General features: G+C 62.5%; 54 protein-coding genes (1 of these 54 only partly in view). 24 read left to right on the top strand and 30 right to left on the bottom strand.

The window, feature by feature from the left end; genetic code table 11:
• On the top strand, window positions 1-222 hold the end of the coding sequence (arsH, locus tag ACF8FB_RS18295; RefSeq protein WP_010953631.1) for an arsenical resistance protein ArsH. It extends 480 nt beyond the left edge of the window; 222 of the gene's 702 nt are visible here — the last part of the coding sequence; the start codon falls outside the window, past its left edge; the stop codon is at window positions 220-222.
• 12 nt (window positions 223-234) lie between these two features.
• Here the strand turns inward: arsH and ACF8FB_RS18290 are convergent, their stop codons facing one another.
• From ACF8FB_RS18290 to ACF8FB_RS18240, 11 genes are all read right to left on the bottom strand, one after another.
• Entirely contained in the window at window positions 235-1,599 is a 1,365-nt protein-coding gene (locus tag ACF8FB_RS18290) for an ATP-binding protein (protein ID WP_336087954.1), read from the bottom strand.
• The gene (locus ACF8FB_RS18285; RefSeq protein WP_010953629.1) at window positions 1,596-2,258 is read right to left on the bottom strand and encodes a response regulator; all 663 of its coding nucleotides are present in this window, start codon (window positions 2,256-2,258) and stop codon (window positions 1,596-1,598) included. Before ACF8FB_RS18285 ends, ACF8FB_RS18290 begins: the two co-directional genes overlap by 4 nt.
• A gap of 2 nt (window positions 2,259-2,260) precedes the next feature.
• Window positions 2,261-2,902 (bottom strand): hypothetical protein, encoded by a 642-nt coding sequence (locus tag ACF8FB_RS18280; RefSeq protein WP_392511643.1) that lies wholly within the window; start codon window positions 2,900-2,902, stop codon window positions 2,261-2,263.
• Window positions 2,899-3,705 carry an SDR family oxidoreductase gene (locus ACF8FB_RS18275; protein ID WP_266024738.1) on the bottom strand — a complete coding sequence of 269 codons (807 nt, stop codon included), beginning with the start codon at window positions 3,703-3,705 and terminating at the stop codon, window positions 2,899-2,901. Before ACF8FB_RS18275 ends, ACF8FB_RS18280 begins: the two co-directional genes overlap by 4 nt.
• Complete coding sequence (locus tag ACF8FB_RS18270) at window positions 3,692-4,372, bottom strand: TenA family transcriptional regulator (protein WP_129932157.1); 681 nt, start codon at window positions 4,370-4,372, stop codon at window positions 3,692-3,694. The genes ACF8FB_RS18275 and ACF8FB_RS18270 overlap by 14 nt, the downstream gene beginning before the upstream one ends.
• An 8-nt stretch (window positions 4,373-4,380) precedes the next feature.
• On the bottom strand, window positions 4,381-5,850 hold the full coding sequence (locus ACF8FB_RS18265; RefSeq protein WP_010953625.1) for an AMP-binding protein: 1,470 nt from the start codon (window positions 5,848-5,850) through the stop codon (window positions 4,381-4,383).
• Window positions 5,840-6,520, bottom strand: a complete 681-nt coding sequence (locus ACF8FB_RS18260; RefSeq protein ID WP_392511642.1) for a thermostable hemolysin — start codon at window positions 6,518-6,520, stop codon at window positions 5,840-5,842. The genes ACF8FB_RS18265 and ACF8FB_RS18260 overlap by 11 nt, the downstream gene beginning before the upstream one ends.
• A gap of 117 nt (window positions 6,521-6,637) precedes the next feature.
• Window positions 6,638-7,435: an exodeoxyribonuclease III gene (gene xth, locus ACF8FB_RS18255; RefSeq protein ID WP_350297712.1), complete on the bottom strand. Its 798-nt coding sequence runs from the start codon at window positions 7,433-7,435 to the stop codon at window positions 6,638-6,640.
• The gene (locus tag ACF8FB_RS18250; RefSeq protein ID WP_003254042.1) at window positions 7,432-7,674 is read right to left on the bottom strand and encodes a hypothetical protein; all 243 of its coding nucleotides are present in this window, start codon (window positions 7,672-7,674) and stop codon (window positions 7,432-7,434) included. Before ACF8FB_RS18250 ends, xth begins: the two co-directional genes overlap by 4 nt.
• A gap of 273 nt (window positions 7,675-7,947) precedes the next feature.
• Window positions 7,948-9,132 carry a M20 aminoacylase family protein gene (locus ACF8FB_RS18245; protein ID WP_392509674.1) on the bottom strand — a complete coding sequence of 395 codons (1,185 nt, stop codon included), beginning with the start codon at window positions 9,130-9,132 and terminating at the stop codon, window positions 7,948-7,950.
• Between the two features lies 1 nt (window position 9,133).
• Window positions 9,134-10,435: an MFS transporter gene (locus ACF8FB_RS18240; protein ID WP_392511641.1), complete on the bottom strand. Its 1,302-nt coding sequence runs from the start codon at window positions 10,433-10,435 to the stop codon at window positions 9,134-9,136.
• Between the two features lie 373 nt (window positions 10,436-10,808).
• Between ACF8FB_RS18240 and ACF8FB_RS18235 the strand changes: the two genes are divergently transcribed.
• A complete protein-coding gene (locus ACF8FB_RS18235; RefSeq protein WP_010953618.1) occupies window positions 10,809-11,939 on the top strand; it encodes a porin in 1,131 nt (376 codons plus the stop codon).
• Here the strand turns inward: ACF8FB_RS18235 and ACF8FB_RS18230 are convergent.
• Together ACF8FB_RS18230 and ACF8FB_RS18225 are read right to left on the bottom strand one after the other, a co-directional pair.
• Window positions 11,916-12,854 carry a LysR family transcriptional regulator gene (locus ACF8FB_RS18230; protein WP_010953617.1) on the bottom strand — a complete coding sequence of 313 codons (939 nt, stop codon included), beginning with the start codon at window positions 12,852-12,854 and terminating at the stop codon, window positions 11,916-11,918. The genes ACF8FB_RS18235 and ACF8FB_RS18230 overlap by 24 nt on opposite strands.
• A gap of 86 nt (window positions 12,855-12,940) precedes the next feature.
• Window positions 12,941-13,441 carry a peroxiredoxin gene (locus tag ACF8FB_RS18225; protein ID WP_108078373.1) on the bottom strand — a complete coding sequence of 167 codons (501 nt, stop codon included), beginning with the start codon at window positions 13,439-13,441 and terminating at the stop codon, window positions 12,941-12,943.
• A 230-nt stretch (window positions 13,442-13,671) separates the two neighbouring features.
• Here ACF8FB_RS18225 and ACF8FB_RS18220 point away from each other — a divergent pair, with 230 nt between their 5' ends.
• From ACF8FB_RS18220 to ACF8FB_RS18205, 4 genes are all read left to right on the top strand, one after another.
• Complete coding sequence (locus tag ACF8FB_RS18220) at window positions 13,672-14,655, top strand: DUF1852 domain-containing protein (RefSeq protein WP_392511640.1); 984 nt, start codon at window positions 13,672-13,674, stop codon at window positions 14,653-14,655.
• Between the two features lie 26 nt (window positions 14,656-14,681).
• On the top strand, window positions 14,682-15,716 hold the full coding sequence (locus ACF8FB_RS18215) for a methionine synthase (protein ID WP_392511639.1): 1,035 nt from the start codon (window positions 14,682-14,684) through the stop codon (window positions 15,714-15,716).
• Between the two features lie 25 nt (window positions 15,717-15,741).
• A complete protein-coding gene (locus ACF8FB_RS18210) occupies window positions 15,742-16,251 on the top strand; it encodes a flavin reductase family protein (protein WP_049586258.1) in 510 nt (169 codons plus the stop codon).
• Window positions 16,252-16,349: 98 nt separating this feature from the next.
• Window positions 16,350-17,279: a LysR family transcriptional regulator gene (locus ACF8FB_RS18205; RefSeq protein WP_392511638.1), complete on the top strand. Its 930-nt coding sequence runs from the start codon at window positions 16,350-16,352 to the stop codon at window positions 17,277-17,279.
• A gap of 66 nt (window positions 17,280-17,345) precedes the next feature.
• Here the strand turns inward: ACF8FB_RS18205 and ACF8FB_RS18200 are convergent, their stop codons facing one another.
• Window positions 17,346-18,233, bottom strand: coding sequence for a LysR family transcriptional regulator (locus tag ACF8FB_RS18200; RefSeq protein ID WP_049586259.1), 888 nt, complete (start codon window positions 18,231-18,233; stop codon window positions 17,346-17,348).
• 95 nt (window positions 18,234-18,328) lie between these two features.
• Between ACF8FB_RS18200 and ACF8FB_RS18195 the strand changes: the two genes are divergently transcribed.
• The 10 genes from ACF8FB_RS18195 to ACF8FB_RS18150 all read left to right on the top strand — a co-directional run bounded on the left by ACF8FB_RS18195 (window position 18,329) and on the right by ACF8FB_RS18150 (window position 29,585).
• Window positions 18,329-19,771, top strand: a complete 1,443-nt coding sequence (locus ACF8FB_RS18195) for an aldehyde dehydrogenase family protein (protein ID WP_010953610.1) — start codon at window positions 18,329-18,331, stop codon at window positions 19,769-19,771.
• 13 nt (window positions 19,772-19,784) lie between these two features.
• Window positions 19,785-20,771, top strand: a complete 987-nt coding sequence (locus ACF8FB_RS18190) for a dipeptidase (protein WP_003254063.1) — start codon at window positions 19,785-19,787, stop codon at window positions 20,769-20,771.
• A gap of 55 nt (window positions 20,772-20,826) precedes the next feature.
• Window positions 20,827-22,377, top strand: coding sequence for a BCCT family transporter (locus ACF8FB_RS18185; protein WP_064490949.1), 1,551 nt, complete (start codon window positions 20,827-20,829; stop codon window positions 22,375-22,377).
• 26 nt (window positions 22,378-22,403) lie between these two features.
• Complete coding sequence (locus ACF8FB_RS18180) at window positions 22,404-24,098, top strand: hypothetical protein (RefSeq protein WP_392509668.1); 1,695 nt, start codon at window positions 22,404-22,406, stop codon at window positions 24,096-24,098.
• Between the two features lie 2 nt (window positions 24,099-24,100).
• Entirely contained in the window at window positions 24,101-24,796 is a 696-nt protein-coding gene (locus ACF8FB_RS18175) for a DUF3726 domain-containing protein (protein WP_392511637.1), read from the top strand.
• Window positions 24,797-24,823: 27 nt separating this feature from the next.
• Window positions 24,824-25,195 carry a RidA family protein gene (locus ACF8FB_RS18170; RefSeq protein WP_392511636.1) on the top strand — a complete coding sequence of 124 codons (372 nt, stop codon included), beginning with the start codon at window positions 24,824-24,826 and terminating at the stop codon, window positions 25,193-25,195.
• A gap of 433 nt (window positions 25,196-25,628) precedes the next feature.
• Entirely contained in the window at window positions 25,629-27,038 is a 1,410-nt protein-coding gene (locus tag ACF8FB_RS18165) for a circularly permuted type 2 ATP-grasp protein (protein ID WP_010953605.1), read from the top strand.
• A 3-nt stretch (window positions 27,039-27,041) separates the two neighbouring features.
• Window positions 27,042-27,992 carry an alpha-E domain-containing protein gene (locus tag ACF8FB_RS18160; RefSeq protein ID WP_003254074.1) on the top strand — a complete coding sequence of 317 codons (951 nt, stop codon included), beginning with the start codon at window positions 27,042-27,044 and terminating at the stop codon, window positions 27,990-27,992.
• Window positions 27,989-28,768: a transglutaminase family protein gene (locus ACF8FB_RS18155; RefSeq protein WP_010953604.1), complete on the top strand. Its 780-nt coding sequence runs from the start codon at window positions 27,989-27,991 to the stop codon at window positions 28,766-28,768. Before ACF8FB_RS18160 ends, ACF8FB_RS18155 begins: the two co-directional genes overlap by 4 nt.
• Before the next feature lie 73 nt (window positions 28,769-28,841).
• Window positions 28,842-29,585, top strand: a complete 744-nt coding sequence (locus tag ACF8FB_RS18150) for a peptidase (RefSeq protein ID WP_392511635.1) — start codon at window positions 28,842-28,844, stop codon at window positions 29,583-29,585.
• Window positions 29,586-29,688: 103 nt separating this feature from the next.
• On the opposite strand, the gene ACF8FB_RS18145 is transcribed toward ACF8FB_RS18150, so the two are convergent.
• The 11 genes from ACF8FB_RS18145 to pedF form a co-directional block, all read right to left on the bottom strand.
• Entirely contained in the window at window positions 29,689-30,243 is a 555-nt protein-coding gene (locus ACF8FB_RS18145; RefSeq protein WP_392511644.1) for a hypothetical protein, read from the bottom strand.
• Window positions 30,244-30,769: 526 nt separating this feature from the next.
• Window positions 30,770-32,440, bottom strand: a complete 1,671-nt coding sequence (locus ACF8FB_RS18140) for a NahK/ErcS family hybrid sensor histidine kinase/response regulator (protein ID WP_049586268.1) — start codon at window positions 32,438-32,440, stop codon at window positions 30,770-30,772.
• A complete protein-coding gene (gene ercA, locus ACF8FB_RS18135; RefSeq protein ID WP_004576476.1) occupies window positions 32,424-33,587 on the bottom strand; it encodes an alcohol dehydrogenase-like regulatory protein ErcA in 1,164 nt (387 codons plus the stop codon). The genes ACF8FB_RS18140 and ercA overlap by 17 nt, the downstream gene beginning before the upstream one ends.
• An 89-nt stretch (window positions 33,588-33,676) precedes the next feature.
• Window positions 33,677-33,949, bottom strand: coding sequence for a pyrroloquinoline quinone biosynthesis peptide chaperone PqqD (gene pqqD / locus ACF8FB_RS18130; RefSeq protein WP_014591381.1), 273 nt, complete (start codon window positions 33,947-33,949; stop codon window positions 33,677-33,679).
• Between the two features lie 51 nt (window positions 33,950-34,000).
• On the bottom strand, window positions 34,001-34,072 hold the full coding sequence (gene pqqA, locus ACF8FB_RS18125) for a pyrroloquinoline quinone precursor peptide PqqA (RefSeq protein ID WP_003243383.1): 72 nt from the start codon (window positions 34,070-34,072) through the stop codon (window positions 34,001-34,003).
• Window positions 34,073-34,302: 230 nt separating this feature from the next.
• Window positions 34,303-35,823: an aldehyde dehydrogenase family protein gene (locus ACF8FB_RS18120; RefSeq protein WP_003254088.1), complete on the bottom strand. Its 1,521-nt coding sequence runs from the start codon at window positions 35,821-35,823 to the stop codon at window positions 34,303-34,305.
• A gap of 162 nt (window positions 35,824-35,985) precedes the next feature.
• Complete coding sequence (gene pedH / locus ACF8FB_RS18115) at window positions 35,986-37,773, bottom strand: PQQ-dependent alcohol dehydrogenase PedH (protein ID WP_010953598.1); 1,788 nt, start codon at window positions 37,771-37,773, stop codon at window positions 35,986-35,988.
• A 171-nt stretch (window positions 37,774-37,944) separates the two neighbouring features.
• On the bottom strand, window positions 37,945-38,868 hold the full coding sequence (locus tag ACF8FB_RS18110; protein WP_392509664.1) for a quinoprotein relay system zinc metallohydrolase 1: 924 nt from the start codon (window positions 38,866-38,868) through the stop codon (window positions 37,945-37,947).
• 38 nt (window positions 38,869-38,906) lie between these two features.
• Complete coding sequence (locus tag ACF8FB_RS18105) at window positions 38,907-39,668, bottom strand: quinoprotein dehydrogenase-associated SoxYZ-like carrier (RefSeq protein WP_019436701.1); 762 nt, start codon at window positions 39,666-39,668, stop codon at window positions 38,907-38,909.
• 8 nt (window positions 39,669-39,676) lie between these two features.
• On the bottom strand, window positions 39,677-40,552 hold the full coding sequence (locus ACF8FB_RS18100; protein ID WP_049586273.1) for an ABC transporter substrate-binding protein: 876 nt from the start codon (window positions 40,550-40,552) through the stop codon (window positions 39,677-39,679).
• A 5-nt stretch (window positions 40,553-40,557) separates the two neighbouring features.
• A complete protein-coding gene (gene pedF / locus ACF8FB_RS18095; RefSeq protein WP_010953594.1) occupies window positions 40,558-41,019 on the bottom strand; it encodes a cytochrome c-550 PedF in 462 nt (153 codons plus the stop codon).
• A 254-nt stretch (window positions 41,020-41,273) separates the two neighbouring features.
• On the opposite strand from pedF, the gene exaA reads away from it, so the two are divergent.
• Window positions 41,274-43,169: a quinoprotein ethanol dehydrogenase gene (gene exaA / locus ACF8FB_RS18090; protein WP_010953593.1), complete on the top strand. Its 1,896-nt coding sequence runs from the start codon at window positions 41,274-41,276 to the stop codon at window positions 43,167-43,169.
• A 66-nt stretch (window positions 43,170-43,235) separates the two neighbouring features.
• On the top strand, window positions 43,236-43,895 hold the full coding sequence (locus tag ACF8FB_RS18085; protein WP_392511634.1) for a pentapeptide repeat-containing protein: 660 nt from the start codon (window positions 43,236-43,238) through the stop codon (window positions 43,893-43,895).
• Window positions 43,896-44,276: 381 nt separating this feature from the next.
• Here ACF8FB_RS18085 and ACF8FB_RS18080 read toward each other — a convergent pair whose 3' ends face one another.
• On the bottom strand, window positions 44,277-44,915 hold the full coding sequence (locus tag ACF8FB_RS18080; RefSeq protein WP_010953591.1) for a response regulator: 639 nt from the start codon (window positions 44,913-44,915) through the stop codon (window positions 44,277-44,279).
• Complete coding sequence (locus ACF8FB_RS18075; RefSeq protein WP_010953590.1) at window positions 44,915-46,189, bottom strand: histidine kinase; 1,275 nt, start codon at window positions 46,187-46,189, stop codon at window positions 44,915-44,917. Before ACF8FB_RS18075 ends, ACF8FB_RS18080 begins: the two co-directional genes overlap by 1 nt.
• Before the next feature lie 150 nt (window positions 46,190-46,339).
• Between ACF8FB_RS18075 and ACF8FB_RS18070 the strand changes: the two genes are divergently transcribed.
• From ACF8FB_RS18070 to ACF8FB_RS18045, 6 genes are all read left to right on the top strand, one after another.
• A complete protein-coding gene (locus tag ACF8FB_RS18070) occupies window positions 46,340-47,533 on the top strand; it encodes an ABC transporter substrate-binding protein (RefSeq protein WP_350297706.1) in 1,194 nt (397 codons plus the stop codon).
• Between the two features lie 30 nt (window positions 47,534-47,563).
• Window positions 47,564-48,553 (top strand): YVTN family beta-propeller repeat protein, encoded by a 990-nt coding sequence (locus tag ACF8FB_RS18065; RefSeq protein WP_010953588.1) that lies wholly within the window; start codon window positions 47,564-47,566, stop codon window positions 48,551-48,553.
• A complete protein-coding gene (locus tag ACF8FB_RS18060) occupies window positions 48,550-49,290 on the top strand; it encodes an ABC transporter ATP-binding protein (RefSeq protein ID WP_010953587.1) in 741 nt (246 codons plus the stop codon). Before ACF8FB_RS18065 ends, ACF8FB_RS18060 begins: the two co-directional genes overlap by 4 nt.
• On the top strand, window positions 49,287-50,078 hold the full coding sequence (locus ACF8FB_RS18055; protein WP_010953586.1) for an ABC transporter permease: 792 nt from the start codon (window positions 49,287-49,289) through the stop codon (window positions 50,076-50,078). The genes ACF8FB_RS18060 and ACF8FB_RS18055 overlap by 4 nt, the downstream gene beginning before the upstream one ends.
• 231 nt (window positions 50,079-50,309) lie before the next feature.
• The gene (locus ACF8FB_RS18050; RefSeq protein ID WP_010953585.1) at window positions 50,310-50,870 is read left to right on the top strand and encodes a PQQ-dependent catabolism-associated CXXCW motif protein; all 561 of its coding nucleotides are present in this window, start codon (window positions 50,310-50,312) and stop codon (window positions 50,868-50,870) included.
• A gap of 54 nt (window positions 50,871-50,924) precedes the next feature.
• Window positions 50,925-51,590: a response regulator transcription factor gene (locus ACF8FB_RS18045; RefSeq protein WP_010953584.1), complete on the top strand. Its 666-nt coding sequence runs from the start codon at window positions 50,925-50,927 to the stop codon at window positions 51,588-51,590.
• Between the two features lie 45 nt (window positions 51,591-51,635).
• Here the strand turns inward: ACF8FB_RS18045 and ACF8FB_RS18040 are convergent, their stop codons facing one another.
• The 3 genes from ACF8FB_RS18040 to ACF8FB_RS18030 form a co-directional block, all read right to left on the bottom strand.
• Window positions 51,636-53,534 carry a NahK/ErcS family hybrid sensor histidine kinase/response regulator gene (locus tag ACF8FB_RS18040; RefSeq protein WP_392511633.1) on the bottom strand — a complete coding sequence of 633 codons (1,899 nt, stop codon included), beginning with the start codon at window positions 53,532-53,534 and terminating at the stop codon, window positions 51,636-51,638.
• On the bottom strand, window positions 53,503-54,666 hold the full coding sequence (gene nosP, locus ACF8FB_RS18035) for a nitric oxide-sensing protein NosP (protein ID WP_010953582.1): 1,164 nt from the start codon (window positions 54,664-54,666) through the stop codon (window positions 53,503-53,505). The genes ACF8FB_RS18040 and nosP overlap by 32 nt, the downstream gene beginning before the upstream one ends.
• Window positions 54,667-54,806: 140 nt before the next feature.
• Window positions 54,807-55,994 (bottom strand): porin, encoded by a 1,188-nt coding sequence (locus ACF8FB_RS18030; RefSeq protein WP_392511632.1) that lies wholly within the window; start codon window positions 55,992-55,994, stop codon window positions 54,807-54,809.
• Window positions 55,995-56,211: the final 217 nt, after the last annotated feature.

Below are 56,211 nucleotides of genomic sequence, written 5' to 3'. Positions count from 1 at the left end.
ATCCCGAACCAGTCTTCGGTACCCAAGGCTTATCTGGAGTTCGACGACGCCGGGCGGATGAAGCCATCGCCGTACTACGATCGCGTGGTTGATGTCATGGAGGAGCTGGTGAAGTTTACCGTGCTGCTGCGCGACCGCCAGGCATTCCTGGTCGATCGCTATTCGGAGCGCAAGGAAAGCGCCGAGCAGCTATCTGAGCGGGTCAATCAGCGATCCATCTGAAGCAAAGGTGATTCAAGACAGTGGAAACGACAAGGTAGCGGCCAGCCCGCCACCCGCTCTGTTTTCAAGGCGTACCTGCCCCCCCATACGGTCGATGATGGTCGCGACGATGGACAGCCCAAGGCCTGCACCATTTGGGCTATTTCGGCTGTAAAAGCGCTCGAATACACGGGACAGGCTCTCCTCATCAATACCCGTCCCTTCATCCTCGACGACCAGTTCGACGCTGCTGTCCAGGCGCCGCAGTAACACGGCGATGCGCCCCCCAGGCGGTGAGTGTTCTACCGCGTTGGACACCAGGTTCTGTAGCGCAATGCCCAGCGCGCCGGCGTCGATCTGCAGGTGGTGGTCCCCTTCGTCGATGTCCAGCGAGGGTTCCAGGCCACGGTCCAGTATCCATGGGGTCAGTTCAGCCAGGGTTTCGGTGACGACCTCGGCCAGGTCGATCCGGGTGCTGGCTCGCTGCCCCAGTCTTGGCTCGACGCGGGCCAAGGTCAGCAACTGGTTGACCACCCGTGTCAGCCGATCGACCCCGCCCACAAGAAAGCCCAGGGCTTTCTGGCGCTCGGCATCATTGCTGGCGGCCAGCGCGTTCTGCGCGTGCAGGCGCAATACGGCCAGAGGCGTACGCATTTCGTGGGCAGCATCGGCAATGAAGCGATGTTCACGCCGCAGCAGATCGTCGATCTGCGCCAGCAAGCGATTGATGGCCGCCTGCATGGGCTCCAGTTCAGTGGGAAGCGGTACCAGTTGCAGCGGCTCCAGCGAATCTGCATGACGCCTGCGGATGACATTGGCCATGTTCTGCAGTGGCCGCAGCCCCCAGCCGATCGCAGCCCACACCAGCAGTGCCAACGCCAGGCTGCCAAGCAGGAACGGGAACAGCGTGTGGCGAACGATGCGGTCGATCAGGTCGTAGCGCACATCATCACGCTCCCCCACCCAGATAAGCCAGTGTTTTTCCGGCACCGGCAAAACGAAACCGCGCCATTGTTCACCGCCACTGGAAAAGTCGTAGAACCCTGGAGCAGTGGGTGGTGGGTCGATGGGTGGCGCACTGGGTGTATGCACCAGCAACGCCATGCCTTCACCCCAGACCTGGAATGCCAGCTTGCTTTCGTAAGGGTGCCCCACCTGATGCCGCCCCGCTTTGCCCAAGGCATCGTTGAAGGCCTGATACAGCGCCTCACGCGAGCCCTCTTGTACCGGCATGCTCATGACGCCTTGCAGCAAACGCGCGTTCTGGGCCAGGTGCGCGTCATACACCTCGTTAATTTCGTGGCTGCTGTCGTGGTAGTTATAGAGCGCAAGCAAGCCGGTACCAAGTAGCAGCAAGAGCATCACACGCCACAGCGTGCGCTGGCGAAGCGAGGTCATGCCTTGACCTCGACCAGATAGCCAATGCCGCGCACCGTGCGAATCAGGCCGTTGAACAGCTTCTTGCGCAAATGGTAGATGTTCACCTCCAGGGTGTTGCTCTCCGGCTCTTCATCCCAGCCATACAGCAGTTGAGTCAGGCGCTCACGTGTGAATACCTTGCCCGGCTGTGCCAGCAACTCATGCAACAGCACATACTCTTTGGGGGTGAGCACAACCTCGACGCCGTTGTATTGCACTTGCTGGGTGGTCGGGTCCAGGCTGACCCCGGCATGCTCGATCAGCACCTTGGCGCGCCCGACGCTGCGCCGCAGCAAGGCGCGCAGGCGTGCCTTGAGCTCATTGAGGTCGAAAGGCTTTACCAGGTAATCATCGGCGCCGGCATCCAGGCCGGCAATGCGATCATCGAGGGCATCCCGCGCGGTGAGGATCAGCACCGGCAAGCTGTCGCCGCCGGCGCGTAATCGCCTGAGTAGCTCGAGGCCATCCATGCGGGGCAATCCAAGATCCAGGATCACCAGGTCGAAGGTCTCGTGCTGCAACGCATGCAAGCCACTGACACCGTCGCGCAACCAGTCGAGGGTGTAACCCTCCTGGCGCAAGCCGTCGCAGATCCCTTCCCCCAGTGCGATGTCATCCTCAACCAGCAACAGCCGCATGTTCAGTCCTGTTTGTCCTTGATGGCCTTGAGTAAAGCATCGATATCGGCACGCCGGCCCTGGTCAGCCAACTCACGCCCCGGCCGGGGCGGTGCCTGCAAGGCTTTCTGCAGGGCGGCGGTAGCTTCAGGGTAGCGCTTCTGCCGATAAAGATGATCGGCCCAGAAATAGTTGCTGTCGATACCGTTGGGGTTGATCTGCAAGGCTTTGCGCAGCATCTTGTCGGCCATCTCGGCATCACCGAAACCGATAGGCCAGCCGGGCACCTGGTCATACAGCGTGCCCAGGCTGGTGTAGGCCGAACCTTGCAGGGCGGCGGGGTCCAGCTTCATGGCCTGCTCCAGGCTGGCTTTCGCCGCCTTGACCTTGCCCAATGCACCGAGGCCACCCGTCGCCCCCGCCCAACTGCTGTTGATGATGCCCTCCCAGATCAAGGGTTCAGGTGTGCCCGGATACTGATGAACAAACGTTGCTGCATCGCCTGCCAGCTTTTCGAAGGCGTCGGCACGCTTATCCTTGGGCATTTGGTACTGAATCTGCGCCCAGCGCTGCTGCAGATCACTCAGGCGCTGGCTGCCTGCCTGGTCCAATGCCCAGGTGAAGGGTGCAAATGCCAGCAAGCTGGCAATGAACAGACGCTTCATTTGTTCGACTCCTTGGAATGGCTGCCGATATAGCGGCGAATGACTGGCAGTTGCTTGCGCAGTGCGCGATCGACTATGCCCGGCAACATGCCGTTGATACGCACGAAGAGCTTTTCCGGCCACCCCAGATAAAGCTCGGTGCGCTCGGATTGCACCGCCTGGAGCACAGCACGGGCGACGTCCGCCGGGTCGTCCATACCAACTTTCAGCGCTTGATTGAGCGCAGTCGCAGCGCTGCTGTTCATCGTTGTGCGGGTCGCCCGGGGGGCGGCATACAGCACGTTCACCGTGGTGTCGGCCAACTCGCGGCGCAGCGCTTGCGAAAAACCACGCAGCGCAAACTTGCTGGCGCAGTAGGTGGCGTAGCCGGGGTAGCCGATCGAGCCATAGGTCGACCCGACATTGACCACCAACGCCTTGGGCTGAGCGCGCAGCAACGGCAGGCAGGCGCGGGTCAGTTGCAGGGGAGCCTTCAGGTTGATGTCCAATAGCTCGTCCAACGCATACTCATCCAGCTGGTCGAGCAGAGCGAAGCGATTCACGCCAGCAGCGTTGATCAGCACATTCACAGCCCCCATCTCGCGTGCCCGCTCGATGACCTGTTCGCGCCCTGACGGGCTGCGCAGGTCGGCCTCCTGCCAGCGCAGACGATCAGGGTACCGGTTCATAAGGCCAGCCAGCTTGCCCATATGCCGACTGACGGCCAACACCTGGGCACCGGCAGCGCAGAGCTGTTCAGCCAATTCCAGGCCTATGCCCCCACTGGCGCCGGTGAGGATCACCACGGACTCAGCCAAACGCATGGTGCACCTCTTGCTGCCCGGCACGCGGGAGGCCCTGGAACATCTCGGTGTACAAGCGGTAGACGACCTTGGCCGCGTGGAGAACGGCCTGCTGGTCACCGGCATCGTCGAGGCGATCCATCAACTGTTTGTAGGTCACCATATGCTCCTGGTCGAGCGCACCGTGCGAGCTGAGGTAGCTGAACGCCTGGTCAGGCAGTGCCAATGTGTTCTGGATAACGCCTGCCGCCTGGGTGGCCAGGGCGATGCTGGTGCCTTCGAGCACGTTGACCATGCCGAACAACCCGACCGGGTTGCCACGGGCGATCAGGTCGTACAGGTAGGCGACCATCAGCTCGATGGATTGCACCGGCTGGCCATCGCGCACGGCCTCCCAGTCACCACCGCACGCTCTGATGTCGTTGAGGATCCACTGCTCGTGGCCGTATTCCTCCTCAATGTATTCGCAGACCGCGCCGCGCAGCCACTCCAGCCGCAGCGGCAATCGAGCCCCACAGGCCATCATCAGCGGCACGGTATGGCGCACGTGGTAATAGGCCTGGGTCAGGAAGGCGACGTAGCTGTCCAGGCTGACCTGGCCGGCCAGCGCTTCGCGGATCACCGGTACGGCGAACAGCGCCTGACGCTCTTGGGCGGTTTGTACTTGCAGGGTGTCGAAAAAGGACATTGTGAACCTCACAACGAGATGTCGGACAACAGGGTGTGGTAACGCTGCAAGATCGCCTCACGTCGCGGGCGGCCATTGGCAGTCAGGGTTTCGTCAAGCGTGCTCAGAGGCACTGGCAAGCGGCGCCAGGCGTGCACCCTGGCGTAATCGGGCAATCGCGCGTTGCATTGCTGTACGGCCTGTTCGATGGCCTCGTCGCTGATGCCGGGATCCAGCGGCCAGAGCAAGGCAAGGTTGCGTGGCAAGGCTTCGCCATGCACGAAAGCCTGGGCGATCACACCACTTTGGCTCAGCTCGGCTTCTACCCACTCCGGGTTGACGTTGCGCCCGAAGCTGGTGATGAACTGATGCTTCTTGCGGCCATCCAGGTAGAGGTAGCCATCCTCATCGAGGTGGCCTACATCGCCTGTTGCCCACCACTGCCCGGTTACAGGCGGCTCTCCCAGGTAGCCCAGCAATGTCGAGCCGGCCACCAGGACTTCGCCATCCTCGGCGATGCGCACCTGCACATGCGGCAATGGCTTGCCGACGCTCCCAGGGCGCACAGCCCCTGTGCGGTTGAGCGCCACTACCGAGGCGCACTCGGACAAGCCGTAACCTTCGAACACCGGCAAACCGACTGCCTCGGCCCGCGCGAGCAGGCTTGGCGATACCCGAGCCCCGCCTACCGCCACCAAACGCAGTGGGCCGACCCGCATCAGCCCGCGCTCGATCGCTGTCACCAACCCCATCAGCAGCTGCGGCACAAGGATCAGGCTCTGAGCACCACTGAGGGCGATTGCGCCCAACAGGCGCTTGAAATCGACCTGGCTTGCCCCTCCCATCCCCAACTGCTGCTGCGGATAGAGCTGCACACAAGCGCCAGCCATGAGCGCGGCGTAGACGCCCAGGTTTTCCAGCAAAACGCCCAGTGGCAGTACCGCCAGATATCGCTGCGGCGCGGTTGGGCGGCTGGCGGCCTCCAGCTCATGCGCCACACGCAGCAGGGTTTCAGCGCTCAGGCACACGCCTTTGGGCGTGCCGGTGCTACCGGAGGTATAAGTGATCTTGGCAGTGCCCTCAGGCAGCGCCGGGGCGACAAAACTGTCACGCTGCCACACGCCAGCTGGCGCCTGCCGGGCAAAGCCAAGCGCAATGAGCTGTTCGGCCCACTGCGCCTCACACACGACCGCCGTCACTCCGCTTTGCTGCAAGCAGTGCTGGAACTGGGTCGCGCTGAAAAACGGCGGCACTGTCACACTGGCGCGTTCGGCGAACAGCGCCGCCAAATCCCAGAATAGCGCTTCGGGCCCGTTATCCAGCACCACGGCGAAGGTTCCCGGTGGTTGGCTGCGCAAGCAGCTCGCACGGGATTCGACTTCGTTGAGCAGTTGCCGGTAGGTGTAACGCTGCGCATCGCCCTGAACGGCCACGGCGTCAGGATGCTCCACGGCGTGCTGGCGCAACAGTGCCTGAAAGGCTGTCAGTTCATGCCGCATGGCCGGTCTCCAGGGCTAACATGGGAAACCCAAGCCGCTCGAACATGCCCGCCTGCTTCAGGGCATCGAAGCCAATGCCTATGTTGCCGGCAAATACCTGGGGTCGCTGGTCGTAGTAGGTCCCCCATTGGTCCACTTGGCCCTGCAAGCGCGCAGGATCCGCTGAGGCCAGAACGGTGGGCACCAGCCCCAGTCGCCGGAAACTGTTGAACAGTGTCGCGGCGCCCGTGAATGCGACCCACTCCAGACCTCGCATGGCCAGCAACCACGTCACGGCGATGATCATTATTCGAGCGCTACCGGCGCTGAGCGAGGCCAGGTTGCCTACTTCTACCATGCAGTTGCGATCCGGTGAGGCACCGGTTACCCGTGAAACAGCGGATTCCAGAGGCTCGTCCAGGTACCGCTCAAGAAAGAGCGGCCCTTCGCTGGCCGGCCGCATGCCTGCCGCCGCGATCAGGCGACCGTGGCTACCCTGCAAGGCAAGCAGCTCCGGCAGGTAATGCTGCACATCCGCCTGGTGCACACTGGCAAAGCGCTCGTGTATGAAGTGCTCCAGCTCGCCTCGCCCATGATCGCCGCTAAGGTGAAGAGAAAGATGCGCCTGATGATCGGCATGGCTACCGATGGGTAACGGAAGCAAACTGTGCCATTGATGAGACTGAGTCATGAAGTTTCCCCCGCCTAGGTGCGACGGAGGGAATTATCGGGGCCGAATCTGAATGCAATCTGAAGTCGGCTACTGTCGGAGCGCCTCAGCCCGGCGCTCGTTCATGTGCTGAACTGACTATGACCGAGCACGACGCGTACCCAGCTCGATCCAGACGGGCGCATGGTCGCTGGCCTTGGCCTGGTTGCGCACCCATGCATCGACACCCGCCCGTTTCAGATAAGGCGCAAGCTCGCGATTGAGCAACAGGTGATCGATTCGCAACCCGGCATTGCGGGCCCAGTGGTTACGGAAATAGTCCCAGAAGGTGTAGACACGCTCGTCCGGGTACAGATGGCGTATGGCATCGAGCCAGCCCTGGTCAAGCAGTCGTTGGTAACACGCTCGCGACTCAGGCTGCAGCAGTGCGTCCTTCAGCCAGGAACGCGGGTTATAGATGTCCATGTCGGTGGGCACAACATTGAAATCCCCTGCCAGCAGCGTGGGGTGGCCACTTTCCTGGAGGCTGCGCGCATGCTGGATCAGGCATTCGAACCAGTGCAGCTTGTAATCGAACTTGGGCCCGGGCTGCGGGTTGCCGTTCGGCAGGTAGAGACAAGCGACCAACACCCCGTGTGCCGCAGCTTCCAGATAGCGACTCTGGCTGTCCTCTTCCAGGCCGGGCAAGCCGCGGCGAACCTCGAGCGGATCACTGCCCCGCACCAGAATGGCCACGCCGTTCCATGACGGTTGCCCATGATGAAGGCTGCCATAGCCTGCTGCCTCCAGCTCCGCGCGAGGGAATTGCTGATCGGCCGCCTTCAGCTCCTGCAGGCAGGCAATGTCGGGCTGCTCCCGCTCCAGCCAGGCCAGCAGCGCCGGCAAACGGCTGCGGATGCCATTGATGTTGAAGGTGGCAATCTTCAGCGCTTTCATGCGTCCGGGTCGCTCACATGGGCCTGCACGGCATCTTCCAGCGCGCGGATATGCGCCTCATCGGCCAGCGCCTTGAGCGCCAACCAGTCGTCCCAGTCGATGGCACCGTCGTCGCGCAGGGCCTCGGCTGTGCGAAGCAGTTCATGGTGGTAGGCATCCGGTGACGCGCGCCGGTAACTGATGTCGTCGTACTGGGCGTACCAGGCCTCAAGCTCGGGAATGTTGCGTTCGATGCTCATGAAAGCGTCCTCGCTGTACCCTTTGCTTGTCAGAACCCGGGCACAGCTCGACGTTCAATCAGGCGTCACTGAAAGTAATGGGGATACCGTGCCATGTCGCTCTCCAGCTTGTCCGCACCGGCTGCCCTCTTGCGATAGTCGCCATTGCAGCACCCTCTTTGGACCGAGCCTGGTCCGTCGATGTGAATCGCCAGAGCGACGATAACGGGATGAAGCCTGTCACGACGCGCTTCGGCTGAGAGCGTAGACCATTCCAGCGCAGATGACGCAGGGTCAACGCAGATAGTCCTGAACCCACTTCACCCAACAATCAGCGCCAATCTTCACCAACGCATCATTGAAATCGTAGTGAGGGTTATGCACCGAGCAACCATGGAACTCGCCCGTGCCATTGCCCAGCATGAAGTAACAGCCAGGCCGCGCCTGCAACATGTAGGCAAAGTCTTCGGTGCCCATGACCTTCTTGGGCATCTTGTCCAGCAGCGCGCCGTCGGCGAACAACGGCCTCAGGCTGTCACGCAGCAACGCGCTTTCGTGATCGCTGTTGCACAAGGCGGGCGCCAGTTGGGTGAATTGCACATCGATCTCCACGCCATAGCTTTCTGCGTGCCCCTTGGCCAGGGCGTCAATGCGGCTGTTGATCTTCTGCTGGGTCTGGGCCGTGTCGGTGCGCACGCTCAGCAACATGCAGGCCTCGTCAGGGATGATGTTGTAGACGGTGCCGGCCTGGATCATGCCGATGCTGATCACGGCGTAGTCCTCGACGCTCAGATTGCGCGACTTGATGGTCTGGATGCCACTGATCAGGCTGTTCAACGCCATCACCGGGTCTACCGACAGTTCCGGCATCGCACCGTGCCCGCCTTTGCCGGTAATCCGAATGCTGACACGTTCGGAAGACGCCATGGTGGGCCCCGCCTGCACCACGCACGTGCCCACCGGCAGGCCGGGCATGTTATGCAGCGCATACACCGAGTCGCACGGGAAGCGCTCGAACAGGCCGTCGTCGATCATCGCCTTGGCCCCCGCCAGGCCTTCCTCGTCGGGCTGGAATATCACGTTCAACGTCCCGTTGAACTGGCGTGTAGCCGCCAGTTGCGCAGCGGCTGCCAGCAGGATCGCGGTATGCCCGTCATGGCCACAGGCATGCATGCGGCCAGGGATCTTGCTGGCATGCGCAAACGCATTCTTTTCGCCCATGGGCAGTGCGTCCATGTCTGCACGCAAACCGATGCTGCGCGGGCTGTCCCCCACTTTCAGCACGCCGACCACACCATGCCCACCCACGTTGCGATGCACTTCATAGCCCAAAGCTTGCAGCTTGTCGGCTACCAGGGCCGCCGTATCCGGCGTGTCGCCGCCAATTTCCGGCGCAGCGTGGATCTGCCGGCGCAGCATGACGAACTCATCCAGCTCGGCAGCTGAGCCCCGTGTTTGATTGCTCTGCAAAATACCCATATCACTCGCATCCTTTGTTTTCAGGGAAGTATCTGAGGCAGGCCAGGCTGACAACGCCGCCGGCCAGCAGGAAGTAGGCTGGCGCCAACGGCGTGCCCAGCGCTGCAATCAGCCATGTGGCCACCAATGGCGAGAAACCACCGAACAGGGTCACCCCCAGGCTGTAGCTGACCGAGGTGCCGAACGAGCGCCTGGCCTTCGGGAAGCCCTCCATGATCAGCGCGAAGAACGCACCGGCACCGATGCAGGTCGGCAAGATCAGGATCGCCACGCCCATCATGGCCAGGCCCATGTGCTGCACTTGCCCAAGCAGATAGAACACGGGCAGGGTCAACACCACCGGCGCGGCGACCGTCCACACCAGCAGGCGTTTTCTGAGCTGATACTTGTCGGCGAATTTGCCGGCCAACGGGCAGATGACGGCCATGCAACCGCTACTGATGCAGGCAATCGCCATCGCGCTGCCGGGTGGGTAATGCAAGGCGGTGGTCAGGTAGGTCGGCATGTAGAACACGAACAGGTACATGCCAATGGTCGAGCTGGCCATCAGGCCGATGCCTTGGGCGATGCGTTTGAGCAGTTCGGCATCCAGCCCCTGCTCTGCCTTCTGCGCCGGTGCGGCCTCATGGGTTTCCGGCAACCGCGTGCGTATGTACCAACCGACCGGCCCGATCAGCAAGCCGAAGATGAACGGTATGCGCCATCCCCAGCTTTCCAGCGCGGAAGGGTCGAGCAACTGGCTGAGGGCCAGGCCAAAGCCGGCCCCCACCAAGGCGGCATAGCCTTGGCTGGCGGCCTGCCAGCTGACGCTCTGGCAGCGATTGCCGACCGCACTGGATTCCATCAGGAATACCGACGCGGTACCGACCTCCCCGCCTGCCGACATGCCCTGGATGAGCCGGCCGGTCACCAGCAGCAAGGTGGCGAAAATCCCGATCTGTGAATACGTGGGCGCAAAGGCAATCATCGCGGTGCCCAGGGTCATCAGCCCGATGGTCAGGCTCAAAGCGGCCTTGCGTCCATGCCGGTCAGCATAGCGACCGATGACCATCGCCCCGACCGGGCGCATCAGGAAACCGACGCCAAAGGTGGCCAGCGACATCAACAACGACGCCATGGCCGAGTCGGAGGGGAAGAAGTGCTTGCCGATCAGTACAGCGAAGAAGCTGTAGATCGTGAAGTCGTACATTTCGAGCGCATTGCCCAACGAGCAGGCGACCAAGGTTTTACGGGAGGACGATACCTGCGCGGCTGAGTGCGCACCTTTTTGCAGGCTCGGCGATGTGGGTAGCGGTCTGATCATTGTTGTCTCCGTTGGCAAATCGCGGCGTGCAGCGAATATCAGCCAATCGGGCACCCAATACACTTGCAGTTTCGGCATAGGGATAACCAATGAGCAATTTGCCGGCGCGATCGTTGGCCAAATTGCCCTGAGCTGGCGCACAGTCCGCCCTCGCTCCGCGCGCGGCCCCAATAACGCCCACAGATCAGCATCCGTAGCGCAGCGTTGGCGCGGGTACGAAGCCTGTCTAACGCGGATGCGCTCGCCAATCCACACGCCGCGCCAGCCCCTGATTAACCAAACGGCATGACCTGACCGAATAAGCAATCACGCTGCAACGTTCTGTTCACCGACGCTAAAGCCACCACATCACCGTGCTGGCCTGGAGTCGTGAATGAACACTCGCATTACGTCGTTGCTGTTGATGATCCAAGGGGCTTGCCTTGCTGCGCAGGCACAGGCAGAGGGTTTTCCGACGCTCGCGCGGATTGCGCCGGGTTTTGGTTATTACGGGCTGGATTACGGCTTCGATGACACGCTCAAGGTGTACGGCACCGTGGATGCATTCGCCAGCTATCACGACTCACAGCACCACTCGGGTTTCAGGCTGGCCGGTGGCGGCGCCTGGACCAACAAGCTCGGGCTGTACGCACGCAAGGCGCTTGACCCCGATACCGTGGTGGAGCTTGACGTCGAGGAGGGTTTCAACCTCAATGGCGAGGCCTTGGAGGGCACCTGGGATACCGTCGGCACCCTGCGCCTGGCGACAGTCGCCCTGCGCTCGCGCACCCTGGGCAAGCTCGAGTTCGGCAAGACCTACGGCATGGCCACACCCACATACGCCGACCCGTTCCTGGCCACCTATGGCTCGCCCTACACCTACCTGGCCCTGCCTGCCGCCGGCAAGGGCGCCTTTTACCTTGACCTGCGCCCCAAGCACACCCTGGCCTACACCAGCCCGACCTTCAGTGGCTTCAGCCTCGGTACCGCGCTGAGCTTTGGCTTCGACGATGCCGCCAGCGCTGGGCGCACCGTGCGTGGCGGTGGCGCCCGGCTGCAGTACCGCAACAGCCGGGTGATGTTGCTGGCCTCCTACAACCGTTACTACAGCGACCCATGGGACGACGGCGGCGCTTCACGCCAGACCGCCAACGATTTCAAGAGCCTGTCGGCGTTCTACGATTTCGGCCCGCTGGCCACCAGCCTCACCTGGCAACGTCAGGACGTGGACCAGGCCGGCACGCCCAGCACCACGCTGTACACCTTCGGCATGATGGCGCCGGTGGGCGAGCTGGACGTGCTGCGCCTGGCAGTGATGCAACGCCAGGTCAGCGCCCGCGACAAGGACGCGTGGGGAGTGATGATCGGCTATGACCACTTCATCAACCCCCGCTGGGCCCTTTATGGACGCCTTGGCATGATCGCCAACCAGCGCGCCTCGTCGGTCACCTACGCCGGCACCCCGGTGGATCAGGCGGGCGATAACCCAAGCAACGTCTCACTAGGCATGTACTACCACTTCTGACCCCACTGGGCGGGTCTGCTTGAGCACCTGCCCGCGCAAGCTGTGGAACAGCTCCTGGGCAGGCGCCGTGAGGCTGTGGCGGTCGATGCAGACCAGGTTGATGGGGTAATCCGGAATCAACTCCTGCACCGCCATGGCGACGAACTCGCAATCGATACCGTAGGTAAACCCTTGGTCCACCGCCAGTTCGCTGATGGTCATCAACGATTCCGTGTTCTTCAACAGCTTCAGCGCCATCATCACTGAAGTGCATTCAACGGTGTTCTGTGGCACCCGAAGGCCGTTGGCCTCGAACAGTTGGTGAAACTGCGAAGCCTGGTCGGACAACTCGTCCAGGCTGATCCAGGGGGCGTATTGCAAGGTGCGCAGTGACTGGCTGAACTTCTGCCGATTCGAGGCGTGGCAAATCACCCTGCCCTTGATACTGCCCAGTGCCTCCCAGTCCAGGCTCAGCCGACTCAGCGGTTGCTGCGAAGTAATGGCAAAGTCCAGGCTGCCATCGCGCAAGCGCTGCAGGATCTGGCTGGGGCGCAAGTCGGTGATGGTGATCTTCACCCGCGGGTACTTGCGCCGAAAGGCCAGGATACTTTCATCGACGCCATCGAGCATCGCCGTCAACGACGTCACCCCGATCGACACGGCGCCCAGCGCCGCATCCTGAATGCTCGCCGCTTCGATCTGCAGGCGGCGTATGCTCTCTACCACGAGGTTGGCATGGCGGATGACACGCTTGCCTTCCTCGGTAAGGGCCATGCCTTTGTGCGACCGCTGCAACAGGGTAAACCCCACCTCCCGCTCCAGCTCCTTGATCGAACGGCTCAGCGCGGGCTGAGTAATGTGCATGAGCTTGGAGGCTTCGAGGATGCTACCTGCGTTATGAATGGCGACCAGCGCCCTGAGTTGGTGAAGTTTCAACCGTCTGTACCTTGTTGTTAGCGGCCGGTTCGAAAGGTGTTCTGGCAGCCCTGACAGCCGTTGTCGGCAAGGCCTGAAAGGTATGGCTAGCGCAACACAGCCAGCAGGCTGGCCGCATCGCTGACCTCGAACTTGCCGGGGCTTTCAACCGCAATGTACTGGACTACCTGGTCGTCGACCAACATCGCATACCGCTGCGAGCGCCGCCCCAAACCGCGTGCCGAAAGGTCCTGGGTCAGCCCCAGCGCCTCGCTGAATTCGCCATTGCCATCGCCGATCATCTTGACCGCATCCCCGACCTGCATGCTGTTGCCCCAGGCGTTCATGACAAAGGCATCGTTCACCGAGACGCACAGGATTTCGTCAATGCCAGCCGCGAACAACGCAGGGGCCGCCGCGACATAACCGGGAACATGACGTTCAGAGCAAGTCGGCGTGAACGCGCCCGGCAACGCGAAGATCAGCACCTTCTTGTGCTTGCAACGCTCGCGAATGGAAAAGGCCTTGGGGCCGATCGCGCAGGCGCCTGCGTCGTTGTTGTATTGATAAAGGGTAACGTCGGGCAATTGATCGCCGGTTTTGATCATCGCTGTCTCCTGGGTGAGGTGAAGGCCAGGCAGCCATGATGCCGCAGTCGACCAGCCAACGCATCATGAGCAGGGCTAAAAAACCTGTGAAATAACTTCAATATCATTCATGCAGCGCCCCACCTAGGATACGCCTCAATCAAACACATCAAGATTACGGTGTGAACGACTCAGCTACGCAACTGACCAGCACTGGATCGCTCACACTCAGGCACCTGGAAGCCGTTACCATGGATAAAGCGCCAACATTCACCGTCAAGCGCATTGCGTTCGACGAACATTATCACCCTGCCGAAAACACCCGCATCACGACCAACTTCGCCAATTTGGCACGGGGTGCAAACCGCCAGCAGAACCTGCGCAATACCCTGACGATGATCAATAACCGTTTCAATGCGCTGGCGCACTGGGACAACCCCGAACATGATCGCTACCGCGTAGAGCTGGACATCATATCGGTGGAAATGAACCTTGAAAGCGCGCAGTACGGCAATGCCCTGCCGCTGATCGAAATATTGAAAACCTATATTGTCGACCGCAAGAACAATACTCGCCTCGAAGGCATGGTAGGCAATAACTTCTCCTCGTACGTGCGCGATTACGACTTCAGCGTACTGTTACTTGAGCATAACAAGCATCGGTCGACCTTCAGCACACCTGATCATTTTGGCGAGCTGCACGGCAACCTGTTCAAATGCTTCGTCAACTCGCAAACCTACCAGGAGCATTTCAGCAAACCACCGGTTATCTGCCTGAGCGTATCCAGCAGCAGGACTTACCTGCGCACCGAAAATCAGCACCCTGTGCTAGGGGTTGAATACCAGCAGGATGAATACTCCCTGACAGACGAATACTTCAAGAAAATGGGCTTGAAGGTGCGCTATTTCATGCCGCCGAACAGCGTCGCCCCGTTGGCGTTTTATTTTGCCGGCGACTTGCTGGCTGATTACACCGACCTTGAACTGATCAGCACCATCAGCACCATGGACACCTTTCAGAAAATCTACCGACCCGAGATCTACAACGCCAATTCTCCTGCGGGCAAGGCCTACCAGCCCAGCCTGAAGAACCAGGATTACTCGCTCACGCGCATTGTCTACGACCGGGAAGAGCGCAGCCGCCTGGCGATCGAGCAGGGCAAATTTGCCGAGGAGCAATTTGTCAAACCCTACCAGGCCACGCTGGCGCAATGGTCCGCTCAATACGCACGTTGAACATTCAAAGCACAAGGTCACTGTTCATGAACACATTGCTACCCACCTCCACGGCCGGCAGCCTGCCGAAACCCGCCTGGCTTGCTCAACCCGAAACACTCTGGTCACCGTGGAAGTTGCAAGACGAGCAACTGGTCGAAGGCAAACAGGATGCCTTGCGCCTGGCCTTGCAAGAACAACAACACGCCGGTATCGACATCGTCAGTGACGGCGAACAAACCCGCCAGCACTTTGTCACTACGTTTATCGAGCACCTCAGCGGCGTTGATTTCGAACAACGGAAAACCGTCAGAATCCGTGATCGCTACGATGCGAGCGTACCGACGGTGGTGGGTGCTGTCGCTCGACAAAAACCGGTGTTTGTCGAAGATGCCAAATTCTTGCGCCAGCACACCACACAGCCGATAAAGTGGGCGCTGCCCGGCCCCATGACCATGATCGACACACTGTATGACAACCACTACAAAAGCCGCGAGAAACTGGCCTGGGAATTCGCCAAGATTCTCAACCAGGAAGCCAGAGAACTGGAAGCCGCGGGCGTGGACATCATTCAGTTCGACGAACCGGCATTCAATGTTTTCTTTGACGACGTGAATGACTGGGGCGTGGCTACCCTGGAAAGGGCCATCGAGGGCCTCAAGTGCGAAACGGCCGTCCATATTTGCTATGGCTATGGCATCAAGGCCAACACCGACTGGAAAAAGACCCTCGGTTCAGAATGGCGGCAATATGAACAGGCCTTCCCCAAACTGCAGCAGTCCAGCATCGATATCATTTCGCTGGAATGCCATAACTCGCATGTTCCGATGGACCTGCTCGAGCTGATTCGCGGCAAGAAAGTCATGGTCGGCGCCATCGATGTGGCCACCCATGTCATTGAGACACCCGAACAGGTCGCCGCCACCCTGCGCAAGGCACTGCAATTCGTCGATGCCGACAACCTCTACCCTTGCACCAACTGCGGCATGGCGCCCCTGCCCCGCCAGGTAGCCAGCGGCAAGCTCAAGGCGTTGAGTGCAGGCGCAGCCATTGTCCGTCAGGAACTCGCTAACGCACGCTGAAATGAATGCAGCCACAGGACCTACCATGTTGCTTTCCAGTACGGCGATCGAGCCGTCGACTTTTCGCCAGGCACTCGGGCACTACGCATCCGGCATCACGGTGATTACATCGCACCACGAAGGTGAGCCGATCGGCTTCACCTGCCAGTCGTTCTACAGCGTATCGATGAGCCCGCCGCTGGTGTCATTCAGTGTGATGTCCAGTTCGGCCAGCTACCCGAAAATCCGCCAGGCTGGCCGCTTCACGGTCAACATCCTGTCAGGTGAGCAGGTCGGCATTTCCAACCAGTTTGCACGGCGCGGCGCCAACAAGTGGCAGGGCGTCGAATGGCAAGCGTCGCCGTTGGGCAACCCGATCATTGCCGGCAGCCTGCATTGGCTTGATTGCGAAATTCACGCCGAACATGCCGCCGGGGACCACCTGATCGTGATTGGCGAAGTCAAAGCGTTGAACCTGCAGGCAACTGCTGCCACGCAGCCGCTGCTGTATTTCAAGGGGCAGTACTGCAACCTCGCCGCGCATCACGCGGCTTGAACCTCACCCCACTCACGGAATACCCATCAAAGGAATTGTCAGGATCACGCAGCAGTGAAGAAAACCCGCCATTACTGCGTTGATCCGCCATTTTACTCATGATCGATTTACGCCACCTGCGAACCCTCCACGCGCTGCGTGAAACCGACAGCCTGCACGAGGCCGCCGAGCGCCTGCACCTGACACAATCAGCCCTGTCGCACCAGTTCCGCGATATGGAAGAGCGCATCGGCATGCCACTGTTCGTGCGCAAATCCAGGCCGGTGCGCTTCACCAGCGCCGGGCTGAAGCTGCTGCAGTTGGCCGATCAGGTGCTGCCTCAGATCCGCAATACCGAACGGGACCTGGGCAAGCTGGCCGGGGGCTGCGCCGGACGGTTGCACATCGCCATCGAGTGCCACAGCTGCTACCAGTGGCTGATGCCTTCAGTGGATGAGTTCCGCGGCGCCTGGTCTGAGGTGGAACTGGACCTCGCCTCGGGTTTTTCCTTCGCGCCGCTGCCAGCCCTGGAGCGCGGCGACCTGGACCTGGTGGTGACTTCCGACCCGGTGACACTGCCGGGTATCAGCTACGTGCCGTTGTTCAGCTACGAGGCACTGCTGGCCATCGACAACCACCACGCCATGCGCCACAAGCCGTACCTGGAGCCCGCCGATATCGCCAGCCAGACACTGATCACCTACCCGATCGAACGCACCCGCCTGGACATCTTCACCCGCTTCCTCGACCCCGCCGACGTCGAGCCCGCACAGGTACGTACTTCAGAACTGACCGTGATGATGATGCAACTGGTTGCTTCCGGGCGCGGCGTCTGCTGCCTGCCCAACTGGGCCGTGCACGAATACAGTTCGCGCGGCTATGTAACCGCCAAGCGCCTTGGCGAGCACGGCCTGCAGGCAAACCTCTATGCTGCGCTGCGCAGTGACATGCTGGAGGTGCCGTACATGCGTGATTTTCTGCTCACGGCCAAGGACATCTCGTTCACCACGCTGGCAGGTGTTAGCGTGGCGTCAGGCCCGGTTCTCTGAAAGCCGGGCGTGCGTTTGCGAACCTCAGTGCCGGCGATGGCGCGCCATGCCCCTACCGCCAACGAATCAGCCAGCCTTCGCCAACTGCACTTGCAGAAACGCCATCAGTGCCCCCGCCACAGGTGACAAGCTGCGCCCTTTGCGGGTGAGCATGCCGATATGCCGTTCTACCCTGGGCTCCTCAAGGGGTACGAACGCCAGTTTGTCGTTCTCCTGCGGAAAAGCGAGGTACGGCAAGGTACTGATCCCTACCCCCTCCTCCAGCATGGCGATCAACGAAATCATGTTGGAAATGAACAGCCGGCTATCGGCCAGCAAACCCTCGGCCTCGGTACCCGCCAGCAATTGCGAGGTACCGTTGCGGATCATCGGCACGCCCAGCAACTGCGCCCAATGCAGCCGCCCGCCCGCCTGCGCCAGCGGGTGGTCGCTGCGGCACACCACGCCAACCTGATCATTCACGATGGGGGCGAATTCGAGCTGGTCATCGTCCACCCACAGGCTGCTGATGCCGAAATCCACCTGCCCTTGAGCGAGCAACTGCTGCACACGTTCGGCCGTGCCGTCCTGAATGCTGACCTGCACATTGGGGTGCGCGGCCACAAAGCGGGCCAGCGGCCCTGGCAGCATTCGGCTGGCCACAGAAGGCACGGTGGCGATGCTGACCTGGCCGATTTCATGCCGGGCAAACAGCATGGCTTCACGGGCAATACGGTCATGGTGCTCGATCAAGCCACGAAACAACGGGAGGCAATGCTCGCCATATGGCGTCAGCTCTACCCGGCCACCGCCCTTTTCGACCAGTGCCTGCCCCAGCTTCTGCTCCAGTTCACGCAGGGCCAGGGATATCGCAGGCTGGGTGCGAAAGGCCTGGCGGGCGGCCGCGTGGAAACTCTTGAGTTCGGCGACCAGTACGAAGTAACGCAACTGGGCGATTTTCAGCTCGGGCAACATGGTTAGCATTCCTTATCAAAGCATTTTTTTTATTAATTTTTATTTGCTGCATATTGCTCGCATGATGAATGCCATGCAAACGGAGGCGTTCATCCATGTCACACAAGACCTACAACAACTACATCGATGGCCAGTGGTGTGAAGGCCACGCCACTTTGGGCAACTACAGCCCCTCGGACACTGGCGACCTGATCGGCCAGTACCATCAGGCCAGCGCCGAACAGGCCCGCCAGGCCATCCAGGCCGCCCGCGCCGCTCAACCCCTGTGGGCCGCCAGTGGTCTGGAAAGCCGCCAGCAAGTGCTCATGGCCATCGGCGACGAGCTGATCGCCCGCAAGGAAGAGCTCGGCGAACTGCTGTCGCGAGAAGAAGGCAAACCCTTGGCCGAAGGCATCGGCGAGGTCAACCGCAGTGGCCAGTTCTTCCATTACTACGCCGCCGAAGTGCTGCGCCAGATGGGCGAGACTGCCGCCTCGGTGCGCCCTGGGGTCGACATCGAAGTGCATCGCGAACCGGTGGGTGTGGTAGGCATCATTACCCCCTGGAACTTCCCCATGGCCACCGCCGCCTGGAAAATCGCCCCGGCCCTGGCCTTCGGCAACGCCGTGGTGTTCAAGCCGGCCAACCTGGTGCCGGCCAGTGCCTGGGCGCTCACCGAAATCATCAGCCGTCAGGGCCTGCCCAGCGGCACCTTCAACCTGGTGATGGGCAGTGGTGCCGACGTCGGCGAGGCCCTGATCCAGTCCGCCGAGATTGATGCCCTGACGTTCACCGGTTCTCTGCAGACGGGCCGACGCGTAGCGGTGGCCACCGCCGGTAACCTGGTGCGCTGCCAGCTGGAAATGGGTAGCAAGAATGCCCTGGTGGTCATGGACGACGCCGACCTCGAACTGGCCGTGGAATGCGCGCTCAACGGGGCCTTCTTCGGCACCGGGCAGAAATGCACCGCTTCGTCACGGCTGATCGTCTGCGACGGCATCCACGACCGCTTCGTCGAGGCGCTGCGCCTGCGCATGCGCCAGCTCAAGGTCGGCCATGCACTGGAGGCTGGCGTCCAGATCGGCCCGGTAGCTGACGCGCGCCAGCTGGAACAGAACCTGGCCTACCTGCAACTGGCCCAGGCCGAAGGCGCCACCCTGATAGAAGGCGGCGAGCGCCTGCAACTGGCCTGCGATGGCTACTACATGCGCCCGGCCTTGTTCATCAACAGCCGCAACGACATGCGCATCAACCGCGAGGAAGTGTTCGGCCCCATCGCCTGCGTGATCCGCGTGCGCGATTTTGAAGAGGCGCTGGCCACGCTCAATGATACCGAGTACGGCCTCACAGCCGGGATCATCACCCAGTCGCTGCGCCACGCCAGCCACTTCAAGCGCCGCGCCCAGACCGGCTGCGTGATGGTCAATCTGCCCACCGCCGGGACCGACTACCACGTGCCATTCGGGGGCCGCAAAGCCTCGAGTTTCGGCCCCCGGGAACAGGGGCAATACGCTCGCGACTTCTACACCGTGGTCAAGACCACCTACCTGCGGCCCTGAAGGAATACATGCCATGCACGACCTTTTGATGATCGACGGCCTGCAGTACTCCAACTGGAGCCAGGAAATATTCCAGCAGATGCAGGCCGGTGGCCTGAGCGCGGTGCACGCCACCATCGCCTACCACGAAAACGCCCGCGAAACCCTGTCACGCCTGGGCGAGTGGAACCGCCGCTTCGAGACATGGCCCGAGCTGATCCGCCCGGTGCGCACGGCCAGCGACATCCGCCTGGCCCACGAGGAGGGCCGGGTGGGTATCTTCTTCGGCTTCCAGAACTGCTCGCCGATCGAGGACGACATTGCCCTGGTGGAGGTTTTCCGCCAGCTCGGGGTGTTCGTCATGCAGCTGACCTACAACAACCAAAGCCTGCTGGCCAGCGGTTGCTATGAGCGCGAGGACAACGGCATCAGCCGCTTCGGCCGCCAGGTGATCGCCGAAATGAACCGCGTCGGCATGCTCATCGACATGTCTCACAGCGCCGAGCGAAGCACGCTTGAGGCCATCGAACTGTCCAGCCGACCGGTGATCATCTCCCACGCCAACCCTGCCAGCTTCCACGCCGCCAAGCGCAACAAATCCGATGCGGTGCTACGCGGGATCGCAGAGTCCGGCGGGCTGCTGGGCTTCAGCACCTATCCGTTCCACCTCAAGGGTGCCTCGGACTGTAGCCTGGAAAGTTTCTGCGACATGGTCGCGCGCACCGCCGACCTGATGGGTGTGGAGCACATCGGCATCGGCACCGACCTGTGCCAGGCGCAACCCTTGTCGGTGCTGGAATGGATGCGCAACGGCCGCTGGAGCAAGGACAAGGACTACGGCGAAGGCTCCAGGGACAACGCCAACTGGCCGGCGCCCTTGCAGTGGTTCCGCGACAGCCGCGACTTCCGCAACATCGCCCAGGGCCTGCGCGCCCGCGGCTTTGCCGAGCACGACGTGGGCAACATCATGGGGCTGAACTGGTTGCGCCTGCTGGAGACCGCCACCACGGCACAGGCCTGAACCCTTTGCACGGACAGCATCAACAATAAAAACAATCGCAGGTTCCGGAGGTTTCATGAAAAACCCAACCACCTTGCAGGCCGACGGCCAGGCCATGGGCCTGCCTATGGCACGCGATATCGACTGGCCGTTGTTCCTGATCAGCGGCGGATTCCTCGGCGCCTTCCTGCTGGCGGCGCTGATCGACATCGACACCGTGTCGGCGCTGGTCAATACCCTGTTCGCCTGGTCGACAAAGGCCTTTGGCCTCTATTGGCAAGTGCTGATGCTGGCAACCTTCGCCGTCAGCCTGTTCATCGGTTTTTCCAGGTGCGGGCGTGTACGCCTGGGCGGGGTCACCCAGCGCCCGGACGTCAGCACCTTCAACTGGATCGCCGTGATCATGTGCGCCCTGCTGGCAGGTGGTGGCGCCTTCTGGGCCGCTGCCGAACCCTTGATGCACTTTGCCAGCCCACCGCCCTTCTTCGCCGGCCTGCAACCGCACAGCGAAGCGGCGGCCACCGCGGCACTGGCGCAATCGTTCGTGCACTGGGGCTTCCTGGCCTGGGCCGTGCTGGGTAGCCTGCTGGCGATCGTGCTGATGCACCTGCATTACGATAAAGGCCTTCCGCTGGCGCCGCGTACCCTGCTCTACCCCCTGTTCGGCAAGCGAGCGCTCAAGGGCCCGATCGGCACCTTGGCCGACGCTGCCTCGATCATCGCGGTAGTGGCCGGCACCATCGGTCCGATCGGTTTCCTTGGCCTGCAGATCAGCAGCGCCATGCACGCCGTGTGGGGGTTGCCCAACACTATCGTCACCCAGTCGCTGACCATCGTCCTGGTCACCGCGATGTACACTGTATCGTGCCTGGTGGGCCTCAAAGGCATCCGCTTTGTCAGCGAGATCAACGTCTGGCTGATGATCGGCCTGGCACTGTTCATGGTGGTATTCGGACCGACGCTGTTCATCCTCGGCGGTTTCCCGGCGGCCTTTGCCCTGCACGTGGAACACTTCATCCCCCTGACGATGTTCCGCGCCGACCCCAAATGGCTGGACTGGTGGACGGTGTTCTATTGGGGCTGGTTCATCGGCTATGCGCCCATGGTGGCACTGTACGTCGCGCGGATCTCGCGGGGCCGCACCATCCGCGAGATCATCATGACGCTGTCGATCATCGCACCGCTGGTGACCATGTTCTGGTTCACCGTGGTAGGCGGTACCGGGATCGGCCTGGAGCTGCAAACGCCAGGCAGCGTCACCGCCCATGGCGCCAAGCCTGAAGACCTGCTGCTGGGAGTGACGCAGAACCTGCCACTAGGTGGCCTTGTCAGCGCGCTGTTCCTGTTCCTAAGTTTCATCTCAGTGGCCACCAATGGCGACGCCATGGCCTTCACCGTGGCGCTGGCGATGTCCAGCGACGATAAACCGAAGAAGTGGTTGCGCGGTTTCTGGGCAATCGGCATGGGCCTGGCGGCGGTGGTGCTGATCACCATTGGCGCAGGCGGTGTGACGGCCCTGCAATCCTTCATTGTCATCACCGCGGTGCCGGTGTCGCTGGTGATCCTGCCAGCCCTGTGGGATGCCGTGCGCATCGCTCGACACATGGCCCGTGAACAAGGCGTCTGAACATGATCCATCCAGGTACAACAACAATGCCCAACAGCGTGCCTGCAATACCCGCGTTGCGCCCTGCCAGCCAAGTCATGGACCTGGCCCGGCTGGGTAGCCACTTCCAGAGCCCGCTAAGCTTTGTGCGCAGCAGCATGCGGCGGATGATGCAACAGCGCTGGCAAATCCGGCGCAGCTGTTTCGACCTCGATGGCCAAGGCTTCGGCACTGCGATCTACCGCATCGAAACGCCAAACGGCCATTACCACTGCGTGATCTTCTCGGCCTACCTGCCGCCGGAAAAGCGCAGCGATCGGGTCATCGCCGACCAGTGGGACGTCAGCTTCGTGCTGGTGGCCGGCGATGTCGACTCGGCACAACTGGCCGACCTGCAACGCAACGTGCCGCTGCAGGAAGCCGGCCGCTTCGATGCACGCGTGCTGGTGTTGTCGCGGGCCAACCGTAGCTTGCGCAATTTCGACCGGTTTCTGGCGGCGCTGGCAGAAGGTCGCCAGCCCGATCCACAGCAACTGGCTGAAGTCGGCTACCTGTATCGCACTACAGCTGTTTACGGTAACGGCAAGTTCGGCATCGCCGATTTTGGTTGCCTGCAAGATAACCCGGACTTCAACCAGCCGTTCAGCGCGCAGATGTTCACCGTCTACCTGCTGCGTCACTTCAGCATCGAGCAGATCAACCACATGGCCCAGGCACTCGCCCCGCAGCGGGCAGTGCAACTGGCCCCGGCCCTTCAACGCTACCTGGGGGTCGGCAACGCGACCGGGCTGGGAATGGCCCCTTTTCTGATCAACCACCCTCAACTGGTGGAGCACTGGATCAGTACGCGGGAAACGGCCCTGGCCCTGGTGCTGGCGCAGCCGGCGGAGCCCGCCCCGTTGGCGCGCCTGCAGCAATTGCTGGCGCGCGCCCAGTTGCACCTGAGCCAGTCCCGGACCGAAGACCAGCGCCAGCATGAGCAGAACCTGCAAACCTTGGCCGAGCTTGCTTTACTGGCCACCTGGCTTGGCACGCAAGCCGACGGCGCGGGCCTTTGGCCGCGCCTGCTGGCCTGGGCGCAATTACACACGGGGGTGGGCTGCCAGGAGCTTCTGGTCAGCCTGCTGCTGGAGCTGTACCCCGAGCAGGTCACGCCCCTGGCCGAGCACATGGGGGTCAACGAAAGCTGGCAGCTGGACGCCCAGATGCCCCTTGGGCAACTGCGCCAGCTCATCGAGCAGCAGTATGGCTGGGCGTTGCGCTACGACTTCAGTGCTGCCGATGCGGAGCACTTCTTCTGGTACCGCTCAGCTGAAAAAGAAGAGCCGCGCCTGGGCATTCGCGCAGAGGAGCCAGGAGCCGAAAAAGAAATGCAGCTGGGTATCGCCCGCAATATCCAGCAGTGCCATGGCGCGCTGCTGGAGCACCTGCAACTGCAGCCTCAGGCGCTGACCGCTCACTTCCTGATCGCCCAACCGATGTTCAAGGGCGCGGTACGCCGCCTGCAAGGCATGGCAAAAACGAACTACGGTGAAATCCGTGCCAACCTGCTGGCCCGGGACATGCTGCCGATTCACCTGCTGCGCTGCAAACTGGCATTTTTCGGCGCGGGGAAATTCGACCCCAAGTCAAGCCGCTGGGTGCGTATCACGCTGTTCCAGGGCGCGCCGCTGGTCAGCGACATCGGTCAGCCGTTCGCAGACGACTGGAATTTCGCAGTCATGCCGCAAAGGGAGTTTTGACCATGCGCGTATCGCTTAACGAAATACAGGTGATGTGCCGCAAGGCATTCGAAGGCATGGGCTTCGCCCCGGGCGACTGCGAGGATGCCGCCGAACTCGTGGGCTGGTTGCAACTGCAGGGGCTCGATGGCGTCGGTGCACTGGAAAAGGCGTTGCGTTATCTGCAAGCCGAAGCTGCACGGCCATACGCCTTGTGCCATGAGGATAACGCCCTGCTGGTGATCGACGCCAAGGGCCAGAGCGTGTTGCGCTGCGCCGCCACGGTGGTGGAACTGGCGGCAGCCAAGGCCATGCGCTGTGGTCAGGCTGAACTGCGCATACGCCACTGCCACAACCGTTTGCTGTTGCTGGGCTACCTGAGCCGGGCAGCTGTGCAGGGGCTGCACGTGCAAGCCCGCTGGGAGGACGCCCGCCAATGCCACCTGGCCGATTTTACCGCCGGCATGCCGCGCCCGGAACTGAGCAGTGAAACCCGGCCCCAGGCCATTGAAGCGGCCGCGCAAGACGTAACGGTGCTGTTCACCCGAGCAGGCCAGACCGCCCAGGCGATAAGCGACCCGCAGCGCACACTGCAGCAAGGTTTTACAGTCAACGAACATACCTGGCAAAGGCTCAGGCAGCTGGCCGAACACATCCTTGTCGAGAGCACCGATGCCTCACGCCGCCACGGTGCAGGCGGCGGCAGCGACGCCGACTGAACACCCTTGCCACTGAGGAAACAACCCATGAAGCATGCGATAAAGACCGAGCTGTTCGCCTCCAGGGCGCCATTGGAATGGGCGGTCGTCGGCAACGGTACGTTGTACACTGCGCAGATCCCAATCGATACGCAGGGCCAGGTGGTTGCCGGCGGCATCGAGGCCCAGGCCCGCCAGACACTGGACAACCTGCGCCACACCCTGGAAGCCGCTGGCAGCTCGCTGGATGCCGTGACCCAGGTGCTGATCTACGTGACCGACCGCCGTTATCTGGCAACTGTAAATGCCGTGTACGCCGAGTATTTCCAGGCACCCTACCCCACCCGCGCGGCCGTAGTGGTGGCTGGCCTCGCCCGGGAAGAAATGCTGGTGGAACTGGTGGTCTACGCCTGCCTCTGACGCCCTGAAGGCGCCCGTCTCACGATATTCAGCGTTCGCGCAATCGAGTGCCGCCCGCGCGGCGCTCGATGCATGCCCCCTCCGCCCCACGTCATGCACCCGGAATACTCCCTTTTTCTCCCGCCAGGCACCGGCCTGCGCCCCATTTCGGTTCAAAACCCGCGCCCGGGTCAAAAGCGCCCTTTTTTGATGCGCCGGCCCTTGCGGCCAGGCAGCACAGATCGGGTGTGCCCCTCACATTCCCTGCATCCCCAGAACCTCCAGGGGTATTCGGCACTTTTATTGCAAAGACTGATTGTGCTCAACGCACTGGCAATCTACCGAGACCGAGGTTAACGCGAGACACAGCTCCCACTTACCCCAGCAAGGCAGCACCCTGAAAGACGCAGATGAACCGCAATGAAGCTGCCGGCAACGGCGGCAAGGAGTGGGTATGTCCCGGGCTTTTTTCAATGAAATGTACGAAGCGGACGGCAACTGCCGCCCGCATTATCAGGAGTTCGCCCGCTGGCTGGCCAACACCCCGCTGGAGTTGCTGGAACAGCGCCGGCGCGAGGCCGACCTGCTGTTTCACCGCGCAGGCATCACCTTCACCTTGTATGGCGACAAGCAGGATACCGAGCGCCTGATCCCCTTCGATATCATCCCGCGCAGCATCCGCGCCAGCGAATGGCGCACGGTCGAGCGTGGCTGCATTCAACGGGTACAGGCGCTGAACCTGTTCCTGGAGGACATCTACCACGACCAACGCATTCTCAAGGCCGGCATCATCCCGCCAGAGCAAGTGCTGGCCAACGAGGGCTACCAGATCGCCATGCAGGGCCTGGACCTTCACCGTGGGCTGTATGCGCATATTGCCGGTGTCGACCTGGTACGTGACGGCGACGGCAGCTACTTCGTGCTGGAAGACAACCTGCGCACCCCCAGCGGCGTCAGCTACATGCTCGAAGACCGCAAGATGATGATGCGCCTGTTCCCCGAACTGTTTGCCGCCCAGCGCATCGCGCCCATCGATCACTACCCCAACCTGCTGCTGGACACGCTCAAGAGCGCCAGTCCACTGGACAACCCCACCGCAGTGCTGCTCACGCCCGGCCGTTTCAACAGCGCCTATTTCGAGCATGCCTTCCTGGCCCGGGAAATGGGCATCGAGCTGGTCGAAGGCGCCGACCTGTTCGTGCGTGATGAGCATGTCTACATGCGCACCACTGCCGGCCCCCAACAGGTGGACGTGATCTATCGTCGCCTGGACGACGACTACCTCGACCCGCTGTCCTTCAACCCTGACTCGATGCTGGGCGTACCGGGGCTGATCTCGGTTTACCGCGCCGGCAATGTGGTACTGGCCAACGCCGTCGGCACTGGCGTGGCCGATGACAAATCCATCTACCCCTTCGTCGACGACATGATCCGCTTTTACCTGAGCGAAGAACCAATCCTGAACAACGTGCCGACCTGGCAGTGCCGCAAGCCGGCGGATCTGTCCCATGTACTGGCCCACCTGCCCGAACTGGTGGTCAAGGAAACCCAGGGCTCCGGCGGCTATGGCATGTTGGTCGGGCCCGCCTCGACCAAAGCCCAGATCGAGGACTTCCGCGCGCGCATCAAAGCCCGCCCGCACGCCTATATCGCTCAACCGACGCTGTGCCTGTCAACCTGCCCGACCTTCGTCGACAGCGGCATCGCACCGCGTCACATCGACCTGCGCCCGTTCGTGTTGTCGGGCAGTGAAACCCGCCTGGTGCCCGGTGGCCTGACGCGCGTGGCGCTCAAGGAAGGCTCGCTGGTGGTCAACTCGTCGCAAGGCGGCGGTACCAAGGACACCTGGGTGGTGGAGGACTGAGCCATGCTTTCGCGAACCGCTTCCGACCTGTACTGGATGTCCCGCTACCTGGAGCGTGCAGAAAACCTTGCACGCATGCTCGAGGTCAGCTACTCGCTATCGCTGATGCCCCAGGCCGGGCGCAGCGACGGCCATGCCGAACTGGCAATGTCGCTGATGGCCTCGGGCATGCTGGACGACTACCTGCGTCGGCACAAGGAACTCGACACCGAGCGCATGCTGCACTTCTTCGCCCTCGACGCCACCAACCCCAGCAGCATCTACTGCTGCCTGCAGGCCGCCAGGACCAATGCCCATGCAGTGCGCGGCCGTATCACCGCCGACATGTGGGAGAACATCAACGCCACCTGGATCGAAATGCGCAACATCGCCAGCAATGGCCTGGGTCGCTATGGCATCAGCCAGTTCTGCGACTGGGTCAAGGAACGATCACACCTGTTCCGCGGTGCGACCTCCGGCACCATCATGCGCAACGATGCCTACAGCTTCATTCGCCTGGGGACCTTCCTGGAGCGGGCAGACAATACCCTGCGCCTGCTCGATTCACGCTATGAAATGTTCGGCGAGGCCTCCGAAGAGGTCAGCGACGACTCCGCCCGCGGTTATTACCAATGGAGCGCCCTGCTGCGCGCGCTGACCTCGTACGAAGCCTTCAACGAGCTCTATCGCGCCGCACCCAGCGCCCGGCCGGTGTCCGAGTTGCTGCTGTTGCGGGTGGACGTGCCGCGCTCGCTGCATGCCTGCATCGAGGAACTGGACCTGATCCTGGCAGGCCTGCCGGGCAGTACCGGGCGTGCCGCCCAGCGCATGGCCGCCGAACTGAACGCGCGCCTGCGCTACACCGCAATCGACGAAATCCTCGATGCAGGGTTGCATCCCTGGCTAAGCGACTTCATCGGCCGCATCAACCAACTGGGCCAGGCCGTCCATCACTCCTACCTGGAGGTTGTATGAAACTGTCCATTCGCCACGACACGACCTATAGCTACGCCAGCGACGTGTGCAACAGTATCCAGTTCCTGCGCCTGACGCCGCGCAGCAGCGAACGCCAGCGTATCAATCAATGGCAACTGGACCTGCCCTGCAAGGTCAAGGGCCAGATCGACCCTTACGGCAACATCCTGCATGTGCTGACACTGGACAAACCCCATGGCCACCTGGCGCTTACCGCACACGGCCAGGTCGAGATCGACCCGGATTGCGAACACGAAACCGAGAGCCAGTCGCCCCTGCCGTTCCTGCGCGGCAGCCACCTGACGCAGGCCGACGACACCCTGACTGCTTTCGCCGCCCGGCAATGTGGCAGTCACCGCGACCGGGCAGCACTGATCGGGCTGATGCAAGGCCTGGCCGAGCACATGCCCTACAGCCCTGGGGCCACGTCAGTGGGCACCACGGCCATCGAAGCCTTCAACGGTGGCGCAGGTGTGTGTCAGGACCACACGCACGCGTTCCTGGCCTGCGCACGCAGCCTGGGGGTACCGGCACGCTATGTGTCCGGCTACCTGTGCACCGAGGACGAACAACACCTGGCCAGCCACGCCTGGGCCGAAGCCTGGGTCGACGATGCCTGGTACAGCTTCGACATTACCAACCGCCTGACCCGGCCAGAGCGTCACCTGAAGCTGGCGGTGGGCCTGGACTACCTTGATGCCTGCCCGGTCAGGGGCGTACGCCGCGGCGGCGGCGCCGAATCGATGCAGGCCAGCGTTCACGTGCATCGCCAGTGACAGACTGGCTTCAGACCGGTCTTGCCGCGCGAGTGCGGCAAGACCCTTCCACACGCAACACAAGGGAAACCGCATGACTTACTGTGTCGCCATGCACCTGGAGGACGGGCTTGTCTTCATCAGCGACTCACGCACCAATGCCGGCATCGACCAGATCTCCACGTTCACCAAGTTGTTCGTCTTCAGCGTCCCGGGCGAGCGGCTGATCGTGCTGCAGACCGCCGGCAATCTGGCGACCTCGCAGTCGGTGGTAAACCTGCTGCAGCAACGCACCCAGGGCAACGGCCCCCACCTGCTGAACGTTGCCACGCTCTACGATGCAACGGTGCTGGTCGCCGACACCCTGCGCGAGGTGGTCAAAAGAGACCGCAGCAAGCTCACGGCCGATATCGACCTTAGCAGTTCATTCATTGTCGGCGGCCAGATAGCCGGCGGCCCCATGGCCATCTACAACGTGTATGCACAAGGCAATTTCTTCCAGGCCACACCGGACACCCCGTTTCTGCAGCTGGGTGAAAGCAAGTACGGCAGGCCAATACTCGACCGCAACCTGGATTACCGCACGCCGCTTGATGAAGCGCTGCGCTGCGGCCTGATTTCGTTCGACTCCACCATCCGCAGCAACCTGTCGGTGGGCATGCCGCTGGACTTGCTGGTGTACCGCAATAACAGCCTGGAAAGCATGACACGCAAGCGCATTACCAGCGACGATGCCTATTATCAACAGATTCGCAGGCAGTGGAGCGACGGTTTGAAAACCCTGCTGGCCGAACTGCCAGCGCCGCCTTATGGCTGCAGCGTGCAGGCAAACGCGTAACCGCGAGCGCCGCTTCGCGGCGCCGTTGCAGTGCCTCAGGCCATCAGCAAGGAATGCCCACCCGCGGCCACACAGGTGCTGGCGTCGCTTTGGCCATTTTGCGTTATCGCGCCCACTGGGTCAGTGCGGCCATCACGGCAAAGCCAAGCAGGATCATCACCGGATAGGCCAACAGCAACTCGGTCAACGAATACTTCCAGGCCAGTGGCCGACCGACGCCCAGCATCGCTGCATATAACCAGGAAACACCTGACAGTGCACCAGAAAACAACGCAAACATCCGTACGCCTATATTCAGGTCAAGCAAAGAACCGGCCTTGAGCAAGGCAGGTAATACATAACGATGCAACAACATGCCATTGAAGGTCAGGAGCAAGACAATAATGACCTTGGCGTGAAGTTTGGGATTGGCAAAATAACTCATGCCTTTTTCAAGGTAATCGATACCAATGACCGCGGCACCGGTAAGCCACAGGAATATCAAGGCATTGGCAACGGACGCCTGCAATCGGGCCATGTGCTTACCGTCATGGCTGGCCTGTTGATGCCCCTTCAACAAGTCCCTGACCATCTCGGCATCACTGGTAAATACCAGGCCGATGGCGATACAACAGGCCAGTAAATGAACATAAATGACCGACAACCGCACCAGCTCCATGGATTCTTTCTGCCCGAACAGGCTAATAATTGTATTAAACTCCACGTCGAATTCTCCACGTAATGCATTAGCGCTAGATGGCCTTGCAACAAGCATGCGTACGACTTGATCGCACCGGGAAGACCAAATTCATATCGTTAATTGAAACAGCAAAGGGTTACTCAATTGCACACAGTGGCTCAACCGTTGAGCCTCGGTTGGACATGGCGTTACTCCATTGTCAGAGGTAAAAAAGCCCCGTGTGCATCCCTGCGATTCAAATCAAGTTGAACGTCCAGTACGTTCTGGGGAGAGGTGCGAAGTGTGGTACTTGAAGAACACATTCGCTGGCAAATAGGAACGACCCACTGGCAAATCGTTCATTTCTTGAGCAAAAGCACCGACCAGCGGTATTTAAGGCCGTATTAGTTAGTCTACTAACTTCTTGCAAGTTGACCGAATGGTAAGTTTCAAAGGCCAGTGGATCCAAACTTCGCGACAGGCCATTTAAGTGCTCTATTTCGCCGAGTGGTGAACGAGTACCCTATCAATGCACCAGGAGCAACTGGCTCAATACCGCCCGCAGTTTCCCGGGTTTCACTGGTTTGTTCAGTAGCGGCGCCCCTAGCTTCTGCAAGCCCCGCCGGCACTGATCGCTGCGGTCTGCGGTAATGATCACTGCCGGTATGGCAGTCGCAAAATGCTCACGCAGGTACCTCACCACCTCGCACCCCACTACGCCATGGTCCAGGTGGTAGTCGGCCAGGATCAGTTCCGGGGCTCGCCCCTGCAACGCCAGCAAGGCGCCCTCCCGGTCGGTAGCCGTGACCACTTCGCACCCCCACTGCCCCAACAGCGCGCCCATGCTCTCGAGTATGCTCACTTCGTTGTCCAGTACCAGCAGGCGGCGGCCCGGCAGCGGATCACCGACGCTGGGCAGCGGCACAGCCTGGTGAACAGCCAGCGGCACTTCTTTGCCAAGAGGTACCTCGATGCTGAACACCGAGCCACGCCCCAGCCACGACCGCACTTCGATCCGGTAACCGAGTATCTTGGCGATCCGCTCGACGATGGCCAGCCCGAGGCCAACGCCCTTGCGATCCGCTGCACGCCCCACATCCAGCTGGTTGAACTCGAGGAATATGTCCTGCAGCCGGTCCTGCGCAATGCCCCGTCCGGTATCCCACACCTCCAGCCGCAAATGGCCGCCGCGGCGCCTTGCCCCGAGCAGGATCCGCCCCTCCTCGGTATACCGGCAAGCGTTGCTGAGGAAGTTGCGCAGGATGCGTGTGAGCAACCGCAGGTCAGTGCTGATGGCGTAGTCGGCTATGCGTGCATGCAGCTTCAGGCCCGCCGCCTCGGCCACCGGGCTGAACTCCGAGACCAGCGGCGCGAACAGCTCGTCCAGGCGGTACACGGCCACATCCGGCTTTACCGCCGCCTGGTCGAGCCGGGAAATGTCCAGCAAGTCGGTCAGCAGGTCTTCCGCGCCCTCCAGGGCCTGGTGGGTACGCTCCACCAGCACATGCTCGGCCTCTGGCAATGGCCGCTCGCGCAAGGTCGAAATCAGCAAGCGGGCAGCGTTCAACGGTTGCAGCAGGTCATGGCTGGCGGCGGCGAGGTATTTGTCCTTGCTGCGGTTGGCGGCTTCGGCGGCATCACGCGCCTCCAGCAATTCATCGGTACGCGCAGCAACCCGTTGCTCCAGTTCGTCATTGAGTTGTTGCAGGCGCTGCTGGGCCAGCTTGCGTTCGGTAATGTCGGCGACAAACCCCTCCACCAGCCCTTCATGGCCGGGTTTGAGCAGCAGGTTCATCAGCACATCGAGATGGCTGCCGTCCTTGCGCCGCAGACGGGTTTCGTAGCCGTGCAGGCTGTGCTCACGGGCGAGCACCGCGGTAATGGCCTGCAACTCCTCGGCACCGCCATCAAACAGGTTGGCGGCCAGGTCAGTCAGGGAAAACAGCACCGCTTGCGGGTCGTCATAGCCGAGCATGCGCGCCAGCGCCGGGTTGGCGGCACGCATGCCGTCCTGAAGGCTGGCCTGGAAAATACCGTGCACGGCGTTTTCGAACAGCCATTTGTAACGGTTGCGTTCGGCTTCCAGTTCGTCCAGGCGGGCGGACAGCTCCGGGTAATGGCTTTTACGCGCCGAGTGGTCACCCAGCCCCAGCAGCCCGGCCAACGCCCGCTGCTGCTCGTCAGAGGGCCTCGCCATAGACCACCTCGACATCACGCTGGCTGGACGCACGGGGGTTGGTGAGGATGCACGGGTCGTCCATCGCGTGTTGCGACAGGAACGGGATATCAGACGTGCGCACCCCGTGCAGGCCCAGGGTTTCATGGAAGCCGATGGCACGCTTCAGGGCAATCAGGTGCTCCACCAGCCGCCCGCAGATCTGCCGGTGATTGAGACCGCGGCAGTCGATACCAAACACCTCGGCGATCACCTTGAAACGCTCCGGCGCCGAGCTGTAGTTGAACGCCACCACGTGCTCCACCAGCACCGCGTTGCACAAGCCATGGGGCAAGTCGAGGAAGCCGCCCAGGCTGTGCGACATGGCGTGCACTGCGCCCAGGATCGCATTGGAGAACGCCAGCCCCGCCTGCATGCTGCCGAGCATGATCTTCTCGCGCAGCGCAATATCAGTAGGGTTGGCGATCATCTCCACCAGGTTGCCATTGATCAGGCGCATGGCTTCCAGCGCATGGGGGTCGGTCAGCGGCCCGTGGCCGGTAGACACGAAGGCCTCGATGGCATGCACCAACGCATCGATGCCGGTGCAGGCCGACAGGAACGGGTCCATGCTCAGGGTGGTCTGCGGGTCGATCAGCGACACGTCCGGCACCACCGCCTTGCTGACGATGGAGAACTTCATGCGCTCCTGCTGGTTGGAAATGATCACGAACTGCGACACGTCCGCCGAGGTGCCGGCGGTGGTGGGGATCAGGATCAGCGGCGGGCTGGGCACGCGGATCATGTCCACGCCTTCGAATTCGAGGATGCTGCGCCCATGGGCCACCACGATACCGATGGCCTTGCCGCAATCCATCGGGCTGCCGCCACCGACGGCGACGATCACGTCACAGTGGTTCTGCCGATAGATCTCGGCGCCGAGCATCACCTCCTCGACCCGCGGGTTGGGTGACACCGCTGTGTACAGGCAGTAGTCGATACCCTGGGCCTGCAGGCTGGCCTCCACATCCGCCACCCAGCCGGCCGCTATCACGCCAGGGTCGCTGACCACCAGTACCTTGCGCGCACCGAAGGTTTTGGCGTAATTGGCCACATTGTGCCGGCAGCCGGCACCAAAGATGATTTCAGGCGATACGAACTTGCGAAGGGGGCTGAAACTCTGGCTCATCGGTAAGCCTGTTCTTATTGTTCTGGAAGATAACCGCCAGCGTAAAGCATCCCACCACGAAAGCAACCAGACCAAAGCGGGGCTACCGGTCATTCTATCCAGGATTTGGCGCGGGCCACCTCCAGAAACGCCAGTACGTCCTCTTCGAGCCCCGGTACATCGGGGAAGCGTTGTGCCAGGCGGTCGATGACCGTTGCCACGGTACTGTGGCCGTCCAGCAGCTCCAAGACCCAGCCGGCACTGGCATTGAGCTCGATGATGCCCCCGGCGTACAACAGCACGTGGCAAGCCTTCCGTGGCTCCCAGTCCAGGCGCAAGCCTCGCCCCAAGGCAAGGGCCTGCTGGCGATCAATCAGGTTCACAGGCGCATACTCCAGGAGGATCCGGCCACCGTGGCGATGGCCGGGCCGTCATCAACGGTTGGCGAAATACATCGTCACTTCGAAGCCAATGCGCAGGTCGGTATAGGCGGGTTTAGTCCACATAGGGCAAGTCCTCTTCTTGTGCCGGAGGATTCCGGTAGAAGCATTAATGCACGGGGGCGGACTGGACCGAATGCTACTTTGGAACGAGCTTGCGGGGTGCGTTGGTACGGGTAGGCCATGCATGTGCCGGCCCTTTTGCGGGCTCGCCCGCCCCCACAGGTTCTTCACCGGTTCTGGAACCAGCGGTGAACCTGTGGGAGCGGGCAAGCCCGCGAAGGCCGCGACGCGGTCTAGAAGAAGCCCAGCGGATTGATGTCGTAGCTCACCAGCAGGTTCTTGGTCTGCTGATAATGGTCAAGCATCATCTTGTGGGTCTCACGGCCAACACCGGACTTCTTGTACCCCCCGAACGCCGCATGCGCCGGGTACAGGTGGTAGCAGTTGGTCCACACTCGCCCGGCCTTGATCCCGCGGCCCATGCGGTAAGCGCGGTTGATGTCGCGGGTCCACAGGCCGGCGCCCAGGCCGAATTCACTGTCGTTGGCGATCGCCAGCGCTTCGGCTTCGTCCTTGAAGGTGGTCACGCCCACCACTGGCCCGAAGATTTCTTCCTGGAACACGCGCATCTTGTTGTTGCCCTTGAGCAGGGTTGGCTGAATGTAGTAACCGCTGGCCAGGTCACCCTGCAGCCGCTCGGCACCACCGCCGGTGAGCAGCTGCGCGCCCTCCTCCCGGGCAATCTCCAGGTACGAAAGGATCTTGTCGTACTGTTGCTCGGACGCCTGAGCACCCACCATGGTTTCGGTATCCAGCGGGTTGCCGCGGGTGATCTTGGCGATCTTCTTCATCACCTCGGCCATGAACGGTTCGTAGATCGACTCCTGGATCAGCGCCCGTGACGGGCAGGTGCACACCTCGCCCTGGTTGAAGAACGCCAGCACCAGGCCTTCGGCAGCCTTCTCGATGAACGCCGGCTCGGCCTGCATGATGTCTTCGAAGAAAATGTTCGGCGACTTGCCACCCAGTTCGACGGTGGACGGGATGATGTTCTCGGCTGCGCACTTCATGATGTGCGAGCCCACCGGGGTGGACCCGGTGAACGCGATCTTGGCAATGCGCTTGCTGGTGGCCAGCGCCTCACCGGCCTCACGGCCAAAGCCCTGGACGATGTTCAGTACGCCTGCCGGCAACAGGTCGGCGATCAGTTCGGCAAAGACGGTAATCGACAGCGGCGTCTGCTCCGCGGGCTTGAGCACCACGCAGTTGCCAGCGGCCAAGGCCGGGGCGAGCTTCCAGGCGGCCATCAGCAGCGGGAAGTTCCACGGGATGATCTGCCCCACCACACCCAGCGGCTCGTGAATGTGATAAGCCACGGTGCCTTCGTTGATCTCGCCTACGCCACCCTCCTGGGCGCGGATGCAACCGGCAAAATAGCGGAAGTGGTCCGCTGCCAGCGGCACGTCGGCATTCAAGGTTTCGCGTATGGCCTTGCCGTTGTCCCAGCTTTCGGTAACCGCCAGCACTTCCAGGTTCTGTTCGATGCGGTCGGCAATTTTCAGCAGTACCCGCGCACGGTCTTGCACCGAGGTCTTGCCCCAGGCTTCGGCGGCGGCATGCGCGGCGTCCAGGGCGCGCTCGACGTCCTGGGCCGTGGAGCGCGGGAATTCGGCAATCGGCTGGCCATTGACCGGCGAGCTGTTGGTGAAGTACTGGCCAGCCAACGGCTGCACGAACTCGCCACCGATGAAGTTGCCATAACGGGGTTTGAAGGATACGACGGCGCCTGGAGTTCCGGGTTGTGCGTAGATCATGCTGAGCCTCTGCGGGTCGGTGCCTGTCCCACGACAGGCGATGCACCGATGGTAAGAAGCCCCGCGTGCCGGGCGAATGCATCGTTGGCAGCGGGGCTCTCATCATTTGGTAGTAGGGCCGCTTGCCACCGATCAGCGGCAGCAAGCGGCAGTAGGCAGGCGTTATGGCTTGACGCTTGCCGTTTGCTGCAACTGCTTGGGCAACTTGAAGGTCCAGAGCATGCCGCCCTGGTTGAAGTCCTTGACCCGTTTGGCCACTTCGCCGCCCCACAGCGGCACCGCGCCGCCCCAGCCGGAGACCACCGAAACGTATTGCTCGCCGTCCATTTCCCAGGTGACGGGCGAGCCGAGCACGCCCGAGCCGGTCTGGAATTCCCAGACCTTGTCGCCGGTCTTGGCGTTGAATGCCTGCAGGAAGCCCTCTGGCGTGCCCGTGAACACCAGGTTGCCCTTGGTGGTCAGCACACCGCCCCACAGCGGCGCATAGTTCTTGTGGCGCCACACTTCCTTGCCGCTGACCGGGTCGATGGCGCGCAGCACGCCGATGTAGTCTTCATTGAGCGGCTTGATGGTGAAGCCGGCACCGAGGAACGCTGCACCTTTCTTATAGGCGATGCCTTCGTTCCAGATGTCCATGCCCCACTCGTTGGACGGCACGTAGAACAGCCCTGTGTCCTTGTTGTAGGCCATCGGCATCCAGTTCTTGGCGCCGAGGAAGGCCGGCGCGACGAACACCGAGCTGCCCTTGGCCTCGCTGCCGGGTGCGCCCGGGCGGCTGGCGTCGTTGTAGATCGGCCGGCCGTCCTTGTCCAGGCCAGTGGCCCAGGTGATCTTGTCCACGAAGGGGAAGCCGCGGATGAACTTGCCGTTGGTGCGGTCGAGCACGTAGAAGAAACCGTTGCGGTCGGCCGTGGCGGCAGCCTTGACCTCCTTGCCGCCGTCCTTGTAGTTGAACGAGATCAGCTCGTTGACGCCGTCGAAGTCCCAGCCGTCATGCGGCGTGCTCTGGAAGTGCCACTTGATGGTGCCGTCGTCCGGGTTCAGTGCCAGGCGTGAGGAGGAGTACAGGTTGTCACCGGGGCGCAGGTGCGAGTTCCACGGCGCCGGGTTACCGGTACCAAACAGGATCAGGTTGGTTTCAGGGTCGTAGTAACCCCCCAGCCACGGCGCGGCGCCGCCGGTCTTCCACAGGTCGCCAGGCCAGGTCTTGCCCGCCTCACCGCCGGAAATACCGTTCTCGATCGCCTTGCCATCCTTGTACACATAGCCCATGTGCCCTTCCACGGTGGGGCGCATCCACAGCAACTCGCCGTTTTCCGGGTTGTAGGCCTGGATCTTGCCCACCACGCCGAACTCGCCGCCGGCAACGCCTGTGATCAGCTTGCCATTGACGATCATCGGCGCGGCGCTGATGGAGTAGCCTTCTTTGTGGTCGGCAACCTTCTTGCTCCAGACAACCTTGCCGGTGTCCTTGTTCAGGGCCACCAGCTTGGCGTCCAGCGTGCCGAAGAACACCAGGTTGCCGTACAGTGCGACGCCGCGGTTGATCACGTCGCAGCAAGGGCGGATGTCATCCGGCAGACGTGCATCGTATTGCCACAGTTTCTTGCCGGTGCGGGCATCCACGGCGAACACCCGCGAGTAGGAGCCGGTCAGGTACATCACCCCGTCCTTGATCAGCGGCTGGGCCTGCTGGCCGCGCTGCTTCTCCCCGCCGAAGGAGAACGCCCAGACCGGGCGCAGCTCCTTGACGTTATTGACATTGAGCAGGTCCAGCGGGCTGTAGCGCTGGCCCTGCACGCCCAGGCCATTGGTCACGATCTGCTGCGGGTTCTTCGGGTCCTGGAGGATTTCTTCATTGCTGACAGCGGCGTGAGCCGCGCCGGCAAGCAGCATGGCGCTGAGCACCAGGCTCACGGCGAACAAGGGGCGACGTGGGGATCGGGTCATGACGGCTACCTTTGGTTTTTTTGTTGTGCCCGGGAAAATTTCCCGGTGTGTCGGGAATTCTTGGTCCCGACCCGATTGCCAACAATTGCTCGCAGTGCGGAGTTTTCTAGTTCCTTGGTAGGGGCCTGAGCGATGGGTGGGCGGCGCGGGGGCTCACAGGCACCGTAAATGTCAGGGCAAGCGCTGTAACTGCTGGCGCTCGTAACGCGGGTACAGGTGGCTGACACTGCGGATAAGCTCATAACGCGTCAGGCTTATCCCGGCAAACCGTTCGGGAATGGGGCTGCGGATCATCTCGGCCATGTCGTCGCCGCGCGCCGCGCCATCGCGCATCAGGCCATCGAGCCAGCCCAGGTAGTCACGCATCTGCACGAACGGCTGCGCATCACTGGCCAACGGGCCATGCCCGGGTACAAGCTGTTTCCAGGGCAGTGCCTGCAGGGTATCCAGGTCCTTGAGCCACACGTGCAGCCCCGGGCTGTTGGGCGTGGTCAGGGCGCGTTGGTAGAACACCAGGTCGCCGGCGAACAGCACCCCGGTCTTTTCATCGAAAATCGCCAGGTCGGCACCCGTATGCCCGCCCAGCCCCAGCAACCTCAGGCGGTGCCCACCCACCTCATGCACGCCCGGCTGCAGCACCCGGGTCGGCAGCACCACCTCGGTACCGCGCATCCAGTCGCCGACCAGGCGATACATGTTCTCGGCCATGGCATCGCCTTGCTGGCGCAGCAGGTCGCGGGTGCCGGCCAGGGCACCGATCGGCACATCGGCAAAGGCCTGGTTGCCCAGCACATGGTCCGGATGATGATGGGTCAACAGCACTTCCACTACCGGCTTGTCGGTGAGGGTGGCAATTGCCTTGCGCAATGCCTCGCCATAGCCCTTCGACGGCCCGCTGTCGATCACCACCACACCGCTGTCGGTGACGATGAACGCGGTGTTGACCACATTGCCGCCATTGGCCTTGGCGAAATTGTCGGTGCTGCCTTCCAGCAACCAGGTGCCCTCGGCGATCTGCCGGGGTGTGAGCCGGTACGCCAGATCAGCCTGGGCCGGCAGCCCCAGGCACAGCAGCAACAGCAGGATCCAACGCATGACGGTGCCTCGGGTCAGGGTGAAATCAGACAACGCGCTCAGGGCAGCGCCGCCTCGAACTGGTTGCCGCTGTTGTCCCGCAACAGCAGCCGTGTTGGCCCGGGGCCCTGAATGTCAAAGCCCAGGTTGGGGTTTTCGCTGACCGCCGGGTACAGCTCCAGGCTGGCCAGGCGCTGGCCATCTGCGCCTTGCAACTCGGCATGGTTGAGAAAGAACTCAGGAATGCCGCTGACCAGGCCGTTATCCATGGGGTGGGCCACCTGCAGGCGCAGGCGGCTGCTGTCGCCACGCGGGTAGCGCCCGCCCAGCACCTCCCCGAGGTGCTCCTCCCAGCCGGGCTGGGTGCGCACCACGCTGGGTGCGGTACAACCGCCGCCGGCCGCATCGATCAGGGTCGAACCGACGTGCCACAGGCCATCGCGCGTCAGTACAGCGGCGCGCAGCGGTGTGGCCTGTTCGATGCGGATGCGGATCGACAACCAGGGCAACACGCGCTCACCGGGCTGAAAGTCGACGATGCGCGGCAGAGGGTTCAGCTCTGCCCAGGCGATAATCCGCACCACATCGCCCGTGAACGCCCGGGCGTCGATCTCCAGCGGTACCTGCCGTGCATCCTCGGCAAAGGGCGGCGCCAGAAGCTTCACACGGTCATCGAACACGAACGCCGCCTGCCCCAGCAACTGCTTGTGGTAGAAGTCCCACATCACGGAAGGCACCGGGTCTGTGTGGGTGCCTTGTGTCGCAGCCTGGGCGGCCCAGGGCATCCAGCAGGCCAGCAGGAAAGTTGCTCGCCAGTTCATGGCCACTCCTATTGATACATCTCCGGGACCTCGTAACGCAGGCCGTACGCGGCATACATCGCCTTGAGCCGGCCATCGCGAATCATCGCTTCCATGGCCTCCTCAACTGCATAGGCCAGCTGCCGGTTGCTTTCATGCACGGCCATGCCGATTTCCCAGGCCTGTTTGCCGAGGTTCGGGTAGGCGTTCTCTGCCAAGGCCAGTTGTGGGTCGGCGGCCTGGTGCAGCTGCCAGTCAACCTCGCCGCGCATCGCCATCACTGCGTCCACCTGGCCGGCCTGCATGGCAGCGAAAGCCTGCTGCACGCCGGGGTAATGGTGGGTCCTGGCGCTGAGCATGCCGTTGAACACCGATGTCAGGTAGAACGACGGCACGCTGTCCACCTCGACCCCGATAGGATGCTGCTGGAATACCGCGACACTGGCCACCGAGGCCAGTCGACGGCGATCGTAGGCCACCTGCCAACGCTCCTGCTGATAGGGGCCGAACATCACCACCTGGGCGTTTTCCAGCTCCCCCAGCTCGTTGCGCCGCTGCGCGTAGGCGCGATCGTAAGGCACCCGCATCATCAGGTCGGCCAATTGCTGATGACGCAGCGGGCTGCCACGCCAGATGTAGTCGCGCAGATCATCGTCGAGCTTTTCTCCGGGTGGCGCCCAGATCAGTTGCAGGCGTACCCCCAAGGCCGTGGCCAGGGCCTGCGCCAGCTCCACATCGACACCACGCGGCTGGCCGTGGTCCTGAAAACTGTAGGGGGCGAAATCCTTGTACACCGCCACCTTGAGCTCGCCGGCAGCGATGATCGCGTCATAGTTGCGCACCTGCGCCTGGGCCGCCGCGCACCACAGCAGCAGGCCACTCAACAGCACCGCCCACAGACGCATGGCCGTCACTCCTCGACGTGCACGCTGTCCAGGTAGGTGCGCACCGCCCACAGGGCTTCCTGGCTGAGGTAGTCGGCCATCTTCGGCATGTACACGCGGCCGTCGCGAACCGCGCCGTGGCGTACCCGCTCGACGAACCATTCATCGCCGGCATCACCCGCATCGAGCATGCGCAAGTCAGGCGCGATACCACCGGACTTGGCCTCCAGGCCATGACAGGCAGCGCAGTTCTGGTTGTAGGCCGAGGCGCCGATTTCCACGGCCTTGTCGTGCTCGGGCGAGCTGCGGTACGGGTTGACCGCGGCCCAGCCGTCGCCGTCCAGGCTCACGCCAGTGTCCTTGATCGGGGTCAGGCCCTTGGTCTCCACTGCCTGGGGCACCACGTTGCCATGGGCCCAGGCTGTACCGGTCAGCACGGCTGCGGCCAGCAACCCAGCAGCAAGCAACACATTGCATTTTGTTGTCATTGTTATGCCCTCACCATTGCACACAAAGCCTCAACCACAGAGGCCGTGCCGCCATCTTAGGAACAGCCCGCGGGCGGCCGAATGCTGCTTTGGTGGCCGGGCCTTAATCCCTTGGTAGTAGGGCTTGTGGCGAAGGGCCAATTGAGGTGCCGCGCGGGAATTATTCCCGGCAAGGGCGGGACTTTTTCCGTATCCCGCGATGGCCGCTGCGCCCCACCCTGTGCAGGCCAAAACCTCCACTGGGAACTGCAACCATGACAATAAGATCGCTACCCGCCCTTTCCCCGCTGGCCCTGAGCGTGCGCGTCCTGCTGATGGCCGGTAGCCTGGCCCTGGGCAATGTGGCAACAGCGGCCAGCACACCCGCTGCACCTGCCGGCAAGAACGTCACCTGGGAAGACATCGCCAATGACCACCTGACCACCCAGGACGTGCTGCAGTACGGCATGGGCACCAATGCCCAGCGCTGGAGCCCGCTGGCCCAGGTCAATGACAAGAACGTGTTCAAGCTGACCCCGGCCTGGTCCTACTCCTTCGGCGACGAGAAGCAGCGCGGCCAGGAATCCCAGGCCATCGTCAGCGATGGCGTGGTCTACGTCACCGGCTCGTACTCACGGGTATTCGCCCTCGATGCCAAGACCGGCAAACGCCTGTGGACCTACAACCACCGCCTGCCCGACAACATTCGTCCCTGCTGCGACGTGGTCAACCGCGGGGCGGCGATCTACGGCGACAAGATCTACTTTGGCACCCTCGATGCGCGTGTCATCGCCCTCGACAAGCGCACCGGCAAAGTGGTGTGGAACAAGAAGTTCGGCGACCACAGCGCCGGCTACACCATGACCGGTGCGCCAGTGCTGATCAAGGACAAGACCAGCGGCAAGGTGCTGTTGATCCACGGCAGCTCCGGCGATGAATTCGGCGTGGTCGGCCAGCTGTTCGCGCGCGACCCGGACACCGGTGAAGAAGTGTGGATGCGGCCCTTCGTGGAGGGCCACATGGGCCGCCTGAACGGCAAGGACAGCACCCCGACCGGTGACGTCAAGGCGCCGTCCTGGCCAGACGACCCTACCACCGAAACCGGCAAGGTCGAAGCCTGGAGCCACGGCGGCGGTGCCCCTTGGCAAAGCGCGAGCTTCGACCCCGAAACCAACACCATCATTGTCGGCGCTGGCAACCCCGGCCCTTGGAATACCTGGGCGCGCACGTCGAAGGACGGCAACCCGCATGACTTCGACAGCCTGTACACCTCCGGCCAGGTCGGCGTCGACCCGAGTACCGGCGAGGTCAAGTGGTTCTACCAGCACACCCCCAACGATGCCTGGGACTTCTCCGGCAACAACGAGCTGGTGCTGTTCGACTACAAGGACAAGAACGGCAACGTGGTCAAGGCCACCGCCCACGCCGACCGCAACGGCTTCTTCTATGTGGTCGACCGCAACAACGGCAAGCTGCAGAACGCCTTCCCCTTCGTCGACAACATCACCTGGGCCAGCCATATCGACCTGAAGACCGGCCGCCCGGTGGAAAACCCCGGCCAACGCCCGGCCAAGCCGCTGCCGGGTGAAACCAAGGGCAAGCCGGTGGAAGTCTCGCCACCGTTCCTGGGCGGCAAGAACTGGAACCCCATGGCCTACAGCCAGGACACCGGGCTGTTCTACATCCCCGGCAACCAGTGGAAAGAGGAATACTGGACCGAGGAAGTGAACTACAAGAAGGGCTCGGCTTATCTGGGCATGGGCTTCCGTATCAAGCGCATGTACGACGACCACGTCGGCACGTTGCGCGCCATGGACCCAACCACCGGCAAGCTGGTCTGGGAACACAAGGAGCACCTGCCGTTATGGGCCGGGGTGTTGGCGACCAAGGGCAACCTGGTGTTCACCGGCACGGGCGACGGCTTCTTCAAGGCCTTCGACGCCAAGACGGGCAAAGAGCTGTGGAAGTTCCAGACCGGCAGCGGCATCGTCTCGCCGCCCATCACCTGGGAGCAGGACGGCGAGCAGTACATCGGCGTGACCGTGGGGTACGGCGGTGCAGTACCGCTGTGGGGCGGCGACATGGCCGAGCTGACCAAACCGGTGGCTCAGGGTGGTTCGTTCTGGGTGTTCAAGATCCCGAGCTGGGACAACAAGACTGCACAACGTTGACCTGCAGCGGGGAGCGGCCTGCGCCACTCCCCGTTTCTGCCCTTCTCCCGTCCAGAGGCTTTTGCCATGAATTACCTGCCCTTGACCTTGCTGCTGGCGCTATCCCCTGCCCTGGCAGTGAACGCCGACGACGCCGGCACCGATACCCCCTTGACCATCAACGGCTGCGTGATTGCCGAAGCCAGCCAGTGCCCGGGGGCCAACCTGCGCGGCGCCAACCTGGCCAACCAGGACCTGCGCAAGATGAACCTGGCCGGTGCCGACCTGCGCGATGCCGACCTGCGTCATGCCCAGCTGGACCTCGCAAATCTGGAAAAAACCCGCCTGCAAGGAGCCAACCTGACCCGCGCCAGCCTGCAACAGAGCAATCTGCGCCTGGCTGACCTGAGCAACAGCAGGCTGGTGGCCATTCAAGGCTGGGGCTTGTTCGCCCAAGGCGCACAGTTTGAAAAGGCGGACCTGCGCGCAGCCTATCTGCAGTTCGCCAGGCTGTCCGGGGCAAAGCTGCAGCAGGCCAACTTGCAGGCGGCGGACCTGGAGATGGCCTGGTTGAGCAAGGCTGACCTGCAAGAGGCCAACCTGGGGGATGCCAACCTGCAGGAGGCCAAGTTTGGCCAGAGCAACCTGGCACACGCCGATTTACGCGGGGCACGGCAGCATTACGGGAATTTTCAGGAGGCCAACATGGAGGGGTGCAAGGGGTGCCCTGAAACCTGGGACAAATGAGCGAAGGGTTCGCCGGGTAGGTTCAGCGCCTGGGAGATTGAGCGCCTGGGAGATCGAGCGCCCGGCTTTGCAGATTCAGCGCCTAGGAGATCGAGCGCCGCCCGCGCGGCGCATCGCGAGCAAGCTCGCTCCTACATTTGTTTCGGGCCAGTTATTCCTGTGGGATTTGCGCGCGAGCGCCTGGGTGCATGGCTCGACATTGCGGCGGACGAACAAGGCGGTCGCGCGCGCTGGCACAGACGATACTGGTCCGAAACAAATGTAGGAGCGAGCTTGCTCGCGATGCGCCGCGCGGGCGGCGCTCGATCTCCTAGGCGCTGAATCTGCAAAGCCAGGCGCTCGATCTCCCAGGCGCTGAATCTGCAAAGCCAGGCGCTTACCTCACCCCGCCACCCGCACCACCCCCAGATCAATCCCCAGATGCACCAGCTCGGCATGCGAGCTGACCTGCAACTTGCTCTTGAGCAAGGTCAGGTGGTTGGACACGGTCTTGGCACTGATACACAACTGCTCGGCAATCACCCGCGCCGGGGTTCCCTTGGCCAGCATCGTGAATATCTCCAGTTCGCGCTGGGTCATGCGCTGCAACCGGGGGTCACTGGTGCTTTGCTGTGACAGGCAAGCCAGCTGGGTGGCCAGGGGCTGCTCGATGTAGGCATGCCCGGCCAATACCCGCTGCACCGCCTCGATCAGCACCTCGGGCGCCGAGTTCTTGGTCAGGTAGCCCGAAGCCCCCGCATCCAACGCCTGGCGCACCAGCGGCAGCTCGTCGTGCATGCTGAAAAACAGCACCCGCAATTGCGGCAGGCGCTGGCGCAGGCGCCGGGTGGTTTCCAGGCCACTGATACCGGGCAGGCCAAAGTCCATGATCACCAGGTTGGGCACCTGCTCCTGTACCCTGACCAGCGCCTCTTCACCACTGGCGGCCTCACGCACCTGCACCAATGGCAGCACCGCCCGCAGCAAGCTGGCGTAGCCCTGGCGGACCACGGCGTGGTCATCGACCAACACGATATTCATCACACCTCCTGGGGAATGTTAAGGGCCAGCGCCCAGCCGCCTCCAGGGCGGCTGAAAATGCGTAACTCCCCCCCAAGGCTGCGGGCGCGCTCGGCCATCGAGTGCAGGCCTACCCCTGGGCGCTGGGGCTGGTGGGCGCCGCAGCCATTGTCGCGAATGAACAGGCGCAAGCCCTTGGGACTGCGCTGCAGGCGCACCCGCACCTGGCTGGCACCGGCATGCCGGGCGACGTTGGTCAACGCCTCCTGCAGCAAGCGGTACAAATGCGTTCTGCTCGGCCCAGGCAGCGCCGGCAAGTGCTCGCCAACCCGCAGCCGGCATTCGATGCCCTGGCTGGCCTGCCACTGGCTCACCAACAGCCCGAAGGCCTCGGCCAGCGGCATGTAGTGCAGCGCCACCGGATACAAGTTGTGCACCAGCGCGCGAAAACCTTGCTGCAGGCGCTCGCAGTTGAGTTCAAGGGCCTGCACCGTCTGCGTCACCATTTCCGGCTGTTCGGCCACCATACGCAGCAGGCATAGCTGGGCACGCATGCCTGCCAGGTATTGCCCAAGATCATCGTGCAGGGTCTGCGCCAGCTGTGTACGCTCCTGCTCCTGCACTGCCAGCAGCGCCTGGGTCAGCTGGGCATTGTCGGCCTGAGCCTGCTCCAGGGTTGCAGCCATGCGGTTGAAGTGTTTGGCCAACTGGCGCGCTTCCGGCAGGCCGGCCTCGCGCAGGCGTGCCGTCAATTGCCCGCCTGAGACCTGGTGCAAGGCCCCCAGCAGCTCATCCAGCAGGCCCATGGCCCGCCGTACCGCCCAGCGGATGGTCCACAAGCTCAGCAACAACGCCAGGCCACACACGCCAAGCAGTTGTTGCAGGGAGTCCCAGACTTCATCGATTTCATCCCGCGCATCCACGGCAATCAACACGCGACGGCCATCACTCAAGTCCAGCAGCCGGCTGCTGTGGTAGCGCTCGCCGAACAACTGGCGGCCGAGCCAGGCATCGATACCGGCCTCTTGCGGCAGCCTTGGCACCTCACCCGCTGCCAGCCAGTGCACCCGCACATGGCGCAGGCTCTTGGTCAAGCCGGGCTGCAGGTTTGCCGGGTCACGTTCGGCGGTGTCGCCCAGGTATGCCACCACGGCTTCGGCGGACTGCAACTCACGCTCGACGTCGGCCACCGCCTGGTGCAACAGCACCCCGGCACAAGCCAGCGTCACCAAGGCGAAGCATAACGTGACCCAGAGGTTGACTCGCCACAGGGCCGACAAGTTGACAAGGCGCACAAGCGGTTCTCCTCAGGCCGTTGTGGACCATCGTAAAACCACGGCCCCCGCACTGAATTACTACCTTGGTACCGGCCGAGCGCTACTTTCTGCATATTTCCCCCTCCCGGCGGGCTTCCTATGCTGGCGCCATCTGCCGTGGAGTGTGTTATGCGCCAGCCTGCCCACCTTGCCTTGACCTGCCTGCTGGCCTTGGCCGCAACGCTGGCTACGCCCCTGGCGCCCGCCGTTCAGGGCCAGGCCGCAGCCCCGCTGCACATACGCATCGGCTACCTGGGCTATCGCCCCGCCGCTGGCCCGCTGCTGTCCAACATCATCCCCGAACCTGGCGATGCCGGGCTCCAAGGTGCCGAACTGGCCATTGTCGACAGCAATAGCACCGGGCGCTTTCTGAAGCAGCAGTTTCAGCTGACCAGCGCCAATGTCGACAGTCCCGAGGCCCTGCTGCAAGCCGCCAGGGCCCAGCATGATCAAGGCCTGCGCGTGTTCGTGGTGAATGCCCCGGCTGCCAGCCTGCGTGCGCTTTCTGCCGCCCTGCCCGACAGCTTGTTGTTCAACGCCGGCAGCCCCGACGACAGCCTGCGCAGCAGCCAGTGCCTGGGCAATGTCCTGCATAGCCTGCCGAGCCGGGCCATGCTGGCCGACGCCTTGGCGCAGTTCCTGGTGCTGCGCAAATGGCAACGGGCATTGCTGGTGGTCGGCCAGACCCCGGACGATCAGGCGTACGCCGCTGCCCTGCGGCGGTCGGTGAAGCGCTTTGGCGTGCAACTGGTCGCGGAAAAAACCTGGACCTTCGACAACGACCAGCGCCGCAGCGCCCAGGCCGACATGCCGCTGTTCACCCAGACTGCCGAGTACGACGTGGTACTGGTGGCCGACGAACGCGGTGACTTCGGCGAGTACCTGCCCTACCAGACGTGGTATCCACGTCCGGTGGCCGGTACCCAGGGCCTGACCCCCACGGGCTGGCACAAGACGGTGGAAACCTTCGGGGCGGCGCAGTTGCAAAAACGCTTCGAGGCCCAGGCCGGGCGCTGGATGAATGACCGTGACTTCGCCGCCTGGATGGCTGTGCGCAGTGTCGCCAGTGCGGCCAGCAAGCTGCGCCTGGCCGAACCTCGCGCGCTGCAGCAACTGCTGCTCAGCGAGCAATTGCCGCTGGACGGTTTCAAGGGGCGCAAGCTCAGTTACCGCCCGTGGAACGGCGAACTGCGCCAGCCGATCCCGTTGGTTCAGCCCCGCGCCCTGGTCAGCACCTCGCCGCAGGAGGGCTTCCTGCATCCCTTCAACGAAATGGACAGCCTGGGCTATGACAAGCCCGAAGTGACGTGTAGCTACCCCTGACCCGACAACCACAACAATAAGGAATCCGCCATGCGCCGCCCCCTCTTCCACCGGGCCCTGCTTTACCCCAGCCTGCTGTCGGGCGCCCTGGCGCTGGCCAGCAGTCACACCATGGCTGCCACCGCCTGGGTCTCCAACGAGAAGGACAACAGCCTCAGCCTGATCGACCTGCAAACGCTGGAAGTCACCGAAACCCTGCCGGTGGGCCAGCGCCCGCGTGGCTTGCTGCTGTCACACGACAGCAAGCTGCTGTACATCTGCGCCAGCGATTCGGACCGGGTGCAGGTGATGGACGTGGCCACCCGCAAGATCATCAAGGAGTTGCCTTCCGGCAAGGACCCCGAGCAGTTCGCCCTGCACCCCAACGACCGCTGGCTGTATGTATCAAACGAGGACGATGCGCTGGTGACGGTGATCGACACCGTCACCGACAAGGTGCTCGGGCAGATCGAAGTCGGCATCGAACCCGAAGGCATGGCGGTCAGCCCCGACGGCAAGTGGGCGGTCAACACCAGCGAAACCACCAACATGCTGCACTGGATCGACACCAGCACCCAGACCCTGGCCGACAGCACGCTGGTCGACCAGCGCCCGCGCTTCGTCGAGTTCAGCAAAGACGGTTCGCGCCTGTGGGCCTCGGCAGAAATCGGCGGCACGGTGACCATACTCGACGTGACCACGCGCCAGGTGCTGAAAACCCTGAACTTCCAGATCAAGGGTGTGCACCCGGACAAAGTCCAGCCAGTGGGCATCAAGCTCAGCGCCGATGGCAAGTACGCCTTCGTCGCCTTGGGCCCGGCCAACCACGTGGCAGTGATCGATGCCAAGACCTTTGATGTGCTCGACTACTTGCTGGTCGGGCGGCGGGTCTGGCAGCTGGCATTCACCCCGGATCAGAGCCAGTTGCTGGCCACCAACGGTGTCAGCGGTGACGTTTCGGTCATCGATGCGAAGCAGCTCAAAGTGCTCAAGTCGGTGAAGGTCGGGCGCTACCCCTGGGGCGTGGTGGTGACACCATGAACGCCCTCGACGTCAGTGACGTGAGCTTTGCCTATGGCCAGCGCGAGGCACTCCGGCAGGTCGGTTTCAGCCTGGCACCCGGGCGCTTCGCCGCATTGCTGGGCCCCAATGGTGCCGGCAAGTCGACCTTGATCGCCCTGCTCACGCGCCTGTACGACCTGCAGCGTGGCGACATCCGCGTGTGCGGCTGCTCGCTACGCAACGCTGCACGTCCGGCCTTGCGCCAGCTGGGTGTGGTGTTTCAGCAAAGCACCCTGGACCTGGACCTGAGCGTTGAACAGAACCTGCGCTACCACGCCGCCTTGCATGGCCTGTCGCGGCGTCAGAGCCACCTGCGGGTCGAGGCCGAACTGGCCCGCCAAGGCCTTGGCGAACGCCGGCGCGATCGTGTGCGTGAGCTGAACATCGGCCATCGGCGGCGGGTGGAAATTGCCCGCGCGCTGCTGCATGAACCGCGCCTGCTGCTACTGGACGAAGCCAGCGTCGGCCTCGACCCGGCCAGCCGCCTGGCGCTTAACCAGCACCTGCGCCGGTTGTGCCGCGAGCAGCAGCTCAGTGTGTTGTGGGCCACTCACCTGCTGGACGAAGTGCAGCCCAGCGATGACCTGTTGATTCTGCATCAGGGGCGCCTGGTGGCCAGTGGCACCGCCGATGCGCTGAGCCTTGAGCACGGCGGTGACCTCGATCACGCCTTTGCCCGCCTGACCAACGCCCCCTCAGGAGCCAACGCCCGATGAACGCTTACTGGCAATGTTTCAACGGCATCATGCTGCGCGAATGGCTGCGCTTCGTGCTGCAGCGTACACGCCTGCTCAGCGCGCTGGTGCGCCCGCTGCTGTGGTTGCTGGTGTTCGCTGCCGGGTTTCGCGCAGCGCTGGGCATTGCCATCATCGAGCCCTACGACACCTACATCCCCTACGAGGTGTACATCATCCCCGGCCTGGCCTGCATGATTCTGCTGTTCAACGGCATGCAGGGCTCGCTGTCGATGGTCTACGACCGCGAGATGGGCAGCATGCGCGTGTTGCTGACCAGCCCGCTGCCACGCCCGTTCCTGCTGGGCAGCAAACTGCTGGCAACTTCATTGATTTCCCTGCTGCAAGTCTATGCCTTCCTCGCCATCGCCTGGTTATACGGGGTACAACCACCGGCAGCGGGCTTGCTGATGGCGCTGCCGGCATTGCTACTGGTGGCCTTCATGCTCAGTGCCCTGGGGCTATTGCTGTCGAACGCCATCCGCCAGCTGGAGAACTTCGCCGGGGTGATGAACTTCGTGATCTTCCCGCTGTTCTTCCTGTCGTCGGCGCTGTACCCGTTGTGGAAAATGCGCGAGGCCAGCCAGTGGTTGTACTGGCTGTGTGCTGTGAACCCGTTCACCCATGCCGTAGAGCTGGTGCGGTTTGCACTTTATGAGCGGCTGAACCTGCTGGCGCTGGCGGTGTGCCTGGGCTTGACCGCATTGTTCACCCTGCTGGCGATCCTCACCTTCAACCCCCAGCATGCAGCGCTGCGCAAGCCGCGCTGAAAACCTGGCGTGTAACGCGTGTGGGAGCGGCCCTTTCGCGACGCAAGGCCGCTCCCACAGGGATCGCGCCAGCTTTCAGAAATTGAGCAAGACAGTTGCTCCCTAGGGCGTCTCCCTGCCTTCAGGCGCCCGGCCATCTACTACTTTAGTACTGCATTTACTGTCTATCGTCGCATTCACAAAGCACCGCCACTGGCATGTAATGAGTCCATAACAAAAAGGACCCCCCCCATGCCACGTGCCCTGCCCCGGCTGCCACGCCCTTTGCTGGCGGTACTTTCGCTGAGCCTGACGCTAGGTATCGCCCAGGCTGACACGGCGCCGCTGTTCTCCGCCGACGGCTATCGCACCACGCACTATCGCAGCCCGACCCCGCAACAGGTCGAAGGCGGCCAGGTCGTCGACACCGCCACTTTGCAAAGCCTGCTGGGCCAGACGCCCCGGCCGGTGCTGATCGACGTCTATCGCCGTCAATGGCTGCAAGGTCGCTTCATAGAAGACCAGCCGCATAGCAACCTCCCTGGCAGCCTGTGGCTGGCCAACACCGGCGACGGCGAACTGAGCCCGGCATGGCAGGACTACTTCGTGCGTAACCTGCAAAAAGCCACGGCCGGGCACCTGGACCAACCACTGGTCTTTTACTGCCGCTCCGATTGCTGGTTAAGCTGGAACGCGGTAAAACGCGCGAAAGCCTTGGGCTATAACAACCTGTACTGGTACCGCGACGGCCTGGATGCCTGGCAGCAAGCCAACCTGCCATTGCAGCCGGCACAACCGGTGCCGTTCCCCTGAAATGCCTGCGTATGCGTGCCCCGCTCCATCCAATAAAAACAAGGTGAAAAGGCCATGTACAAAATTCTGATTGCCGACGATCACCCCCTGTTTCGCGAAGCCATCCACAATGTCATCAGCGATGGTTTCCAGGGCAGCGAGGTCATGGAGACCGCCGACCTTGAAAGCGCCCTGGCCCTGACCCAGACCCATGACGACCTCGACCTGATCCTGCTCGACCTGAACATGCCCGGCATGCACGGCCTCAATGGCCTGATCACCCTGCGCAACGAGGCGCCAACCACGCCGGTGGTCATCGTTTCGGCCGAGCAGGAAAAGCAGATCGTGCTGCAGGCCATTACCTACGGTGCCGTGGGCTTCATCACCAAGTCGTCGCCACGCTCACAGATGATCGAAGCGATCGAGCAGATCCTCAATGGCAATGTCTACCTGCCGCCAGACATCATCCGCGCGCAAAAAAGCAGTACCAGCCGGCGCCATAACGATGCCCCGAGCTTCCCGCCGGAAATGCTCCAGGCCCTGACCCGCAAGCAACTGCTGGTGCTCGAGCGCATGACCAAAGGCGAATCGAACAAACAGATCGCCTACACGCTGGACATCGCCGAAACCACCGTCAAGGCCCACGTTTCGGCGATCTTGCGCAAACTCAATGTGCACAACCGGGTACAAGCCATCCTCAGTGCTGGCGATATCGATTTTGCTGATTATCTGCGCCGTTGAGCTGTTCCGGCCGCTTCGCGGATCAACCCGCGAAGCGGCCAACCGCTATGCCAAGCCACTGGCCAGCAGATGGCTCATCGCCGTCTTGAGTTTCATCGGTCTTACGGGCTTGTGCATCAGCGTGTGACCCAGTTCGCGGATCTGCTGCTTGAGATCGTTGCTGTAGTTGGCCGTGATCATCAGCGCCGGTAGCGGCTGGGCGCGGCGGGCATTGATCCGCGCTACGGCGTCGACACCGTTGCAGTCATTGTCCAGGTGGTAGTCGGCAATCAGCAGGTCGGCGTCAGCGTGGTAGTTGTCCACCTGACGCGCCAGGTCTTCCTCCGACAGCGCAGTCACCACACGGCAGCCCCAACCTTCCAGCAAAGTGCGCATGCCCGCGCAAATCGCCGCATCGTTATCCAGCACCCACACCCTCGCCCCGCGCAAGCGTTCGAGCATCGGCTCGCAGATAACCTGGCTCGGCTGGGCTTTGGGAGCAGTGGTGCTCAGCGGCACCTCGACAGCGAACACCGAGCCTTTGCCCAGCCATGAACGCACGCGGATCCGGTGGCCGAGGATGCCGGCGATCTTCTCCACGATTGCCAGGCCCAGGCCCAGGCCACGGTCCTGGTCCGGGCGCTGCACATCACCCCGCTTGAACTCCAGGAACATGTCTTCCAGGTGTTCTTCGGCAATGCCGATGCCGCTGTCCCAAACTTCAATCCGCACGCCACCGCGCAGGCGCCGACACCCCAGCACCACGCGCCCGCTGGGGGTGTAGCGGATAGCATTGCTGAGCAGGTTGCGCAGGATGCGTGCCAGCAGCTGGATGTCACTGCGCACGACGGCAGAACACCCCACAAAATGCAGCTCTAACCCTTCGCTACGCGCCACCTGGACGTATTCGGCAGCCAGGTTGTCCATCAGTTCGTGGAGGGCAAACGGGGCGACATCTGCCTTGATCACCCCGGCATCGAGTTTGGAAATATCCACCAGGGTACCCAACAGGTTTTCCACATCCTCCAACGAATTGCTGACATTTCGCACCAGGTGGGCAGCATTTTGCGGCTCATCGCGCTCGAGCAACGCACTGGTGAACAGCCGCGCCGCGTTCAGCGGTTGCAGCAGGTCATGGCTGACCGCAGCCAGGAACTTGGTTTTCGACAGGTTGGCCTGCTCGGCCTCGCGCTTGGCCTCGCGCAGACGCGACTCGGCCTGGCTGCGCTCTTCGATTTCGCGCAGCAACTGGTCGTTGAGGCTGGTCAGTTCGGCAGTGCGCTCGCGCACCCGTTGCTCCAGGTGCTGATACGCCTGGTGCAACGCCTGTGCGGTGTTGCGGCGCTCGGTGATGTCGCGGATCAGCACGAAGATACCCACCACTTCGCCACTGGCCAGGCGGTTCGGTACGTAGGAACGCAGCATGTAGCGTTCCTGGCCGTTGATATTGGTCTCGGCGAACTCGAACGTCACGCTCTCCCCCGCCAGTGCCCGCGCCACATAGCCTTCCAGGCGCTGGTAGTGCTGCTCGCTGTGGGCCTCGCGCAGGCTCTGGCCCAGCATCACGCCATGCGGCCAGCAATACCACTCTTCGTAAACCTTGTTGGTGAATTCGTAGACCAGATCGGCGTTCAGGTAAGCGATCAGTGCCGGGACGTTGTCGGTAATCAGGCGAATCTGGTGCTGGTGGGCCGTCTCGGCCCGCTGCCGGGCCTCGCTGAGCAGGCGGTTGACGGCCTTGAGCTCGGCCATGGCCTGGTTCAACGCATCGGTGCGTTCGCGTACCTGCTCGGCCAGCACCACTGAATGCTGGAACGCGGCGTATGGGTCGTTGCCCCGGGTCACGCCCGACTCGATGCGCTCGATCAGTGCGTCATTGATACGCTGCAGCTTGTGGTTCTGATGCTGCAGCCGGGTCAGCTCGGCCTGCAGTTCAGCGACCGACAGGAGGCCGGTTGCGGGCAATGGCGACCCCGGTGAAGGTCTGGTTGATGTGCATGCCATTGAACTGTTCTCCGTAGGTGTTGAAGCCAATCACCCGTTGCTCGCGCAGGAACGCGCCGACCGGCTCCAGGCCGCGGTGGGCCTCCAGTTCCAGCCGCCGCAGGAAACAATCACAACCGATGGTCAGCAGCAGCGGTCCGAGACGCTGGTGCAGGCCATCGAACAGCTGGTGCAGGTTCGGCAGCAGCGGGCCCGGGGTCATGGCCGTGAGCACGATGCCGTTCTCCACCGCGCAGTAGAAGCTCAAGCTGAGGTCAGGATGCATTTGCTGGATCGCCCGCACGTAGTACTGATCATGAATGCGCACGGCCAGCGGGTGGGCGGCGAACACCCGGTGATCGAGCGCAGCCACGGGCACACCGATGTGGCGGGCATATTCCTCGGCCGCCGGCTCGGCATTCAGTTCGAAAACCCGGCGCTGGGCGCTGTCGGCACCGGTTACCACCAGCTTTTCCTGGCGCGGCAGGATGTGATGCGTGGTGAACACTTCGAAGTCGAGCCAGGTGTTGACCAGCACCACCACGGCTGCGCCGTTGTGGAATGCACCGCCGTAATACACATGGGTGCGGTTCAGGTAATTGTCGTCACCGGCCGAGCCGCCGAAGTGCGGGATATCCCCCAGTGCTGCGCTGAGTGCGGCAAGCACCATCTCCTCGCGGCTGGACAAGCCATCGAGCAGCGTGAGTGCAAAGCTGTGGCCCTTGATTGGCGCCAGGGTATTGCTGCGGCAGGTGCCGACCAGCCGCTCGACCATCTGCTGCGCGTCGATCAGGCTGAAGCGCTCCATTTCATCGATCAACGCGGTGGCGATCGAAAAGTGCCGGTGATCGAAGCCGACCGCCGTCACGCAATTGCGGCCGTAGCCCAGCGGGGTGATTTCACCGGCGCTGGTGCAGCCGACCAGGCGTATGCCGCCAAAGTCCTGTTCCAATGCTTCGCCCAAAGCCTGCAAGTCGTATTCGGCGGAGCAGAAGAACAACACGAAACCCAGGTGCGGGTGCAGCAACTGCCGCGCCAGGTCCTGAGCGGCCAGCCGTGCGTCGGTAGCCTGAGACATGGCACTGACCACACCGTCGTTATGAGCCTGCTGCATCGTGGTCTCCGGCACGGGGTGGCTGAGTGATCAGTTTAAGGAGGTGGTGGTGGGTGACGAATGCTACTTGGGTAGCGGGTGGGCGGTTCCATGGGCGTAAAAGACCGTGTCATTCGGGGCCGCCTAGCGGCCCCGGCCGCTTACCAGGTCAACACCGCGCCCACCGCAAAGGTATCGGTGTCTTCGTTCTGCGCACTGGTGTCATGCCCGTCGATGGAAAACTGGTTGTACTCGGCCACCAGTTTCAGGTTGTCGTTGATGTCATGGAACAGCGCCACACCCCGGGTCTCGTAGTCCGCGCCGCTGCCAACCGCACCGTTGCCATCGTCCTTGGTCTTGCCATAGGACAGCGCCACGCGGTTCTTGCCGAACTTGTACGAGCCCTGCAGCAGGTAGCCATCACTGTCGACATTGCGCAAAACCGGTTCGCCGGCATTGTTGGTGAAGAACGGGTTGATGCCCTTGGCCTGGAACCCCGAGCCGGTCAGCGACCAGCCGCCCATCTTTGCCTGCACCCCGTAACCCACCCCCTTGGAAGTGATCGTTTCTACCGTGGAGTCAGTATTGTCCGAGGTCTGGTAACTGCCGTTGACCCAGCTGTAGATCTGCGCCCCACCCAGGTCGAACTGGTAGGTGATCTCGCTCTCGGTGCGTGGGTTTTCCTGGTAGGCCTTTCCGGTCGGGCTGCTGTCGTTGGTGTCCACCGGGTCCATGATGCCCACCGCCACCCGCAGGCCCTCCATCACGGGCGTACGGTAGGTGATCTGTGAGGTAGGGAACGGGTATGGGTAACCGCTGCCAATGTTGCCGAACGACACCCCGCCGCCGTCCACCAGCCCCAGGGTGTCGCTGACCTGGCCATAACCGGCCAGCAGTTCGTCGAGCAGGATGTTGGAACGGGCGAACAGCCCGAAGTCCTTGCCGATCAGCACCTCGCCCCACTCGGGGTTGGCCACCGTGCCGTAAAACTGGCGCACGTCGATGGCGGTGTCGGTGCCGTTGGTTTCACTGTCGTTGATGGTTACCCAGAACGAGGCACGCGCGCCGAGCTTCAGGTCATCCACCTGCTTGCCCATGTTGAAGCCGAGGTAGTTGGGCAAGAAGCCCATCTTCACCCGCGACTGGCGGCGGTCAAACTGCTCGCCCTCGCGATCGACCTTGCTGTTGACGTAGAAGGCGTTGATATAGCCATCGGTGGAAAACGTCGTCTGGTCCTTGTCGTACAGCATGATCTCGGCTTCGGCGACGCTGCACAGGCCAAGCGCAGAAAAGCTGGCGATGGCGGCTGCGAGAAAACGAGGCGGCAGGTGCTTATTGTTGTTGTGCATGGCGCGCTCCAAACGGGGACGGGATGTCGGAGGCGATTATCAGAAGTGGGCAAATTGCCAGAAACGCTGCTTTGGCGTGGGGTGGCGAGTGCTTTGGGGCGGGAGGGTGTGGCCCGGTGATTTGGTCCCGGTACCTGCTTGAGTCTGGGTTCGAGACTTATGGCTTAGGCAGGAGTGGCAGGCGGGTATCCATACGATTGAATGAACCGGGGCCGCC

The sequence above is a fragment of the Pseudomonas sp. yb_2 genome (assembly GCF_043103905.1).
GTDB classification, from domain to species: domain Bacteria; phylum Pseudomonadota; class Gammaproteobacteria; order Pseudomonadales; family Pseudomonadaceae; genus Aquipseudomonas; species Aquipseudomonas alloputida.
This window is presented reverse-complemented; position numbering and strand designations above follow the sequence as displayed.

What these genes read in the sequence shown, in the direction of transcription:
- pedH (WP_010953598.1), bottom strand. Translation starts at nt 37,773, where the DNA reads ATGACCCGATCCCCACGTCGCCCCTTGTTCGCCGTGAGCCTGGTGCTC.
- ACF8FB_RS18220 (WP_392511640.1), top strand. Translation starts at nt 13,672, where the DNA reads ATGGATAAAGCGCCAACATTCACCGTCAAGCGCATTGCGTTCGACGAA.
- ACF8FB_RS18275 (WP_266024738.1), bottom strand. Translation starts at nt 3,705, where the DNA reads ATGCGTTTGGCTGAGTCCGTGGTGATCCTCACCGGCGCCAGTGGGGGC.
- ACF8FB_RS18205 (WP_392511638.1), top strand. Translation starts at nt 16,350, where the DNA reads ATGATCGATTTACGCCACCTGCGAACCCTCCACGCGCTGCGTGAAACC.
- ACF8FB_RS18195 (WP_010953610.1), top strand. Translation starts at nt 18,329, where the DNA reads ATGTCACACAAGACCTACAACAACTACATCGATGGCCAGTGGTGTGAA.
- ACF8FB_RS18100 (WP_049586273.1), bottom strand. Translation starts at nt 40,552, where the DNA reads ATGCGTCTGTGGGCGGTGCTGTTGAGTGGCCTGCTGCTGTGGTGCGCG.
- exaA (WP_010953593.1), top strand. Translation starts at nt 41,274, where the DNA reads ATGACAATAAGATCGCTACCCGCCCTTTCCCCGCTGGCCCTGAGCGTG.
- ACF8FB_RS18065 (WP_010953588.1), top strand. Translation starts at nt 47,564, where the DNA reads ATGCGCCGCCCCCTCTTCCACCGGGCCCTGCTTTACCCCAGCCTGCTG.
- ACF8FB_RS18245 (WP_392509674.1), bottom strand. Translation starts at nt 9,132, where the DNA reads ATGGGTATTTTGCAGAGCAATCAAACACGGGGCTCAGCTGCCGAGCTG.
- ACF8FB_RS18240 (WP_392511641.1), bottom strand. Translation starts at nt 10,435, where the DNA reads ATGATCAGACCGCTACCCACATCGCCGAGCCTGCAAAAAGGTGCGCAC.
- ACF8FB_RS18120 (WP_003254088.1), bottom strand. Translation starts at nt 35,823, where the DNA reads ATGATCTACGCACAACCCGGAACTCCAGGCGCCGTCGTATCCTTCAAA.
- ACF8FB_RS18235 (WP_010953618.1), top strand. Translation starts at nt 10,809, where the DNA reads ATGAACACTCGCATTACGTCGTTGCTGTTGATGATCCAAGGGGCTTGC.
- ACF8FB_RS18180 (WP_392509668.1), top strand. Translation starts at nt 22,404, where the DNA reads ATGCCCAACAGCGTGCCTGCAATACCCGCGTTGCGCCCTGCCAGCCAA.
- ACF8FB_RS18105 (WP_019436701.1), bottom strand. Translation starts at nt 39,668, where the DNA reads ATGAACTGGCGAGCAACTTTCCTGCTGGCCTGCTGGATGCCCTGGGCC.
- ACF8FB_RS18085 (WP_392511634.1), top strand. Translation starts at nt 43,236, where the DNA reads ATGAATTACCTGCCCTTGACCTTGCTGCTGGCGCTATCCCCTGCCCTG.
- nosP (WP_010953582.1), bottom strand. Translation starts at nt 54,666, where the DNA reads ATGCAGCAGGCTCATAACGACGGTGTGGTCAGTGCCATGTCTCAGGCT.
- ACF8FB_RS18110 (WP_392509664.1), bottom strand. Translation starts at nt 38,868, where the DNA reads ATGCGTTGGATCCTGCTGTTGCTGCTGTGCCTGGGGCTGCCGGCCCAG.
- ACF8FB_RS18140 (WP_049586268.1), bottom strand. Translation starts at nt 32,440, where the DNA reads ATGGCGAGGCCCTCTGACGAGCAGCAGCGGGCGTTGGCCGGGCTGCTG.
- xth (WP_350297712.1), bottom strand. Translation starts at nt 7,435, where the DNA reads ATGAAAGCGCTGAAGATTGCCACCTTCAACATCAATGGCATCCGCAGC.
- ACF8FB_RS18260 (WP_392511642.1), bottom strand. Translation starts at nt 6,520, where the DNA reads ATGACTCAGTCTCATCAATGGCACAGTTTGCTTCCGTTACCCATCGGT.
- ercA (WP_004576476.1), bottom strand. Translation starts at nt 33,587, where the DNA reads ATGAGCCAGAGTTTCAGCCCCCTTCGCAAGTTCGTATCGCCTGAAATC.
- ACF8FB_RS18045 (WP_010953584.1), top strand. Translation starts at nt 50,925, where the DNA reads ATGTACAAAATTCTGATTGCCGACGATCACCCCCTGTTTCGCGAAGCC.
- ACF8FB_RS18225 (WP_108078373.1), bottom strand. Translation starts at nt 13,441, where the DNA reads ATGATCAAAACCGGCGATCAATTGCCCGACGTTACCCTTTATCAATAC.
- ACF8FB_RS18290 (WP_336087954.1), bottom strand. Translation starts at nt 1,599, where the DNA reads ATGACCTCGCTTCGCCAGCGCACGCTGTGGCGTGTGATGCTCTTGCTG.
- ACF8FB_RS18060 (WP_010953587.1), top strand. Translation starts at nt 48,550, where the DNA reads ATGAACGCCCTCGACGTCAGTGACGTGAGCTTTGCCTATGGCCAGCGC.
- ACF8FB_RS18210 (WP_049586258.1), top strand. Translation starts at nt 15,742, where the DNA reads ATGTTGCTTTCCAGTACGGCGATCGAGCCGTCGACTTTTCGCCAGGCA.
- ACF8FB_RS18175 (WP_392511637.1), top strand. Translation starts at nt 24,101, where the DNA reads ATGCGCGTATCGCTTAACGAAATACAGGTGATGTGCCGCAAGGCATTC.
- ACF8FB_RS18170 (WP_392511636.1), top strand. Translation starts at nt 24,824, where the DNA reads ATGAAGCATGCGATAAAGACCGAGCTGTTCGCCTCCAGGGCGCCATTG.
- ACF8FB_RS18145 (WP_392511644.1), bottom strand. Translation starts at nt 30,243, where the DNA reads ATGGAGCTGGTGCGGTTGTCGGTCATTTATGTTCATTTACTGGCCTGT.
- ACF8FB_RS18250 (WP_003254042.1), bottom strand. Translation starts at nt 7,674, where the DNA reads ATGAGCATCGAACGCAACATTCCCGAGCTTGAGGCCTGGTACGCCCAG.
- ACF8FB_RS18155 (WP_010953604.1), top strand. Translation starts at nt 27,989, where the DNA reads ATGAAACTGTCCATTCGCCACGACACGACCTATAGCTACGCCAGCGAC.
- ACF8FB_RS18055 (WP_010953586.1), top strand. Translation starts at nt 49,287, where the DNA reads ATGAACGCTTACTGGCAATGTTTCAACGGCATCATGCTGCGCGAATGG.
- ACF8FB_RS18030 (WP_392511632.1), bottom strand. Translation starts at nt 55,994, where the DNA reads ATGCACAACAACAATAAGCACCTGCCGCCTCGTTTTCTCGCAGCCGCC.
- ACF8FB_RS18080 (WP_010953591.1), bottom strand. Translation starts at nt 44,915, where the DNA reads ATGAATATCGTGTTGGTCGATGACCACGCCGTGGTCCGCCAGGGCTAC.
- ACF8FB_RS18270 (WP_129932157.1), bottom strand. Translation starts at nt 4,372, where the DNA reads ATGTCCTTTTTCGACACCCTGCAAGTACAAACCGCCCAAGAGCGTCAG.
- ACF8FB_RS18160 (WP_003254074.1), top strand. Translation starts at nt 27,042, where the DNA reads ATGCTTTCGCGAACCGCTTCCGACCTGTACTGGATGTCCCGCTACCTG.
- ACF8FB_RS18070 (WP_350297706.1), top strand. Translation starts at nt 46,340, where the DNA reads ATGCGCCAGCCTGCCCACCTTGCCTTGACCTGCCTGCTGGCCTTGGCC.
- ACF8FB_RS18190 (WP_003254063.1), top strand. Translation starts at nt 19,785, where the DNA reads ATGCACGACCTTTTGATGATCGACGGCCTGCAGTACTCCAACTGGAGC.
- ACF8FB_RS18185 (WP_064490949.1), top strand. Translation starts at nt 20,827, where the DNA reads ATGAAAAACCCAACCACCTTGCAGGCCGACGGCCAGGCCATGGGCCTG.
- ACF8FB_RS18285 (WP_010953629.1), bottom strand. Translation starts at nt 2,258, where the DNA reads ATGCGGCTGTTGCTGGTTGAGGATGACATCGCACTGGGGGAAGGGATC.
- ACF8FB_RS18265 (WP_010953625.1), bottom strand. Translation starts at nt 5,850, where the DNA reads ATGCGGCATGAACTGACAGCCTTTCAGGCACTGTTGCGCCAGCACGCC.
- ACF8FB_RS18280 (WP_392511643.1), bottom strand. Translation starts at nt 2,902, where the DNA reads ATGAAGCGTCTGTTCATTGCCAGCTTGCTGGCATTTGCACCCTTCACC.
- ACF8FB_RS18050 (WP_010953585.1), top strand. Translation starts at nt 50,310, where the DNA reads ATGCCACGTGCCCTGCCCCGGCTGCCACGCCCTTTGCTGGCGGTACTT.
- ACF8FB_RS18215 (WP_392511639.1), top strand. Translation starts at nt 14,682, where the DNA reads ATGAACACATTGCTACCCACCTCCACGGCCGGCAGCCTGCCGAAACCC.
- ACF8FB_RS18150 (WP_392511635.1), top strand. Translation starts at nt 28,842, where the DNA reads ATGACTTACTGTGTCGCCATGCACCTGGAGGACGGGCTTGTCTTCATC.
- ACF8FB_RS18165 (WP_010953605.1), top strand. Translation starts at nt 25,629, where the DNA reads ATGTCCCGGGCTTTTTTCAATGAAATGTACGAAGCGGACGGCAACTGC.
- ACF8FB_RS18200 (WP_049586259.1), bottom strand. Translation starts at nt 18,233, where the DNA reads ATGTTGCCCGAGCTGAAAATCGCCCAGTTGCGTTACTTCGTACTGGTC.
- pedF (WP_010953594.1), bottom strand. Translation starts at nt 41,019, where the DNA reads ATGACAACAAAATGCAATGTGTTGCTTGCTGCTGGGTTGCTGGCCGCA.